The 49,807-nt window shown below is 68.0% G+C and carries 45 protein-coding genes, 1 tRNA gene, 1 pseudogene and 1 riboswitch; of the genes and pseudogenes, 26 read left to right on the forward strand and 21 right to left on the reverse strand.

Translation table 11 applies throughout. From position 1 onward, the window contains the following. The 3 genes from rpoD to QZ500_RS00015 form a co-directional block, all read right to left on the reverse strand. Nucleotides 1-1,950: RNA polymerase sigma factor RpoD (gene rpoD / locus QZ500_RS00005; RefSeq protein ID WP_295849334.1), on the reverse strand; the 1,950-nt coding region annotated here is incomplete at its 3' end. A 297-nt stretch (nt 1,951-2,247) separates the two neighbouring features. After that, nucleotides 2,248-4,209 carry a DNA primase gene (gene dnaG, locus QZ500_RS00010; RefSeq protein WP_295849336.1) on the reverse strand — a complete coding sequence of 654 codons (1,962 nt, stop codon included), beginning with the start codon at nt 4,207-4,209 and terminating at the stop codon, nt 2,248-2,250. 54 nt (nt 4,210-4,263) lie between these two features. Then, entirely contained in the window at nt 4,264-5,841 is a 1,578-nt protein-coding gene (locus QZ500_RS00015) for an alkaline phosphatase D family protein (RefSeq protein ID WP_295849340.1), read from the reverse strand. Between the two features lie 77 nt (nt 5,842-5,918). On the opposite strand from QZ500_RS00015, the gene QZ500_RS00020 reads away from it, so the two are divergent. Next, the gene (locus tag QZ500_RS00020) at nt 5,919-7,346 is read left to right on the forward strand and encodes a mannose-1-phosphate guanylyltransferase/mannose-6-phosphate isomerase (RefSeq protein WP_295849342.1); all 1,428 of its coding nucleotides are present in this window, start codon (nt 5,919-5,921) and stop codon (nt 7,344-7,346) included. A 146-nt stretch (nt 7,347-7,492) separates the two neighbouring features. Further along, entirely contained in the window at nt 7,493-9,703 is a 2,211-nt protein-coding gene (locus QZ500_RS00025; RefSeq protein WP_295849346.1) for an EAL domain-containing protein, read from the forward strand. 36 nt (nt 9,704-9,739) lie between these two features. Here the strand turns inward: QZ500_RS00025 and QZ500_RS00030 are convergent, their stop codons facing one another. Further along, nucleotides 9,740-10,729, reverse strand: a complete 990-nt coding sequence (locus tag QZ500_RS00030; RefSeq protein WP_295849347.1) for an NADPH:quinone oxidoreductase family protein — start codon at nt 10,727-10,729, stop codon at nt 9,740-9,742. A gap of 138 nt (nt 10,730-10,867) precedes the next feature. On the opposite strand from QZ500_RS00030, the gene surE reads away from it, so the two are divergent. The 3 genes from surE to QZ500_RS00045 all read left to right on the forward strand — a co-directional run bounded on the left by surE (nt 10,868) and on the right by QZ500_RS00045 (nt 13,449). Next, nucleotides 10,868-11,683 (forward strand): 5'/3'-nucleotidase SurE, encoded by an 816-nt coding sequence (gene surE / locus QZ500_RS00035; RefSeq protein WP_295849352.1) that lies wholly within the window; start codon nt 10,868-10,870, stop codon nt 11,681-11,683. A 193-nt stretch (nt 11,684-11,876) separates the two neighbouring features. Then, a complete protein-coding gene (locus QZ500_RS00040) occupies nt 11,877-12,554 on the forward strand; it encodes a protein-L-isoaspartate(D-aspartate) O-methyltransferase (RefSeq protein WP_295849448.1) in 678 nt (225 codons plus the stop codon). 49 nt (nt 12,555-12,603) lie between these two features. Then, nucleotides 12,604-13,449 (forward strand): peptidoglycan DD-metalloendopeptidase family protein, encoded by an 846-nt coding sequence (locus QZ500_RS00045; protein ID WP_295849356.1) that lies wholly within the window; start codon nt 12,604-12,606, stop codon nt 13,447-13,449. Nucleotides 13,450-13,486: 37 nt separating this feature from the next. On the opposite strand, the gene QZ500_RS00050 is transcribed toward QZ500_RS00045, so the two are convergent. Beyond that, nucleotides 13,487-16,102, reverse strand: a complete 2,616-nt coding sequence (locus QZ500_RS00050; RefSeq protein WP_295849358.1) for a chemotaxis protein CheW — start codon at nt 16,100-16,102, stop codon at nt 13,487-13,489. A gap of 117 nt (nt 16,103-16,219) precedes the next feature. On the opposite strand from QZ500_RS00050, the gene rlmD reads away from it, so the two are divergent. Beyond that, nucleotides 16,220-17,734: a 23S rRNA (uracil(1939)-C(5))-methyltransferase RlmD gene (gene rlmD, locus QZ500_RS00055; RefSeq protein ID WP_295849361.1), complete on the forward strand. Its 1,515-nt coding sequence runs from the start codon at nt 16,220-16,222 to the stop codon at nt 17,732-17,734. A gap of 34 nt (nt 17,735-17,768) precedes the next feature. Here the strand turns inward: rlmD and QZ500_RS00060 are convergent, their stop codons facing one another. Continuing rightward, complete coding sequence (locus QZ500_RS00060; protein ID WP_295849364.1) at nt 17,769-18,149, reverse strand: hypothetical protein; 381 nt, start codon at nt 18,147-18,149, stop codon at nt 17,769-17,771. 110 nt (nt 18,150-18,259) lie between these two features. Further along, nucleotides 18,260-18,967, reverse strand: a complete 708-nt coding sequence (locus tag QZ500_RS00065; RefSeq protein WP_295849365.1) for a Bax inhibitor-1 family protein — start codon at nt 18,965-18,967, stop codon at nt 18,260-18,262. A gap of 195 nt (nt 18,968-19,162) precedes the next feature. On the opposite strand from QZ500_RS00065, the gene QZ500_RS00070 reads away from it, so the two are divergent. Then, a complete protein-coding gene (locus QZ500_RS00070) occupies nt 19,163-19,570 on the forward strand; it encodes a heme-binding protein (protein ID WP_295849370.1) in 408 nt (135 codons plus the stop codon). A gap of 138 nt (nt 19,571-19,708) precedes the next feature. Here the strand turns inward: QZ500_RS00070 and QZ500_RS00075 are convergent, their stop codons facing one another. The 6 genes from QZ500_RS00075 to QZ500_RS00100 all read right to left on the reverse strand — a co-directional run bounded on the left by QZ500_RS00075 (nt 19,709) and on the right by QZ500_RS00100 (nt 22,784). After that, nucleotides 19,709-19,930, reverse strand: coding sequence for a hemin uptake protein HemP (locus QZ500_RS00075; RefSeq protein ID WP_295849371.1), 222 nt, complete (start codon nt 19,928-19,930; stop codon nt 19,709-19,711). Between the two features lie 116 nt (nt 19,931-20,046). Then, a complete protein-coding gene (locus QZ500_RS00080; protein ID WP_295849373.1) occupies nt 20,047-20,460 on the reverse strand; it encodes a biopolymer transporter ExbD in 414 nt (137 codons plus the stop codon). Between the two features lie 2 nt (nt 20,461-20,462). Next, a complete protein-coding gene (locus tag QZ500_RS00085) occupies nt 20,463-21,179 on the reverse strand; it encodes a MotA/TolQ/ExbB proton channel family protein (RefSeq protein ID WP_295849375.1) in 717 nt (238 codons plus the stop codon). A gap of 17 nt (nt 21,180-21,196) precedes the next feature. After that, nucleotides 21,197-21,907 carry a TonB family protein gene (locus QZ500_RS00090; RefSeq protein ID WP_295849377.1) on the reverse strand — a complete coding sequence of 237 codons (711 nt, stop codon included), beginning with the start codon at nt 21,905-21,907 and terminating at the stop codon, nt 21,197-21,199. A gap of 87 nt (nt 21,908-21,994) precedes the next feature. Beyond that, complete coding sequence (locus QZ500_RS00095; protein ID WP_295849379.1) at nt 21,995-22,267, reverse strand: (2Fe-2S)-binding protein; 273 nt, start codon at nt 22,265-22,267, stop codon at nt 21,995-21,997. A gap of 181 nt (nt 22,268-22,448) precedes the next feature. Next, entirely contained in the window at nt 22,449-22,784 is a 336-nt protein-coding gene (locus tag QZ500_RS00100) for an SWIB/MDM2 domain-containing protein (RefSeq protein WP_295849380.1), read from the reverse strand. A gap of 394 nt (nt 22,785-23,178) precedes the next feature. Here QZ500_RS00100 and aceA point away from each other — a divergent pair, with 394 nt between their 5' ends. The 11 genes from aceA (at nt 23,179) to QZ500_RS00155 (ending at nt 33,525) form a co-directional block, all read left to right on the forward strand. Beyond that, complete coding sequence (gene aceA / locus QZ500_RS00105; protein ID WP_295849382.1) at nt 23,179-24,498, forward strand: isocitrate lyase; 1,320 nt, start codon at nt 23,179-23,181, stop codon at nt 24,496-24,498. 213 nt (nt 24,499-24,711) lie between these two features. Then, complete coding sequence (gene thrS, locus QZ500_RS00110; protein ID WP_295849385.1) at nt 24,712-26,619, forward strand: threonine--tRNA ligase; 1,908 nt, start codon at nt 24,712-24,714, stop codon at nt 26,617-26,619. Between the two features lie 73 nt (nt 26,620-26,692). Then, entirely contained in the window at nt 26,693-27,292 is a 600-nt protein-coding gene (infC, locus tag QZ500_RS00115) for a translation initiation factor IF-3 (RefSeq protein ID WP_295849450.1), read from the forward strand. A 162-nt stretch (nt 27,293-27,454) separates the two neighbouring features. Continuing rightward, nucleotides 27,455-27,658, forward strand: a complete 204-nt coding sequence (gene rpmI, locus QZ500_RS00120) for a 50S ribosomal protein L35 (protein WP_008904041.1) — start codon at nt 27,455-27,457, stop codon at nt 27,656-27,658. A 26-nt stretch (nt 27,659-27,684) separates the two neighbouring features. Beyond that, the gene (rplT, locus tag QZ500_RS00125; RefSeq protein WP_295849397.1) at nt 27,685-28,044 is read left to right on the forward strand and encodes a 50S ribosomal protein L20; all 360 of its coding nucleotides are present in this window, start codon (nt 27,685-27,687) and stop codon (nt 28,042-28,044) included. A gap of 106 nt (nt 28,045-28,150) precedes the next feature. Continuing rightward, nucleotides 28,151-29,203 (forward strand): phenylalanine--tRNA ligase subunit alpha, encoded by a 1,053-nt coding sequence (gene pheS, locus QZ500_RS00130; protein WP_295849400.1) that lies wholly within the window; start codon nt 28,151-28,153, stop codon nt 29,201-29,203. Nucleotides 29,204-29,239: 36 nt separating this feature from the next. Beyond that, nucleotides 29,240-31,681 (forward strand): phenylalanine--tRNA ligase subunit beta, encoded by a 2,442-nt coding sequence (pheT, locus tag QZ500_RS00135; protein ID WP_295849405.1) that lies wholly within the window; start codon nt 29,240-29,242, stop codon nt 31,679-31,681. 21 nt (nt 31,682-31,702) lie between these two features. Next, nucleotides 31,703-32,026, forward strand: a complete 324-nt coding sequence (locus QZ500_RS00140) for an integration host factor subunit alpha (protein WP_295849407.1) — start codon at nt 31,703-31,705, stop codon at nt 32,024-32,026. Nucleotides 32,027-32,161: 135 nt separating this feature from the next. Next, the gene (locus tag QZ500_RS00145) at nt 32,162-32,608 is read left to right on the forward strand and encodes a MerR family transcriptional regulator (RefSeq protein WP_295849412.1); all 447 of its coding nucleotides are present in this window, start codon (nt 32,162-32,164) and stop codon (nt 32,606-32,608) included. Between the two features lie 29 nt (nt 32,609-32,637). Further along, nucleotides 32,638-32,714: transfer RNA gene (locus QZ500_RS00150), tRNA-Pro, on the forward strand. A 370-nt stretch (nt 32,715-33,084) separates the two neighbouring features. Beyond that, nucleotides 33,085-33,525 carry a BLUF domain-containing protein gene (locus QZ500_RS00155; RefSeq protein WP_295849416.1) on the forward strand — a complete coding sequence of 147 codons (441 nt, stop codon included), beginning with the start codon at nt 33,085-33,087 and terminating at the stop codon, nt 33,523-33,525. 106 nt (nt 33,526-33,631) lie between these two features. Here the strand turns inward: QZ500_RS00155 and QZ500_RS00160 are convergent. Continuing rightward, nucleotides 33,632-34,093: pseudogene (locus QZ500_RS00160) on the reverse strand (DUF892 family protein); the annotation flags it as partial. A gap of 309 nt (nt 34,094-34,402) precedes the next feature. Between QZ500_RS00160 and QZ500_RS00165 the strand changes: the two are divergent. After that, the gene (locus tag QZ500_RS00165; protein ID WP_295849419.1) at nt 34,403-34,972 is read left to right on the forward strand and encodes a DUF2325 domain-containing protein; all 570 of its coding nucleotides are present in this window, start codon (nt 34,403-34,405) and stop codon (nt 34,970-34,972) included. A 17-nt stretch (nt 34,973-34,989) separates the two neighbouring features. Here the strand turns inward: QZ500_RS00165 and QZ500_RS00170 are convergent, their stop codons facing one another. Further along, the gene (locus tag QZ500_RS00170; protein ID WP_295849424.1) at nt 34,990-35,481 is read right to left on the reverse strand and encodes a dihydrofolate reductase; all 492 of its coding nucleotides are present in this window, start codon (nt 35,479-35,481) and stop codon (nt 34,990-34,992) included. Next, nucleotides 35,478-36,323 carry a thymidylate synthase gene (locus tag QZ500_RS00175; RefSeq protein ID WP_295849426.1) on the reverse strand — a complete coding sequence of 282 codons (846 nt, stop codon included), beginning with the start codon at nt 36,321-36,323 and terminating at the stop codon, nt 35,478-35,480. The genes QZ500_RS00170 and QZ500_RS00175 overlap by 4 nt, the downstream gene beginning before the upstream one ends. Nucleotides 36,324-36,384: 61 nt before the next feature. Between QZ500_RS00175 and QZ500_RS00180 the strand changes: the two genes are divergently transcribed. Then, complete coding sequence (locus QZ500_RS00180) at nt 36,385-38,757, forward strand: DEAD/DEAH box helicase (RefSeq protein ID WP_295849428.1); 2,373 nt, start codon at nt 36,385-36,387, stop codon at nt 38,755-38,757. Between the two features lie 13 nt (nt 38,758-38,770). Here the strand turns inward: QZ500_RS00180 and QZ500_RS00185 are convergent, their stop codons facing one another. Next, nucleotides 38,771-40,198 carry an FAD-binding oxidoreductase gene (locus QZ500_RS00185; protein WP_295849430.1) on the reverse strand — a complete coding sequence of 476 codons (1,428 nt, stop codon included), beginning with the start codon at nt 40,196-40,198 and terminating at the stop codon, nt 38,771-38,773. 84 nt (nt 40,199-40,282) lie between these two features. Here QZ500_RS00185 and QZ500_RS00190 point away from each other — a divergent pair, with 84 nt between their 5' ends. After that, a complete protein-coding gene (locus QZ500_RS00190; protein WP_295849432.1) occupies nt 40,283-41,221 on the forward strand; it encodes a LysR family transcriptional regulator in 939 nt (312 codons plus the stop codon). 12 nt (nt 41,222-41,233) lie between these two features. On the opposite strand, the gene QZ500_RS00195 is transcribed toward QZ500_RS00190, so the two are convergent. Continuing rightward, the gene (locus QZ500_RS00195) at nt 41,234-41,680 is read right to left on the reverse strand and encodes a DUF2069 domain-containing protein (RefSeq protein WP_295849434.1); all 447 of its coding nucleotides are present in this window, start codon (nt 41,678-41,680) and stop codon (nt 41,234-41,236) included. 22 nt (nt 41,681-41,702) lie between these two features. Here QZ500_RS00195 and QZ500_RS00200 point away from each other — a divergent pair, with 22 nt between their 5' ends. The 3 genes from QZ500_RS00200 (at nt 41,703) to aroC (ending at nt 44,789) form a co-directional block, all read left to right on the forward strand. Then, nucleotides 41,703-42,962 (forward strand): YihY family inner membrane protein, encoded by a 1,260-nt coding sequence (locus QZ500_RS00200; protein ID WP_295849436.1) that lies wholly within the window; start codon nt 41,703-41,705, stop codon nt 42,960-42,962. A 114-nt stretch (nt 42,963-43,076) separates the two neighbouring features. Further along, the gene (locus tag QZ500_RS00205) at nt 43,077-43,526 is read left to right on the forward strand and encodes a CBS domain-containing protein (RefSeq protein ID WP_295849437.1); all 450 of its coding nucleotides are present in this window, start codon (nt 43,077-43,079) and stop codon (nt 43,524-43,526) included. A 165-nt stretch (nt 43,527-43,691) separates the two neighbouring features. Then, nucleotides 43,692-44,789, forward strand: coding sequence for a chorismate synthase (aroC, locus tag QZ500_RS00210; RefSeq protein ID WP_295849439.1), 1,098 nt, complete (start codon nt 43,692-43,694; stop codon nt 44,787-44,789). Here the strand turns inward: aroC and yccS are convergent. Genes yccS through glyA form a run of 3 tightly spaced genes read right to left on the reverse strand, consistent with a single transcriptional unit; the run spans nt 44,770 to nt 48,756 of the window. Further along, nucleotides 44,770-47,019: a YccS family putative transporter gene (gene yccS / locus QZ500_RS00215; protein ID WP_366762279.1), complete on the reverse strand. Its 2,250-nt coding sequence runs from the start codon at nt 47,017-47,019 to the stop codon at nt 44,770-44,772. The genes aroC and yccS overlap by 20 nt on opposite strands. Beyond that, a complete protein-coding gene (nrdR, locus tag QZ500_RS00220) occupies nt 47,016-47,465 on the reverse strand; it encodes a transcriptional regulator NrdR (protein ID WP_295849442.1) in 450 nt (149 codons plus the stop codon). The genes yccS and nrdR overlap by 4 nt, the downstream gene beginning before the upstream one ends. A 19-nt stretch (nt 47,466-47,484) precedes the next feature. Next, nucleotides 47,485-48,756 carry a serine hydroxymethyltransferase gene (gene glyA, locus QZ500_RS00225; protein WP_295849454.1) on the reverse strand — a complete coding sequence of 424 codons (1,272 nt, stop codon included), beginning with the start codon at nt 48,754-48,756 and terminating at the stop codon, nt 47,485-47,487. Between the two features lie 59 nt (nt 48,757-48,815). Continuing rightward, nucleotides 48,816-48,901, reverse strand: a riboswitch (ZMP/ZTP riboswitch). Between the two features lie 37 nt (nt 48,902-48,938). Here glyA and clpS point away from each other — a divergent pair. Next, nucleotides 48,939-49,226 carry an ATP-dependent Clp protease adapter ClpS gene (clpS, locus tag QZ500_RS00230; protein WP_295849444.1) on the forward strand — a complete coding sequence of 96 codons (288 nt, stop codon included), beginning with the start codon at nt 48,939-48,941 and terminating at the stop codon, nt 49,224-49,226. Continuing rightward, on the forward strand, nt 49,223-49,702 hold the full coding sequence (locus QZ500_RS00235; RefSeq protein ID WP_295849446.1) for a DUF2017 family protein: 480 nt from the start codon (nt 49,223-49,225) through the stop codon (nt 49,700-49,702). The genes clpS and QZ500_RS00235 overlap by 4 nt, the downstream gene beginning before the upstream one ends. Nucleotides 49,703-49,807 lie beyond the last annotated feature (105 nt).

A 49,807-nucleotide genomic window follows, 5' to 3' on the forward strand; every position in this document is an offset into this window, starting at 1 on the left:
GAACTCCTGCAGATGCTGGCGCGAGATGCGGTTCATCTTGTTGATCGTCTCGATCATGTGCACCGGGATGCGGATGGTGCGCGCCTGGTCGGCGATCGAGCGGGTGATGGCCTGGCGGATCCACCAAGTCGCATAGGTCGAGAACTTGTAGCCGCGGCGGTATTCGAACTTGTCCACCGCCTTCATCAGGCCGATGTTGCCTTCCTGGATCAGGTCCAGGAACTGCAGGCCGCGGTTGGTGTACTTCTTGGCGATGGAGATCACGAGGCGCAGGTTGGCCTCGATCATTTCCTTCTTCGCGTCGCGCGACGAGGTCTCGCCCGCGTTCATCCGCTTGTTGATTTCCTTCAGGCGGGTGAGCGGCACCACCACCTGCGACTGCAGGTCGATCAGCTTCTGCTGCAGTTCCTGCACCGGCGGGATGTTGCGCTGCAGGATCGTGCTCCAGGGCTTGCCGGCCGAGGCCTGCTTCTCGACCCACTTCAGGTTCAGCAGGTTGGGCGGGAATTCCTTGACGAAGGTTTCCTGCGGCATGCCGCACTTGTCCACGATGATGCGGCGCAGTTCGCGCTCCTTTTTGCGCACGTCCTCGACCTGGCCGCGCACCATGTCGCACAGCTTCTCGATGGTCTTGGCGGTGAAGCGGATCGTCATCAGCTCTTCGCTGAGTTCGTGCTGGGCCGCGACATAGGCCGGCGTGCCGTAGCCTTCCTTGTCGTAGATCGCGTGGACCTGCTCGAACAGCGAACGCAGCTTGTCGAAGCGCGACAGCGCCTCGCGCTTGAGTTCTTCCAGCTTCTTGGTCAGCGCCTTGGAGCCGCCCTTGCCGTCGTCGTCGTCTTCCTCGTCGAACTCGTCGAAGTCTTCCTCGGCCACGTAGTCGTCGGCCTCGTTGGGGTTCGAGAAGCCGTCGACGATGGTCGAGATGACGACCTTGCCCTCACGGATTTCCTCGCCCATCGCCAGGATCGCGGCGATGGTGGCGGGCGATGCGGAGATCGCCTCCATCATGTCCATCAGGCCGCCTTCGATCCGCTTGGCGATCTCGATTTCGCCTTCGCGGGTCAGCAGCTCGACCGTGCCCATCTCGCGCATGTACATGCGGACCGGGTCGGTGGTGCGGCCGAATTCGCTGTCCACGGTGGAGAGTGCGGCTTCGGCGGCTTCCTCGGCCTCTTCCTCGGTCGAGGCGGTCTGGGCGGTGTTGGTGACCAGCAGCGTCTCGGCGTCGGGCGTCTGTTCGTAGACGGCCACGCCCAGGTCGTTGAGCATCGAGATCACGACCTCGAGCGTCTCGGCGTCGATCAGCTTGTCGGGCAGGTGATCGGAAATCTCGCCGTGCGTCAGGTAGCCGCGGGTCTTGCCCAGCTTGATCAGGGTCTTCAGGCGCGACCGGCGCTTGGCCATGTCCTCTTCGGACAGGACGGTCTCGTCCAGCCCGAATTCCTTCATCAGCGCGCGTTCCTTCGCCTTGCTGATCTTCATCCGCAGCGGCTTGACCTTCTCGGCCGGCGCTGCAGCGTCGCCGCCAGCCGCGGCCGGCTCGGCATCGACTTCGCCTTCCAGGTCGGACTCGATGTCCGACAGGTCGGCATCGTCGCCGGCGTCGTCCGCCTCGGCCTTCGGCTTGCGACCGCGCTTGGCGGCCGGCTTGGACTCGGCCGCGGCCTTGGCCGGCCGGCCGGGCTTCTTCTTCGGCTCGGCGGCAGCGGCTGCCGTGGTGCCGGTCGCCAGTTCGTCGACGGCGGCTGCGGTCTTCTTGGCGGTGGTCTTGGCGGAGGGCTTCGTGGCTTTGGGCTTGGCGGTCGGGGAGTCGGACACGGCGGGCACTTTCTGGGCGGCGGGGGCGGCCTTGGCCGGCGTCTTCTTGGACGCAGCGGCGGCGGTTTTCAGGACGGCCTTGGCAGGCGTGGCGGACTCGGCAGACTTCGCGGGCTTTTGAGCAGGCATGACGACCTCGGATTCAAAAAGACGACAACACAAAGAAAAGACCAGGTGCGCCACGGCGTCGGCGCGGCGGGATGCAGACATCGGACGGGTGCGCGGGTGGCACCGTCGTCATGTCTTTCAGGTGAGGAGGAATCCTCGGACGGCAAGATGTCGGGCGATCATTTGGAGTGCAGCCCTTGCGGTGGAGAAAGGCCGGTCGTGCGCGGGGCATCGGTGGGCCGGAAGTCCGGAGGTACTGCTGTCGCTCTTGCCGTCAGCAACCGTACATTATAACGACGGGCCGATTTTCAAGAGCTGTTAAGAGGTCCGGACCAGGGTTGCACGCAGTGCGAGCAGTCGCGCATGCAGCGCCTTGTAGCGCTGCAGGGCGGCAGGATCCGCGCCGGCGTCGGCGATCGCCATGCGCTCCTGCTCCTCGATCTGCTCGATCTGCATGCGCGTCAGCAGGCCGCGCAGCTCCCGGGCATCGGCCTCGCCCTCGGCATGCGGGCCCGACAGCACCCGCGTCGCGAGGTCCTCGGCCTCGTGGCCACGCAGGCCTTCACGCAGCGCAGCCCACGGCTGGGCGCCGTGCTCGTGCAACTGGCCTTCGAGCCACAGGAACAGCGCGCCGTGCGGCGCGGGCAGGGCGCATAGCATCTCGCGCTCCTCGTGGGACAGGGAGTCGAGCGCCTCGACATGCAGCAGCAGCAGCCGCGCCGCATGGTCGGCGCGGGTCACCGGCGGCAGGCGGTGGCTGCTTCCGCCGCTGCGCGGACCGCGGCGGGTGCTGCCGTAGTGGTCGTCGCGCCCGCCGTCGCCGAAACCGCGGTTCCAGCTCGGCTCATGGCTGTGCCAGCCATCGTCTTCGGTATCGCCGCCGGTCTGCGGTGCCTCCCGGCTGCGCCGGCCGGACGGGGATGCGCTGTCCCGTCCTGCCCGCGGCCGGCGCTCCTGCGCAGCCGCACTGGTCCACAGCTCCGTCAGTTCGCGCGCGTCGAGCTGCACCTGCGCCGCGATCTCGCCGACGAGCTGTCGACGGAGCGCGCCGTCGGGCAGCAGATTCCACAGCGGCCGGGCCTGGCTTGCCATGCGGGCCCGTCCTTCAGCGGTATCCAGGTCGCAGCCGTCGCGCGCCGCTTCCAGCAGGAAGCGGCTAAGCGGCAGGGCATCCGCCACGTACTGTGCGAAGGCGTCGCGGCCGTGTGCCCGCACGAAGCTGTCAGGGTCGTGCTCCTGCGGCAGGAACAGGAACTTGACCGCGCGAATATCGGTCGCGAAGGGCAGGGCGGCGTCCAGCGCCTTGCGGGCCGCCCGGCGGCCGGCGGCGTCACCGTCGAAACTGAAGACGATCGTGTCGGTGAAGCGGAACAGCTTCTGCACGTGGTCCGCGGTGCATGCGGTGCCGAGCGTCGCCACCGCGTTCGGAAAACCGAGCTGGGCAAGGGCCACCACATCCATGTAGCCCTCGGTCACGAGGGCATGGCCGCTGTCGCGGAGGGCGGCACGCGCCTCGAACAGCCCATACAGCTCCCGGCCCTTGCTGAACACGGGGGTTTCAGGCGAATTGAGGTACTTGGGCTTCTCGTCGCCCAGCACCCGGCCGCCGAAGCCGATGCATTCGCCCTTCACGTTGCGGATCGGGAACATCACCCGGTCGCGAAAGCGGTCGTAGCGCTTGCGTTCGGACTCGGGCGTATGGCCGTCGTCCTCGCCGGCGATCACCAAGCCGCTTTCGACCAGCAGCGGATCGTCGTAGGCCGGGAACACGCTCGCCAGCGCACGCCACCCTTCAGGCGCATAGCCCAGGCCGAAGCGTTTCGCGATGTCGCCCGACAGACCGCGGCCCTTGAGGTATTCCACGGCCCGAGGAGAACTCTTAAGGTGGCGGCGATAGGCCTCGCCGGCCTTGTCCAGCACGTCGTGCAGCGTGACCTGCTTCTGCCGCTGAGCGGCGGCGCGCGCCCGGTCTTCGGCCGAGGCATTGTCCTCGGGAACCTGCATGCCGTTCTGCTGCGCCAGATCGTGCACCGCTTCTACGAAGGTGGCACCTGTATAGGCCGTCAGGAATTTGATCGCATCGCCGCTCGCCCCGCATCCGAAGCAGTGATAGAACTGCTTGGCAGGGCTGACCGAGAAGGAAGGCGATTTCTCGTCGTGGAAGGGACACAACCCCATGAAGTTGGCGCCGCCCTTCTTCAGCTGCACATGCTTGCCGACCACGTCCACCACGTCGGTGCGGGCCAGCAGTTCCTGGATGAATGATTGGGGGATGGCCACGATGGATTATCGGGTCCTACCTGGTACACACTAGGTTCAATGCGGACATGGCACTCACGAGATGGGCGTCGCTCCTGGAATGCCGTCGTCCACCCTGAACCGGGCGAGGTTCGTGATGTCGCTGTCCGCCTGCCTGGCATCGTCTACCACGCGGAGCGTGGTGTCCCATCGCGCCGGCGTTACCTCCACCCAACCGTAGCCCCGCTTTTCACTGATGGCCAAATGGATGTGCAGGTTGCGGCGGACCAGCGCATCGAGCCGTTCCTGCGAAGCTCCCGAGAGCGACGTGATGGACGTCCCGCAGAACTCGGTCGCCACCCGGGGGCCGGTGGCATGGGCGACGTCGGCATGCACGTCGCAGACGAAGTTCTGGTGGATGTCGCCGCCGATGAAAACCGTGTTCGCCGGCTGGTTGCGCTGCAGCGACGCGAGCAGACGGTCGCGCCCGGCCGGGTATCCGTCCCAGCCGTCGGTCGGCACAGGGCCACCATCCGCTCCGTAGTTCCGCGACGAGAACAGGGTCTGCTGGGCGATCACGCTCCATCGGGTGCGGCCGCCCGCGGCATCCGCTTGCAGGCCGGCATCGAGCCATTGCTCCTGGCCGGTGCCCAGCAGGGTGCGTGTCGGATCACTCAACGCTGCGCAGGCGTCGGCGCGCACGGCGCCGCTGCTGCTCTTGCGCATGTCGCGGCAGGCCTGCACATCCCGGTACTGCCGGGTGTCGAGTAGGTGAAACTGCGCCAGCCGGCCGAAGGCGTAGCGACTGTGGACGCGAACGCCATCGGGCTGACCCAGGCCCGCCAATCCGCGGACTAGGGCGGACGTGCGCAACGGCATGTTTTCGTAGAACGCCTGGTAGGCCGCGCTGCGCTGCATGAGGAACGCCCCCGGCGTTTCTGCCTGGCCGACGTCGCCGGCGTAGTCGTTCTGGACTTCGTGGTCGTCCCAGGTCGCGATCCAGGGACAGGCGCGGTGCGCGCGCTGGAGATCCGGGTCGCTCTTGTAGAGCGCGTAGCGGTCCCGGTAGTCGGCGAGCGTCGTGGCGTAGTGCAGCGTATGGCTGCGCACAATGCTGGGGTCGGGCTTGCGAGGGCTGGCGTATTCGTAGATGTAGTCGCCGAGGAACACCACCAGGTCGGGATGCTCGTCGGCCACATGCCGCCACGCCGCGTAGTAGCCGTGCTCCCAGCGCTGGCAGGATGCGAAAGCGAATCGCAGCCGTGCCGCCATCACGTCCGGCGCGGGGAACGTGCGGGTGCGGCCGACCGGGCTCGTCGCGTCGCCCAGGTGGAAGCGGTAGAAATACCACCGATCCGCGGCAAGGCCGCCGGCCTCCACATGCACGGCATGGCCGAGCGCGGGGACGGCTGCGGCCACGCCGGCACGGACGATCCGTCGGAACTGGACATCGTCGGCGATTTCCCAGCGGACGGCGGCGGTAGCGTCCGGGCTGGGCAGCGATACGTTCGCCACACGGGTCCACAACACGACACTGCGATCGTCCGGCGCACCGCTGGCGACTCCGCAGGCGAACGGGTCGGCGCGCAGCGATGCGGCCGACCGGGCCCAGCGGACCGGCAGGCTCCCGGTGGCAGCGGCAAAGGCCAGGCGGAGCAGGAGGCGTCGGTCCATCGTCCGATTGTCTGCCAGCGCGCGGTCGATAATCGGCGCGCTTCCTCACTCCTGCGCGGCCTGGCCGCCCCTCTCGCATGGCACACGTTCTGGTTCCGGTCATCCTGTCGGGCGGCAGTGGCAGCCGGCTCTGGCCGCTGTCGCGGGCGCAGCATCCCAAGCAGTTCCTGGGAGTGACCGAAACCCGCACCCTTTTCCAGTTGACGCTGGACCGTCTGCACGGACTGACCGGGGCGGAGGTGGCGGCGCCGATCGTCGTCGGGAACGAGGCCCATCGTTTCATCCTGGCGGAACAGGCCCGTGCGGCAGGGGTCGTCCCGGGCGCGTTGCTTTTGGAACCTGCTGGCCGTAATACCGCCGCAGCCATCGGCGCCGCGGCCGCCGCGGCTCTGCGCGACGGCGCCGACCCGCTGCTGCTGGTGCTCGCCGCCGATCATGTGATCGCCGATGTCGCCGCCTTCCACCGGGCAATCGCTGCCGGCGTGCCCGCGGCGGAGCAGGGGGCGCTGGTCACGTTCGGCATCGTGCCGACGGCGCCGGAAACCGGTTATGGCTATTTACGCGTCGCCGGACGGGCGGTCGAAGGAAAGCCTTCGCAGGTCGAAGCTTTCGTGGAGAAGCCTGACCTCGCTACCGCCCGACGGTACCTGGCCGAGGGTCGGTATCTCTGGAACAGCGGCATGTTCCTGTTCCGCGCGTCGGCGATCCTGGCGGAATTGGAGCGCTTCCGGCCCGCGATCGCTGCGGCCGCCCGGGCGGCGGTCGAGTACGCGAAGGCCGACCTGGATTTCCTGCGGCTCGATGCCGACGCTTTCGCTGCGTCGCCGTCGGAGTCGATCGACTACGCCGTCATGGAGCATTCGGACCGGGTCCAGGTGGTGCCGCTCGACGCCGGCTGGAGCGATGTCGGTGCATGGAATTCGGTCTGGCAGGTCGCTCCTCGCGACGCCGACGGCAATGTGCTGCGCGGCGACGTGATCGCCCAGGGCGCGCAGGGCAACTACGTCCATGCCGAGCACCGGCTGGTGTCGGTGGTCGGGGTCGAGAACCTGGTGGTCGTTGAGACGGCGGATGCGGTGCTGGTCGCCGCCAAGGACCGGGTGCAGGACGTGAAGAAGGTGGTCGACCGGCTGTCGGCCGACGGCCGGAGCGAGGCAGTCGTACATAGGAAGGTCTACCGCCCCTGGGGCACCTACGACGCGATCGACCGGGCGGAGCGCTACCAGGTCAAGCGCATCACGGTGCGCCCCGGGCAGAAGCTGTCGGTGCAGATGCACCACCACCGCTCCGAGCACTGGATCGTGGTGTCGGGCACTGCGAAGGTCCGCCTGGGCGACCAGGACATTCTGTTGACGGAGAACCAGTCGACCTACATCCCAGTCGGCGTGGTGCATTCGCTCGAAAATCCGGGCCGTATTCCGCTGGAGTTGATCGAGGTGCAGTCAGGGTCCTACCTGGAAGAGGACGACATCGTCCGGTTCGACGATGCCTACGGCCGCACCTGAGATTCGCTAAACACAGGACTTCGAGAGCGTTGCAACGAAGTGTGACTTCTATAATTCGTCACGCTCTTCAATCCTTTGCATCCCCGTGCGGAAACTCTTGGAAATCCCCGACGCGACGCCGTCTGCGGGACAAGAATGCTGCTGACATGAGCCCTTCCTGGCCCCTGCGCGATGCGTTGGCTCCTAGCGACATTCTGGGTCGTCCTGGTGACTCCGAAGCGCGCACCCTGCGGAGCCTGTCGGATACCTCGGGCGCCGGTCCTTCCGTCGCCCCTCCGCTGCCCGCGATCGTCAGCGGCCTGCACTCCCTGGTTGCCGATCTGCGTCGGCAACTGGCACAGCGGGACGACCTGCTGGAAACGGTGCTCGCGCATGTACCCGATCAGGTCTATCTGACCGATGGTGACGGCGAATGGCTCGCCGCCGGTCCCGCCGCGGTCGGGGCCTTGCGCGTGACGGGCCATACGCCCTCGAACGACGACTCGGCAGTTTCGGCGATTGAGGCCTCTGCGCGGTTCGTCGAAGCAGTATGGCGCGACGGACATCTGCTGCGTTGCGAGGAGACTGTCCACGATGCGGTGCGCGGCCCGCGCGTGCACGAGGTGACGTGCGTGCCTCGATTCGATGCGTCGGGCGGCCGGCAACACATGCTGGTGATGCGGCGCGACGTCACCGCGCTCCGCAGTGCCGATGCCCGCTTGCAACTGGCCGGCCGGGTGCTCGACCAGAGCACCGACGGCATCCTGGTCGCCGATGCCGAGCATCGCGTGGTGATGGTGAACGCCGCCTTCTGTGCGATCACCGGTCATACCCAGGCCGAGGCGCTCGCGCAGGACCCGATGGCACTGACGGCCGGCCAGCAGGACGAGGCGCTGAACCGCGCCATCTGGGAATTGCTGGAGAGCCAGGACCAGTGGAGCGGGGAGGTCTGGAACCGCCGCAGCGACGGCCAGGTGTTCCCGCAGCGCCTCAGCCTGTCGGTGCTGCGCGCCGAAGGTTCCGGTGCGATCACCCACTACATCGCGGCGCTGTCGGACCTGAGTTCCAGCAAGGCGGCGGAGGAACGGATCGCGACCTTGTCTACGCTGGACCCGGTTACCGGTCTGGCGAACCGTCACCAGGTATCGCTGCACACGTCCACCGAACTTGCCCGCGCCCGGTCCCAGGACGAGCAGGCGGCCGTCATGGTGGTGGACGTGGACAACTTCAAGGTGCTCAACGACTCGCTCGGCCATGGCGCGGGAGATCAGCTTCTGCGCACCGTGGGCGATCGGCTGCGCCTGGCGGCCGGCCCGCATGCAGTGGTCGGGCGGCTCGGCGGCGACGAGTTCCTGGTGATGCTGCCGGGCCTGCGCCATACCGCCGAAGCCGCGCACGGGGCGCGCAACCTGATGCGCGCGGTCAGCGAGCCGGTCGTGCTGGCGGGCATGCCGATCAACGTGTCGATCTCGATCGGCATCGCGCTGTTCCCGGCCGACGGCGAGGATTTCGACACGCTGTTCGGCCGTGCCGACAGCGCTTTGCACGCCGCCAAGCGCGGCGGCCGAGGCGACTACGAATTCGCGATGGCGGCGATGACCGAGGCGTCGCTGGAGCGGCTGCGGCTCGAATCCGCGCTGCGCCATGCGCTGGCCACCGACGGTCTGCGGCTCGAGTACCAGCCGCTCGTCGAGCTGGCCAGCCGGCGCATCGTCGGCGTGGAGGCCCTCTGCCGCTGGGACGACCCGCAGCACGGCACGGTGCCGCCCAACGTCTTCATCCCGCTGGCCGAAGAGAGCGGCATGATCGAGACGCTCGGCGGCTGGGTGCTGCGGACCGCTGCCCGCCAGCTGCGGGCGCTGCACGACGCGGGCCACGGCCACCTGATCATGGCGGTGAATCTGTCGGCCCGGCAGTTCCAGCGGGGCGTGGTGCTGGAGCAGGTGGAAAACGCGCTGGTCGAGTCCGGCATCCCGCCGGGCCACCTGGAACTGGAGCTGACCGAAAGCGTGCTGCTGCACGACGGCGAGGCGGTCACCAGCACGCTGCGCCAGTTGCAGGCCCTGGGCGTGAAACTGTCGATCGACGACTTCGGCACCGGCTATTCCAGCTTCGCCTACCTGCGGCGCTTCAAGTTCGACAAGATCAAGATCGACCAGTCCTTCGTCCGCGACCTGATCGACGACCCGGACAACGCCGCGATCGTGCGCGGCATCATCTCGCTGGCCCGCAGCCTCGGCCTCGACGTGCTGGCCGAAGGCGTCGAGACCGAGCCGATCGCGCAGCGGCTGCGGCACCTGCACTGCACCTATGCGCAGGGCTACCACTTCGCCCGGCCGCTGCGGCCGGAGGTGCTACTTGCGCGGCTCGCCTCCTAGAGCTCGGTCGCGCAGCCGCGACCGGGCCGCTGCCGTTCAGCCCGCCGCAGCGTCGTTGACCATCACCAGTTTGCCCTTCACCTCGCGCGAGCCCATCCGGGCATATGCCTCGGGCAGGGCGGACATCGGCAGGGTGCCGTCGATCACCGGGCGGATCCGGCCTTCCGCGTACCACTGCATCAGTTCGCGGAACATCGCGGCGTTGGCCTTCGGCTCCTTCTGCACGTAGCCGCCCCAGAACACCCCGACCACCGAAGCGCCCTTCAGCAGGGGCAAATTGAAGGGCAGCGCCGGGATGGGTCCCGCCGCGAAGCCGATCACCAGGTAGCGGCCGCGCCAGGCGATCGAGCGGAAAGCCGGCTCCGCCAGGTCGCCGCCCACCGGGTCGTAGACCACGTCCGGGCCCTTGCCGCCGGTCAGGTCCTTCAGCGCCGTCCGCAGGTCCTGCGTGCCGTAGTCGATGGTGGCGTCGGCGCCGAGGCTGCTGCAGACCGCGCATTTCTCCGCGGACGACGCGGCGGCGATCACCCGCGCGCCGGCGGCCTTGGCGATCTGGATCGCCGCCGTGCCGACCCCGCCGGCCGCGCCCAGCACCAGCAGCGTCTCGCCCGGCTGCAGCTGGCCGCGGTCGATCAGGGCGTGGTGCGACGTGCCGTAGGTCATGATGAAGGCGGCCGCATCGACGTACGGGAAACCTTCCGGCAGCGGAATGCAGCGGGCCGCATCGGCGAGGACGTGCGTCGCGAAGCCGCCGGTGCCCTGCAGGCAGGCGACGCTGTCGCCGACCCGCAGATGCGTGACGCCCTCGCCGACCGCCTCCACGACGCCGGCGAATTCCGAACCGGGCACGAACGGTGTGGCCGGCTTCATCTGGTACTTGCCCTGCACGATCAGCAGATCCGGGAAATTCAGGCTCGCGGCACGGATGGCGACCCGCACCTCGCCGGCGCCGGGGGAGGGCGGCGGCAGCGACTTCCATCGCAGGTCTTCCACGCCGGTGGGGGTATCGCATATCCAGGCTTGCATGGCGTCTCTTTCGTTGTGTGTGTCGGCGCGGCGCATCATAGGAGCGGGCGGATCGGGCTTTTGTCCCTCCGGCGACCGGGTCGCCGCCCGGCTTTTTTCGGTCCGCCGCCTACAATCCGTTGCACTTCCGATTGCTCCATGAAGATCCTGATTTCCAACGACGACGGTTTCCAGGCGCCCGGCATCGTGGCGCTGCATGCGGCGCTGCAGGACCTGGCGGAGGTCGAGGTGGTGGCGCCCGAGCACAACAACAGCGCCAAGTCCAACGCGCTGACGCTGAATGCGCCGCTGTACGTGCACCGCGCATCCAACGGCTTCCGCTATATCAACGGCACGCCGGCCGACTGCATGCACATCGCCCTCACCGGGCTGCTGGGCTACCGGCCGGACTTGGTCGTCTCGGGCATCAACAACGGCGCCAACATGGGCGACGACACCATTTATTCCGGCACCGTCGGCGCCGCGATGGAGGGTTTTCTGTTCGGCATCCCGGCGATCGCTTTCTCGCAGGTCGAGAAGGGCTGGAGCGAGCTGGAGGCCGCCGCGCAGAAGGCCCGCGAGATCGTCGCGCAGCTGGTCGCCGACGCGCAGGTCGGCAGCGCGCCCTGGCTGCTGAACGTCAATATTCCCAACCGGCCGCTCGCGGCGCTGAAGCCGGTGCGGCTCTGCCGGCTCGGCCGCCGCCATGCTGCGGAGCGGGTCATCACCCAGGAAAGCCCGCGGGGCGAGACGATGTACTGGATCGGCGGCGCGGGCTTGGCGAAGGACGATGCCGAAGGCACCGACTTTCACGCGACGGCCCAGGGCCACGTCGCAATCACCCCGCTGAAGGTCGACCTGACCGACCACGACAACCTCGGTTACTGGGTCGAGACCGCGACCCGGCTGGGCGGCGCGCTGGCACCCGATGCCGACCGCGACCCCGACGAGGGCGTGATCCGGGCGCCGGCCTGACACTGCACGACCGATAGTGAAGACGCCTGGCCGTCCGTCCGATCCTGCAGGCGAGCGCGCCCGGCCGCGTTTTCCAGCACGTCTCGCGCCGGCAGGCACTGCTCCTGCGTTGCCGGAAACTCCTAAAAAGATAGCTGGTTACGCAGGCGGAGCGGGCGCTGGAGGCCAAAAACCATCGCAAAACAAGGTGCCGCTGGACCGCCCCGCCGGTCACGGGCTCGATTCGCAGGCGGTGCGGATGCGGATGGTGCAGAAGCTGGAGGCGCAGGGCATCCGGTCCGATGCCGTCCTGCAGGCGCTCGGCCGGGTCGAGCGCCACCGCTTCGTCGATTCGGGGCTCGCCAACCAGGCCTACGAGGACACCAGCCTGCCGATCGGCTGGGGCCAGACCATCTCCAAGCCCAGCGTCGTCGCCCGCATGGCCGAACTGCTGCTCGGCGCCGACATCGTGCGCCAGGGCGGCATGCCAGCGCGGGTGCTGGAGATCGGCACCGGCTGCGGCTACCAGGCCGCGCTGCTCGCACAGCTGGCACGCGAGGTCTACAGCATCGAGCGGCTGCGCGGCCTGCACGAGAAAGCCCAGGCCAACCTGCGGCCGTTCCGCATCGCCAACCTGCACCTGCTGTTCGGCGACGGCATGGCCGGCTATGCGCGCGGGGCGCCGTACGCCGGCATTATCGCGGCCGCCGGCGGGGAGGAGGTGCCGTCGGCATGGTGCGAGCAACTCGCCGTGGGCGGCCGTCTCGTGGCGCCAACGGTCATGGTGGGCGGCCGTCAGGCGCTGGTGGTGATCGACCGCTCTGCACAGGGCCTGCAGCAGACGGTGCTCGAAGACGTTCACTTTGTCCCCCTAAAATCCGGGATTGCCTGAAAAACGGCCTGATCTGGAAGGGATGCGTATGCTGGGACCGCGTGGACGGATGTGGATCGGAACGGGCGCGCTCGCCGCGGCCACCGCGATGCTGGCGGGGTGCAACACCGCGCCGGACACCCCACGCCGGGCGCCACCGGTCGAGGACCGGGGCATCGGCGCGGGTTCCTTCCCGCCGCCGTCCACCGCGACGCCGCCTTTCGCGCCGCCGGTTCGGCTGCCGGGTGCCGAGAATGCCGGCAAGCCCGGCTACTACACCGTCAAGCCCGGCGACACGGTGCGCCGCATCGGTCAGGAAACCGGCCAGAACTGGCGCGACATCATCCGCTGGAACGAGCTTGCCAATCCCGACCTGATCGAAGTCGGACAGGTGCTGCGCGTGGCACCGCCCTCAGCCCAGGTCGCGCAGACCGCACCGGCCAAGCCGACCGATCCGGCCGCCCCGTCCACCGTCACCCCGACGCCGCTGCCGCCCGCCACCCCGGCCAGCACCGTGCGTCCGATGCCGTCGGGCGGCGGGGGCGAGGAAGAGATCGCCTTCATCTGGCCGGCGTCGGGCGTGCTGATCGCGAGCTTCGACGAGGCGAAGAACAAGGGCTACGACATCGGCGGCAAGGCAGGCGACCCGGTCGTCGCCGCGGCCGATGGACGGGTGGTGTATGCCGGTGCCGGCCTGCGCGGCTACGGCAACCTGGTCATCCTGAAGCACAACAACACTTACCTGACCGCCTACGCCCACAACCAGTCGCTGCTGGTGAAGGAAGACCAGACGGTCAAGAAAGGCCAGAAGATCGCCGAGATGGGCAGCAGCGATGCCGACCGCGTCAAGCTGCACTTCGAGATCCGCCGCCAGGGCAAGCCGGTCGATCCGTCGCGCTACCTCGCCGCCCGCTGAGGCGGCGCGCGCGTCGCCGGCGCCCACCGCCTGCCGCTCAGGCGGCCAGCGCCTCCAGGTCGGCCTCGCCGGCGACCGGCGCGATGCCGTCGATCAGCCAGGCGAAGAGCCGCTCCACGTCCAGCGACTGGATCAGCAGGGCCCCGCGGTTGGCCTTGATCACCTCGGTGATCAGCATCGACTGCCCCTCCGACGCGATCGGCGTGCGGATGATCTGCCGGGGGTCGAACTGCGGCACCGCATGCAGGTCGTCCACCAGCAGTCCGAGCGTGTGGGCGCCGTGGCGCACCACCAGCACCTGGCTGTGGGGCGTGACCGCAGTGGGCGCCGCGCCCAGCAGCTGGGCCAGGTCGTAGACCCACATGAAGCGCTGGTGCATGTCGGCGCGCTGCAGTCCCAGGATGCCGATCCGGCCGGTACCGCCGCCCAGCGGGGTGGGGCGCACGTCGGAGAACGGGACCGCCTCCAGCACATGCTCCGCGCCGATCGCATACAGGCCGTCGCGGCAGAAGAAGGTGGCGAATTCGGCGGCATCGGCGGGTGCGGCTTCGTGCTCGATCTGCAGCGCCGCGCGGTCGCTCGCGGCCGAGGTGGCGCGCACCGCACCAAAGCTCTGAAACACTACGGCGATCACGTCCTCCTGGTAGCCGTCGGTGACCTTGAATTCGCGATAACCGGCCGATACGGTGCAGGCGACGATCGCGTACTGACCGTCGTGCAGGGTGATGCGGGCGGCACTCTCGCCGTGGGGCAACGCCCGAAGGTCGGCGTCGAGTTCCAGCACCGTGCCGACCGGCCGGGTGTCGTCGGTGGTCGAGAGGATGCGGCCCGCGCGGTCCACGTAGAACGCAGCGGTCTTTTCCTTGCCGTTCAGGCCGGCCGCCAGCATGTTGCGGAATTCCGGCGCTGCGTCGAACACGATGCCGATGCCGCCGACGACTTGCGACGCATCCTCCAGATCGCGCACCGCAGCGTGGTAGACATAGGTCGGCCGGCCGTCGTAGAGGGGCGTGGGCTCGAAAGGCGTGACGTGGTAGTCCTGCGCAGTGCGCAGCTGCATCACGGCCGCGAGCGTCGCCGGGTCCAGCTGGCTTCCCACCACCGGCAGGCCGCTGCCATCCGCCGCACCTAGATAGGCGGCGCCGGTGCTCGCCACCACCCGGCCGTCCCGGTCGTACACGAAGAGCCGCGTATAGACGGTGTAGAGCCGATTTATGTAGTCCAGGATGTCCGCGATCCGGCGGGTGCTGTCGGCGTCGCCCGCGGCCAGCCCGGCCCGCAGCTCGGGCGTCAGCGCCCACCAGCGGCAGTCGTCCGACCGTTCATAGAGGTTGCGGTCCAGCAGGTCCACCAGCAGGTGCGAAGTGAACGCGGCGTCGCGCAGGCTCGAGGCCAGCACCGTCTGGTACAGGTCGCGGATCGAGCGGGCGAAGAGCTCGTTGCTGCGGTTGCCGGTCTCGCTGATCTGGTCGAGCACCGTCTTGAGCTTCTGCATGTCGCCCTGCTGGCCGGCGGTCATCACCTGGCCGTTCCAGACGATGCGCTGGATCGTGCGGGCAGCGGTCATGATGTCGTGCAGCGGTGGGCAGAACGACTCGGCATGCGACAGCAAGCCTTCGGCGATCGCCGGGGCGAGGGTCGACAGCGTGTCGCCGCCGGTGCCTCGGAACGCCACGTCGATCGGGATCATCACCTGGCCCTGCCACCCGACCGGCCCCGGATAGCCCTGGTAGCCGTCCGACGCGAAGGTGCGTACCAGGTATTCGCGCCCGCCGAACACCCGGGTGCGCGGCTCGGCATCGGAGTTCACCGGCACGACCGTGCCCGGCGGTATCCACAGTTCGTCGGCCGCCGAGATCACGCGGTTGTCGCCGTCGAGCAGCAGCAGGTTCGAGCGCTCGTCGCCGGCGCGGTGGGAACCGAAGATGCCGCGCATCTCCTCCTCGAAATGAAAGCACAGGCACAGCACACCGATCACCGCGCCGGACTCGGGATGGTGCATGCGGCGCGAATAGACCAGCGCACGGTCCTTGTGCGGCCGCAGGTCGGTGCGGCGGAAGGTCTCGACGTAGGTTTCGCTCTCGAGTGTCTCGCGCACCAGGGGGTCGCTGCTGTGTTCCAGCGGTGTCGTCGGATCGATCTGCACCAGCACGTTGCCGTCGGTATCGAGCAGCAGGATCTCATCGTAGACCGTGTACTTGCTGCGGTATTCGCGCAACCGCAGCCGGGTGGCAGCGCGGTCCTCCTCGTTGGCGTCGTCGTCGCGCGCCTCGCCAGAGCGCACGACGAATTCGCACAGCAGCCGGTCGGTCGCGAGGAAGCCGACGTCGGCGGTGCGCTCGAACAGGTTGCGCACCACGATGTCGATCACGTACTGCGCCTGAGTGCCGATCCCGGCCATCACGTTGCGCACCTTTTCCTGCACCAGGCTCTGCACCAGCTCCTCCTCCAGCCGGGCGAAGCCGCTGCGGGTCGCGGCCATCGTCGGCAGGATGGTCTTGGCCTCGGTCGGGCAGTTCATCTTAGCCGACGACTCGATGATCCGCCACATCATGTTGAGCTCGTGCAGCGACTGCTCGCAGCGCGAGACGTCGCGCATGAAAGGCATGAAGGTGTCGGTGTCCAGTGCGGCATGCGGGGCGGCGGTGGGCATGGGGTCTCCTGTGTCGACGGGCGGCGGGATCGCCTGTAGGAGAAGAAGCAATTAGCGGGCCCGGACGGCTGCCGAGCGGCGCAGGGGAGGCGGATGCACGGCTGAGACAATAGGCCCATGACCGTCCCCACCGACCCATCCCCACACGCCGCCGACCGTGCGGCGACGGCCGTTCCCGCCGATCCGCTGTTCCCCGATGCGCTGCGCGTCGATTCGCTCGACCTGGAAGCCCAGGGCGTCGCCCGCCGCGCCGACGGCAAGGTCGTCTTCATCGAAGGTGCGCTCCCGACCGAGGTGGTCAGCGTCCAAGTCGGCCGACGCAAGAACAACTGGGAGCAGGCGACGCTCACCGCGATCCACCGCGAATCGTCGCAGCGGGTGCGCCCCGGCTGCCCGCATTTCGGCCTGCACGCCGGGGCCTGCGGCGGCTGCAAAATGCAGCACCTGCACGTCGGCGCGCAGGTGGCGGCCAAGCAGCGGGTGCTGGAAGACAACCTCTGGCACCTCGGCAAGACCCGCCCCGGCACCGTGATGCGGCCGATCGAGGGCCCGGCCTGGGGCTACCGCTACCGCGCACGTTTTGCGGTGCGCTACGTGCAGAAGAAGGGCACGGTGCTGGTCGGCTTCCACGAGCGCAAGAGCCGCTACATCGCCGATATGCAGGTCTGCCCGGTGCTGCCGCCGCACGTCGACCGCATGCTGATGCCGCTGCGCGCCCTGATCGGCTCGCTGGAGGCACGCGAGACCTGTCCGCAGATCGAGCTCGCCTGCGGCGACGAGGTGACCGCGCTGGTGCTGCGCCACCTGGAGCCGCTGTCGGAGGCCGACCGCGCCCGCATCGCCGCCTTCGGTGCCGAGCACGGCGTGCAGTGGTGGCTGCAGCCGAAGGGGCCCGACACGGTGCACCTGCTCGATCCGGCGGACGGGCCGACGCTGTCGTATGCGCTGCCCGAGTTCGGCATCGAGATGCCGTTCAAGCCGACCGATTTCACCCAGGTCAATCCGCACATCAACCGCGTGCTGGTGTCGCGGGCGGTGCGCCTGCTGGACGTGCAACCGGACGAACGGGTGATCGACTGGTTCTGCGGACTCGGTAATTTCACGCTGCCGCTGGCGACCCGCGCCCGCGAGGTCCGCGGCATCGAGGGCTGCGAGGCGCTGGTTGCGCGTTCGCGGGAAAATTATGCGAAGAATCGGGCTTCTGCGCCCGCAGGACGGGCGCTATGTGCTACGGATTTTGTAGCGCGCAACCTGTTCGAGATGACGCCGACGCTGCTGATGCAGGACGGCGTGGCCCAGAAATGGCTGGTCGATCCGCCGCGCGACGGTGCATTCGCGCTGGTCAAGGCGCTGGCCGATCTGCACCAACAGCGGATCGGCGCCGTACCGACCGTGGAAACTGAAGGGGAGGAGGCGGCTCCAGCCGCTACCCGCGTCGATCCTGCAGCGCTGGCGGCCTGGACGCCGCCCCGCCGGATCGTCTATGTGAGCTGCAACCCGGCGACCCTGGCGCGCGATGCCGGGCTGCTGGTGCACCAGGCGGGCTACCGCTGCACGTCGGCGGGCGCGGTCAACATGTTCCCGCATACCGCGCACGTCGAGAGCATCGCGGTGTTCGACTACCTCGGCTGAAAAAACAGTTCGGATCGGCGCGGCCCGCCCGCCGTCAGAGCGGCGCGACCTTGCGGGGTTTGCTGCCGGCCGCGTTCAGCACCTTTTCGGTCGCGCGGTCGAGGCTGGCATCGACCTCCACCGTCGCGGCCGCCGGCTGCGCACCCGGCGCGAGCGTGGCGGGTGCGCCCGCGATCTTGTTCTCGCGCATGTACTGGTCCATGTCCTTCCAGCCGGTGAACACTGCGGCCTTGGCCGCCTTGGGATTGAGGGTGTAGCAGTCCTCGATCCCGCGCTGGGCATGCCGGCAGGCGCCACCGATCGCCTTCGAATCGGCCTCCCGCTGGGCGATCTTCGGATCGGGCCAGACGCCCGGGATTTCGCAGCCGGTCAGCAGGAGGACGAGGAAAGGCAGGACGAGGATGCGCGGCGACATGGGCGTGTCCGGAGGGGTTTTCGTTCATTATCGGCAGCCGTACCGGGAACTGGAGCCGCCCAAAAAGAAAGGGCCCGCAGGCCCTTTCGTCGTGGATGGGACTGCGGGCGTCAGTCGCGCTCGCCGCCCATGATGCCCAGCACGGCGAGCAGGCTCTGGAACACGTTGAAGAGGTCCAGGTACAGCGCCAGGGTGGCGCTGATGTAGTTGGTCTCGCCGCCGTCGATGATCTGCTTCAGGTCGTACAGCATGTAGGCACTGAAGATGCCGATCGCCGCGACCGAGATCGCCAGCATGCCGGCGGTGGAACCGACGAACACGTTCACGACCGAGCCGACCAGCAGCACCAGCACGCCGACGAACAGCCATTTGCCCATGCCGGACAGGTCGCGCTTGATCACGGTCGCCAGGCTCGCCATCACGAAGAACACGCCGGCCGTCCCGGCGAAGGCGGTCATCACCAGCTGGGCACCGTTGCTGAAACCCAGCACCATCGCGATCAGCCGCGACAGCATCAGTCCCATGAAGAAAGTGAACGCCAGCAGCACCGGCACGCCGGCGGCGGAGTCCTTGGTCTTGTGGATCGCGAACATGAAGCCGAACGCGCCGGCCAGGAAGACGATCATGCCCAGGCCGCCGCTGAGCGCCCGGGTGATACCGGTCTCGACGCCGATCCAGGCGCCCAGCACGGTCGGCAGCAGGCTGAGTGCCAGCAGCCAGTAGGTGTTGCGCATCACGCGCTGTCGTTGGTCCCGGACGGCATCCCAGCCGGCGCCCGCGCTGCGATCCAGGGTTTGCGTCTGCAAGTGGTTGTCCATATGGTCCTCGTAGTCCCGCGAAATGCGGGTGTCGTCAAAATTCTAAGTGGGGCTTTGCCGAGGGCCCGCAACAATGACCCTCGCAGGCAGTTCCTACTTTTTGTAAGGGCACTCGTGTGCTGCGCAGCGGCTGGACCCGCCCAGCGGCCGGTATGCTCGCCCGCTTCCGATCGCTCTTCTTTTTCTGATTCCGACATGCAACACAAGTTCTTCCTCGAACTCGCCGACCTGAAGGCCATCGCGGCAGCGGCCGAAGCCGAAGCCCTGCGCAATCATTGGGCCGTCACGATCTCCATCGTCGACGACGGCGGGCATCTGCTCTGGCTGCAGCGCATGGACGGCGCGCCGCCGATCTCCGCGCACATCGGGCCGGCAAAGGCCCATACCGCGGCACTGGGCCGTCGCGAAACGAAGGTCTACGAAGACATCATCAACGGTGGTCGCACGGCCTTCCTGAGCGCACCGGACGTTCAGGGCCTGCTCGAAGGCGGCGTGCCGATCGTGAAGGACGGTCAGGTGATCGGCGCCGTGGGCGTCAGCGGTGTGAAGTCGAGCGAGGACGTGCAGATCGCCAAGGCCGGCATCGCCGCGCTGGGTCTTTGACGGACGGCCGGCCCCTCGCTCTCGCAAAAGCAGCCCTCGGGCGGCTTTTGTTTGGGGTGCGGCGATATGCGGGCCACCACGGGCCCAAGTCCGCGTGCAACGGAGCCCGTCACATACATGGCGGGCGCGTCGTACGCGTTATTTGGTAAGGATCAACTTACCCAGGCGGGTCGCTTGCAGCCGATAGACGGCGCCGTTGTGCCGGATCTCGACCGTCTTGTGCCCGCGCAGCAGCGCATCGCTGTCGACCAGCGGCGCGTCTGCCACGGCACGGCTGGAAGCCGCATCGGCATCGCGGAGAAGGGCCGGGTGCAACGACAGCGGCGAGAGCGAAGCGGTATGGGTGTACAGAGCGGTCATGAGGATCTCCTTCAGTGAGTCGCGCGTTAAACGATAAGCATTATCAAATGGGTGCCTGACAGTGCCGCAAGCTTTTTGGATCCGCCGGCGACCTGATGCCGGCGGATGCGCCCCCGTCAGGGGTTCTTGGGCTCAGTGATGAAGCCGATCTTCTTGATGCCTGCCTGCTGGGCCGCGGCCATGGCCTGCGCGACGCGTTCGTAGCGCACATCCTTGTCGCCGCGGAGGTGCAGTTCCGGCTGCGGGTTCTTGCCGGCCTCGGCACTCAGGCGCGCCAGCAGGTCGCCATCCGCGATCCGGTTCTCGTTCCAGTAGTAGCCGCCGTCCGCCGCCACGCTGACGCGGATAGTCTCGGGCTTCACGTCTTCTGGCTGGTTGGTCGCACGCGGCAGGTCGATGTTGACCGCATGCTTCATGACCGGCACCGTGATGATGAAGATGATGAGGAGCACCAGCATGACGTCGACCAGCGGCGTCATGTTGATCTCGTTCATCACCTCGTCGGTGTCGTCCTGGGTACCGAAGGCCATGCTCAGGCCCCTTTCTTGAGCGGCAGCACCGACGATTGGCCGGCCGTGCTGACCCGTGCGCCGGTGACGAAGTAGGCATGCAGGTCGTGCGCGAAGCTGTTGAGCTTGTTGAGCACCGACTTGTTGCCGCGCACCAGCGCGTTGTAGCCCAGCACCGCGGGAATCGCCACCGCCAGGCCCAGCGCGGTCATGATCAGCGCCTCGCCGATCGGACCGGCCACCTTGTCGATGGTGGCCTGGCCGGCGGTGCCGATGCTCATCAGCGCATGGTAGATACCCCAGACCGTGCCGAACAGGCCGATGAACGGCGCGGTCGACCCGACCGATGCCAGCACCGCCAGGCCCGACTGCATGCGCGCCGTCACCTCGTCGATGCCGTTGCGCAGCGTGCGGGTGATCCAGTCGCTCACGTCGAGGCTGTCGTGCAGGTGTGCCTTGGTGTTGCGATGGTGCGCGGTCGCTTCCCGACCTTCCAGGGCGAGCTGGCGGAACGGGTTGGCGGCGTCCGAGCCGAGCTTCGTCAGGCCGGCCGCGAAGTCCTCGCTGTGCCAGAAGTCGTCCGCGGCGCGGGCGAAGGCCTTGTGGCGCACGATGTCCAGCGCCTTCATGATGATGACCATCCACGAGGCCAGGGACATCGCCAGCAGCAGTACGGCGACACCGCGGATGACGAAGTCACCCTGGGTCCAGACATTGGCAAGGCCGAATTGGGAATCCATACGAGAAGCTCCAGAAATTATTCGAGGACAAAGTTGATCGGGACGGCGAACCACATCGTCTCGGGCACGCCGTTGCGCTTGCCGGGCGTGTAGCGCCATTTCATGACGGTATCGGTCGCTGCCTTGTCGAGCCGTTCGAAGCCGCTGGAGGTGCGGACTTCGGCGCGCTGGGGCAGGCCGTCGGCACCGATCAGGACCCGGATGATGACCTTTCCCTGTTCGCCCAGCCGTTTGCTGATCGGGGGGTAGGCCGGTTTTGGGTTCTGCAGGTAGTCGGCATCGCTCGACGGAAGGTCGATCTTCGGTGGGGCGGGTGGCGCCGGGGGAGCGGGCGGCGGTGCGTCCGGCACCGCCGGGGCGGCGATCGGCGGGGCTGGCGGCTGGGGCGCGGTGACGCCCACAGGCGCTGACGGCGCCGGCGTGGGATCGGCCACCGCCACGGGACGTGGCGCGGGCGCCGGCGTCGGTGCCCGGGGGCGCGGTGCGGGGGCCGATGGAGGCGGCTTCGGTGCGGGCGGCGGAGGCGGCGCGGGCGGGATCTGGGGAGCCGCAGGCGTGATGATCTCGCTGATCATCTCCGCAGGCACGACGATCTCGACCACCCGCTGGACCAGTCCGGACTGGATCGCCCACAGCACTGCCACATGGAACAGCACCACGCCGCCTGCGATGGCGGCATTGCGGCTGATGCGGGGCGGAGGTGCGGGGCGGGAATAGGTTGCGGTCATGGGGTTTCAGGCGCTGGCGGCCCGAGACCCCCTGCGCACGGCAGTACTACTTGCGGAAGATCCACCAAGTCGATGCCACGACCAGGATCAGACCGGCAGCGAGCGATGCGAGGAATTCCACGCCGTGCTCTCCAGGATCGACGGGGCCAGCTGGACCACCTGCGCACCAGGCGCGCACTGGATGGCCGCCATCGGATGCGATGCGCTGCACTGGGCGACGACCTCGCGCGCGCAGCTTTCGCACTGGCCGCACTGGGTCGCCACGCCCAACTCGAACTGGATGTCGTCGAAGTCCATGCCCGCGCGGACATGGCGGGCGATTTCCCGGTCGGATACGCGATGGCAAACACAGACGATCATGGCAGCGAAAGTGGTGGCGGGCTATGGAAGAGATAGTGAGTATAAATAAGAATCCATCGCATTCCAAACTGCCTCGACCCTTTCTGCTTCGGGGATATCGGGGCTCAAGCGTTGGCCATCGCAACCACTCGGGCAAAAAAAAGCCACCTCATCAGGGTGGCTTCGGCGGAGCGCGAAGACGTCAGCTGACGTGCTTGCCGATCAGCGCGGCCAGTTCGAACATCGAGACCTGGTCCTTGTCGAAGATCGCCTTCAGCTTGGCATCTGCATTGATGTTGCGCTTGTTGGCCTTGTCCTGAAGGTCGTGCTGCTTGATGTACGTCCACAGCTTGCTCACGATCTCGGTACGGGGCAGCGGCGTGCTGCCCACCACGGCGGCAAGGGCAGGGCTCGGCGTTAAGGCCTTCATGAACGCCGGGTTCGGCGTGCGCTTGGCGGCCGGAGCCTTCTTCGCCGCAGCCTTGTCGGAGGCGGCCTTCGCCGGTGCTTTTGCCGGCGCTTTCTTTGCAGTTGCCATGGTCGGGAAATCCTTGTGGAGTTGGTCTTGCACCAGCGAGAAGGCGGGTCCGCACTGGCTGACCGGATGCTAAAGGAGAAAAAACCGCTTTCCAAGCGCCGCTACAACTTTCGGCACCGCGAAGTCTCGCGGAATGGGGAACCCGCAAATTTTTGAAATGAGAGAAAGAATTTCGCCATACAAAATTCTGGATTGTTGCGCCGCCGCATAATTTCTCAATACGGGAAAATTGATTTCGCCCAATGATATTGCAGCGACAACCCGTTGTTTTTGATAAAGAAATTTTTTGTCTTATATAAGACATAGGACTTCATTTTGTCTTTTATAAGACCTAAAGTAAGCCCACGAACAGCGATTGCTGCACACCATTCTTCAACCCCCGGAGCACATCACCATGCCGCAGACCATCACCGAACAGCTGAGCCGCGAACAACAGATTTCTGCCCTCGAGAAGGAGTGGGCCACCGATCCGCGCTGGAAGGGCATCAAGCGCGGTTACTCCGCCGCTGACGTGGTCCGCCTGCGCGGTTCATTTCCGATCGAGCACACGGTTGCACGCCGCGGCGCCGAGAAACTGTGGGATCTGGTGAACAACGAGCCCTACGTGAACTGCCTCGGTGCACTCACCGGCGGTCAGGCCATGCAGCAGGTCAAGGCGGGCATCAAGGCCATCTATCTGTCCGGATGGCAGGTCGCCGCCGACAACAACAGCTACGCCGCGATGTATCCGGACCAATCGCTGTACCCGGTGGACTCCGTGCCGACGGTGGTCGAGCGCATCAACAACACCTTCCGCCGCGCCGACGAGATCCAGTGGTCCAAGGGCGCGAACCCCGGCGACGCCGGCTACGTCGACTACTTTGCACCGATCGTGGCGGACGCCGAAGCAGGTTTCGGCGGTGTGCTGAACGCGTTCGAACTGATGAAGGCGATGATCCGCGCCGGCGCCGGCGGCGTCCACTTCGAGGACCAGCTGGCATCGGTCAAGAAGTGCGGCCACATGGGCGGCAAGGTCCTGGTGCCGACGCAGGAAGCGGTGCAGAAGTTGATCGCGGCCCGTATGGCGGCGGACGTCTGCGGCACGCCTACCCTTGTGATCGCCCGCACCGATGCCGAAGCCGCGGACCTGATCACCAGTGATTACGACGAGAACGACAAGCCGTTCCTCACCGGCGAGCGCACCGCCGAAGGCTTCTACAAGACCCGCAAGGGGATCGACCAAGCCATTTCCCGCGCGATCGCCTATGCGCACTACGCCGATCTGGTCTGGTGCGAGACCGGCACGCCGGACCTGGCCTTCGCCAAGAAGTTTGCCGATGCCGTGCACAAGGTGCATCCCGGCAAGATGCTTGCCTACAACTGCTCGCCGTCCTTCAACTGGAAGAAGAACCTGGACGACGCCACCATTGCCAAGTTCCAGCGCGAACTGGGTGCGATGGGCTACAAGTACCAGTTCATCACGCTCGCCGGCATCCACTCGATGTGGTTCAACATGTTCGATCTGGCGCAGGACTATGTGGCGCGCGGCATGTCCGCCTATGTCGAGAAGGTGCAGGAGCCGGAATTCGCCGCCCGTGGCCGCGGCTACACCTTCGTGTCGCACCAGCAGGAAGTGGGTACCGGATACTTCGACGAGGTGACGACGGTGATCCAGGGCGGCCAGTCCAGCGTGACGGCCCTGACCGGCTCGACCGAGGAAGAGCAGTTCCACTGATCTTCGGAAAGCATGGACGGGGCCGGATGCTAAAATCCGCGCCCCATCCACCGGCAAGAGCGAGAAAGGCGAACCGGTTATGACACCGCGAACTCCGTCGGAGACCCCGACCGGCCGTTAGGCCGATATGTTCGCGCCTGCCCGGACCTTGGTTGCCGGATCACCAAAAGCGCGGACCTCCGCGCTTTTTTGTTGTCTGCTCGCTCACATCCCATGATCCAGATCACCCTTCCCGACAATTCGCAGCGCCAGTATCCCGGTCCGGTCACGGTGGCCGAGGTGGCCCAGTCCATCGGGCCCGGCTTGGCCAAGATGACCGTCGCCGGCAAGATCGACGGGCGGCTGGTGGATGCCAGCGACGTGATCAACCACGACGCGCGGCTGCAGATCATCACGCCGCGCGACGAGGAGGGGGTGGAGATCATCCGCCACTCCTGCGCCCACTTGGTCGGACATGCGGTCAAGCAGCTCTACCCGACTGCCAAGATGGTGATCGGGCCGGTGATCGAGGAAGGCTTCTACTACGACATTTCCTATGAGCGCCCGTTCACGCCCGAAGACATGGAGGCGATCGAGCAGCGCATGCGGGAACTGATCGCGCAGGACTACGACGTCGTGAAGAAGATGACGCCGCGGGCGGAGGTCATCGAGGTGTTCCGCAGTCGGGGCGAAGACTACAAGCTGCGCCTGATCGAAGACATGCCGGACGAGACGGCCATGGGCCTGTACTACCACCAGGAATACGTCGACATGTGCCGCGGGCCGCACGTGCCGAACACACGTTTCCTCAAGGTGTTCAAGCTGACCCGTGTCTCCGGCGCGTACTGGCGTGGCGACGCGAAGAACGAGCAGCTGCAGCGGATCTACGGCACCGCGTGGGCCGACAAGAAGGACCTCGAGGCATACATCCGGCGCATCGAAGAAGCCGAAAAGCGCGACCACCGGCGGCTCGGGCGCGAGCTGGACCTGTTCCACATCGACGATGTGGCGCCGGGCGTCGTGTTCTGGCATCCCAAGGGCTGGTCGGTCTGGCAGCAGGTCGAGCAATACATGCGGCAGGTCTACCGCGATACCGGCTACCAGGAAGTCAAAGGTCCGCAAATCCTCGACAAAGGCCTGTGGGAGAAGACCGGCCACTGGCAGAACTACCGGGACAACATGTTCACGACCGAGTCGGAAAAGCGCGAGTACGCGCTCAAGCCGATGAACTGTCCGGGCCATGTGCTGATCTTCAAAAGCGACCTGCGCAGCTACCGCGACCTGCCGCTGCGCTACGGCGAGTTCGGGCAGTGCCACCGCAACGAACCAAGCGGCGGCCTGCACGGGATCATGCGGGTGCGCGGTTTCACGCAGGACGATGGGCATGCGTTCGTGACCGAGGATCAGATCCTCGACGAGGTGGTGGCCTTCACCGCCAAGCTGCAGGCCGTCTACCAGGACTTCGGCTTCACCGACGTGCTTTACAAGCTGGCGACCCGGCCGGAGAACCGTGTGGGTTCGGACGCGCTGTGGGACAAGGCGGAGCACGCCTGCATGGAGGCGCTGCGTCGGTCCGGTGTGGACTTCGTGATCGCACCGGGCGATGGTGCGTTCTACGGACCGAAGATCGAATACACCTTGCGCGACGCTATTGGACGGCACTGGCAGTGCGGCACCATCCAGGTGGACTTCAACACCGCCGAGCGTCTGGGCGCCGAGTACGTCACGGAAACCAGCGGCCGCGCGCACCCGGTCATGCTGCACCGGGCCATCGTCGGGAGCCTGGAGCGTTTCATCGGCATGCTGATCGAGCACCATGCCGGCGCCATGCCGGTCTGGCTGGCGCCGGTCCAGGTCTCGGTGCTCAACATCACCGACGGTCAGGCGGACTACGCCCGCGATGTTGTCAGAACGCTGCAGAATCAAGGGCTTAGGGTGCAGTTGGATTTACGCAACGAAAAGATCACGTATAAAATACGGGAGCATTCGTTGCAGAAGCTGCCCTACATCCTCGTCGTGGGCGACAAGGAAAAGGCGGCTGGTGCCGTAGCGGTGCGTGCCCGGGGCAACAAGGACCTCGGCGTAATGTCCCTCGACGACTTCGCCCAGAAGGTCGCCGCGGATATTGCCCTCAAGAGTTGATCATTCCCGATTTGGCTGTTGACGCACGTGCTGTCTGCGCTTAGTGCTACGCTTTTCGTAGCAAATTTCGAGGATTAAAGCCATCGCTACTGAATTCCGTGACCGTCGCCACCGCGAGGAACGCAAGCACCGTTTGAACCGCGAGATCATGGCGCCCGAAGTCCGCCTGTCCGGACCCGAGAACGAGCCGCTCGGCATCGTGAGCCTGTCGGACGCCTTGCGCATGGCGGGCGAACTGGATGTCGACCTGGTCGAGATCGCCGCGACGGCCAATCCGCCGGTGTGCCGGCTGATGGACTACGGCAAGTTCAAGTACCAGGAACAGAAGCGGGCGGCCGAGGCGAAGGCCAAGCAGACGGTCATCGAGATCAAGGAAATCAAGTTCCGTCCCGGTACCGACGACGGCGACTACAACATCAAGATGCGCAACATCCGGCGTTTTCTTGAGGATGGCGACAAGTGCAAGATCACCCTGCGGTTCCGCGGACGGGAGATCACGCACCAGGAAATCGGTATCGCCCTGCTGAACCGCATCCGTGCGGATCTGGGCGACACGATCCAGGTTGAGCAGTTTCCGAAGCTCGAAGGGCGCCAGATGATCATGATGATCGCGCCGAGCCGCAAGAAGCCCGCGCCGGCACAGAAGCCGGCAGCGGAATCCAGCCCGGCCTGAAGCCGGGGGAACGAAAAGGATTCGTCCGGGGCAACCCGGGCGAGGGTGACGGAGCGATCCGGCACTGCGCGGCGTGTGAGCGCCGCATGAAAAGTGTCTCGGGGCCTGCAAGTACGTGAAAAGTTCGCGTCGCCTCACGAGCACAAACAAAGGAGCATTCACATGCCCAAAATGAAGACCAAGAGCAGCGCGAAGAAGCGCTTCCGTGTTCGTCCCGGTGGCACCGTCAAGCGCGGTCAAGCCTTCAAGCGTCACATCCTGACCAAGAAGACCACCAAGAACAAGCGCCATCTGCGTGGTGCGGTTGCTGTGCACGAGACCAACATGGGCTCGATTTCACAGATGCTGCCCGGCATGGGCGTTTAATTTACTGACGAACAAGGAGTACTTACATGCCTCGCGTCAAACGTGGTGTTACGGCCCGTGCCCGTCACAAGAAAGTCCTAGCCCTCGCCAAGGGGTTCCGCGGCCGCCGCGGTAACGTCTTCCGCATCGCCAAGCAGGCGGTGATGAAGGCCGGCCAGTACGCCTACCGCGACCGCCGGACCAAGAAGCGTGTGTTCCGCCAGCTGTGGATCGCCCGTATCAACGCCGCATCGCGTGAACTGGGCCTGACCTACAGCCAGTTCACCAACGGCCTGAAGAAGGCCGCCATCGAGATCGACCGCAAGATGCTGGCCGACCTCGCCGTGCATGACAAGGCGGGTTTCGCCAGCATCGTGGAACAGGTCAAGGCCAAGCTGGCTGCTTGATGTTCGACGGCGGGTTGCTATCGTTTCGATAGCTGCCTGCGCAACTGAGACAAGGGCTAGGGCTGCAAAAGGCACTAGCCCTTTTCCATTTTCACGAAAAGATCCCATGAACGAGTTGGAAGCCCTGGTCGCCGACGCCCATGCCGGTTTCGCCGCCGCCGCCACGCCTGCCGATCTGGAGAACGCCAAGGCGCTGTACCTCGGCAAGTCCGGCCGCATCACGGAACTGATGAAGGGCATGGCGAGCCTACCGGTGGAGGAGAAGAAGGCGCGCGGCGCGGTCATCAACACCGCGAAGCAGGCGATCGAGGCGGCCCTGACGGCGCGGCGCCAGGCGCTGGCCGATGCCGAGCTCGACCGCCAGCTCGAGGCCGAAGCGCTCGACGTGTCGCTGCCCGGCCGCAGCACGGGCGCCGGCGGGCTGCACCCGGTGTCGCTGACGCTGGAGCGGATCGAGGGCATCTTCGGCTCGATGGGTTTCGCCGTGGCCGACGGCCCGGAGATCGAAACCGACTGGTTCAATTTCACCGCGCTCAACACGCCAGAAGACCATCCGGCGCGGTCGATGCACGACACCTTCTACGTCGAAGGCGGCACCGAGGCCGCGCCGCTGCTGCTGCGCACCCACACCAGCCCGATGCAGATCCGCCATGCGGTGCAGCACGTGAAGCGCTACCGGCACCTGCTCGATGCGGGCCAGCCGATGCCGGAGATCCGGGTGATCGCGCCGGGCAGGACCTACCGCGTGGACAGCGACGCGACCCACTCGCCGATGTTCCACCAGTGCGAAGGCCTGTGGATCGGCGAGAACGTCAGCTTCAAGGACCTGAAGGTGGTCTTCACCGCGTTCTGCCGCACCTTTTTCGAGAGCGACGATCTGGTGCTGCGGTTCCGCCCGAGCTTTTTCCCGTTCACCGAGCCGAGCGCCGAAGTGGACATCCAGTTCCAGAGCGGTCCGAACGCCGGCCGCTGGCTGGAAGTGGCCGGATCCGGCCAGGTGCACCCGAACGTGGTGCGCAACATGGGGCTCGACCCCGAGCGCTACATCGGCTTCGCGTTCGGCATGGGTCCGGACCGCCTGACGATGCTGCGCTACGGCGTGAACGACCTGCGTCTGTTCTTCGACGGCGACCTGCGTTTCCTGCGGCAGTTCCAGTAATCGACGCATCCCGGACCCGAGCGAAAGAATCCTTCCATGCAATTTCCCGAATCCTGGCTGCGCGAATTCTGCAATCCGCCGATCGGCACGCAGGCGCTGGCCGACACCCTGACCATGGCCGGCCTGGAGGTCGAAGACCTGCAGCCGGTTGCGCCTCCGTTTCACGGCATCATGGTGGGCCGCATCATCGACACGGTGCAGCATCCCAACGCGGACCGGCTCCGCGTCTGCCAGGTGGACGTGGGCCAGTCAGCTCCGCTGTCCATCGTCTGCGGTGCGCCGAACGCCCGCCCGGGCATCAAGGTGCCCTGCGCGACCGTCGGTGCCGAGCTGCCGCCGGCCGAGGAGGGCGGCGCACCGTTCCGCATCAAGATCGGCAAGCTGCGCGGCGTCGAGAGTTTCGGCATGCTCTGCTCGGCCCGCGAGCTCAAGCTGAGCGAGGCGCACGAGGGGCTGCTCGAACTGGCCGACGATGCGCCGGTCGGCGCCGACATCCGCGAATGGCTGCGGCTCGACGACACGCTGTTCACCCTCAAGCTCACGCCGAACCTAGCGCACTGCCTGAGCATCTACGGCGTGGCGCGCGAAGTCGCGGCACTCTCCGGTGCGCCGCTGCGCCCGCTGGACGTGCCGGCCGTGCCGGTCGAGGCAACGCAGCGGGTACCGGTGCAGGTCAGTGCGCCCGACCTGTGCGGTCGCTTTTCCGGCCGTGTGGTGAAGGGGGTGAATCCGCGCGCCACGACGCCCGCCTGGATGGTCGAGCGGCTCGAGCGCTGCGGACAGCGCAGCGTCTCGCCGCTGGTGGATATCTCGAACTACGTGATGTTCGAATGCGGGCAGCCGTCGCACATCTTCGATCTCGGCAAGATCCGCGGCGCGCTCGACGTGCGCTGGGCCCGTGCGGGCGAGTCGCTGAAGCTGCTGAACGGCACGACGGTCGCGCTCGACGACAAGGTGGGCGTGATCGCGGACGAGGCACAGGTCGAGTCGCTCGCCGGCATCATGGGCGGCGATGCCACGGCGGTATCGGACGACACGGCGGACATCTACATCGAAGCCGCCTTCTGGTATCCGCGGGCAGTAGCCGGCCGTTCGCGGCGCTTCAACTTCTCCACCGATGCCGGGCACCGTTTCGAGCGCGGCGTCGATCCGGCGCGGACCGTCGAGACGATCGAGCGCATCACGGCCCTGGTGCAGCAGATCTGCGGCGGCACCGCCGGTCCGGTGAACGACCTGCAGCCCTGCATGCCGGCCGCGCAACCGGTCACCCTGCGGGCGGCCCGCGCGTCCAAGGTCATCGGCATGCCGCTGACGGTGGAGCGGTGCGCCGAGGTGCTGGCATCGCTGGGCCTTCCGGTGACGGTGGCCGGCGACACCGTGACGGTGCAGCCCCCGTCCTGGCGCTTCGACCTGACGATCGAGGAAGACCTGATCGAGGAGATCGCCCGGATGGTCGGCTACGAACAGCTGCCGACCACGCCGCCGCTGGCCCCGATCACGCCGCGTTTGCGGGCGGAGGACCGACGCGGACCGTTCGACGCGCGGCGCGCCCTGGCGGCACGCGGCTACCAAGAAACCATCAACTTCAGCTTCGTCGAGGAACGCTGGGAACGCGAACTGGCGGGCAATGCCGACCCGATCCGGCTGCTGAACCCGATCGCCAGCCAGATGAGCGTGATGCGGTCGTCGTTGCTCGGCTCGCTGCTGCAGGTGCTGCGCTTCAACCTCGACCGGCGGCAGTCGCGCGTCCGGGTGTTCGAGCTGGGCCGCGTGTTCCTGCGTGATGCGGCCGCCGCGCACAGCGACACCACCGTGGCCGGATTCGACCAGCCGATGCGCATCGCCGGTGCAGCGGTCGGCGCGGCATCACCCCTGCAGTGGGGGAGGGCCGATGCGCCGGTCGATTTCTTCGACGTGAAGGGCGATGTCGAGGCGCTGCTGGCGCCGCGTGCCGCCACCTTCGTCGCCGCGACCCATCCGGCGCTGCACCCCGGCCGCTGTGCGCAGGTGCTGGTGGACGACCGCGTTATCGGCTTCGTTGGCGAGCTGCACCCCCGCTGGCGGCAGGCCTGGGGCTTCGCCCAGCAGGCGCCGGTGCTGTTCGAGCTGGACCTCGACGCCGTGCTGGCCCGCCCGGTGCCGAAACCCACGGCGGTGGATCGTCAGCAGGATGTCGAGCGCGATCTGGCGGTGGTAGTGGCCGAAGCGGTGACCCACGCGCAGGTGCAGGACGCGATCCGCGCCGCGGTGCCGGCCGGCCTGCTACGCGAAGCGGTTCTGTTCGACATCTACCGGCCCAAGCCGGGCAAGGACGGCGCGCTGCCGGCGGGCGGCTGGGCACCGGGCGAAAAGAGCCTTGCCCTGCGGCTGACGCTCAACGGCGGCGATGCGGCCCTGACGGACGAGCAGATCGACGGCGCGGTGCAGGCCGTTCTGGCGCAACTGTCCGAACGCCTGGGCGCACGCCTGCGGGCCTGACGGAGCGCACCGACCATGGACATGCCGACCCACGATGATCTGTCCGTCCAGACGCTGGAAATGCCGGCGCTGACGAAGGCGCAGCTGGCCGAACTGCTGTTCGACCAGATCGGACTGAACAAGCGCGAATCGAAGGACATGGTCGATGCGTTTTTCGACCTGATCAGCACCCGCCTGATCCAGGGCGACGACGTGAAGCTGTCGGGCTTCGGCAACTTCCAGATCCGCACCAAGGCGGCACGGCCGGGCCGCAATCCCCGGACCGGCGAGCTGATCCCGATCGAGGCGCGTCGCGTGGTGACTTTTCACGCCAGCCACAAGCTAAAAGAGCAGATACAGGGCTGAAAAACTGACCCATGGTCGCGGAGGCCGGTTTTGATCTGTTTCCGCGTGGCCCGTATCGGACACGGGCGCCTTCCCTGGATCGAGTGCATGCGCTAACCTTCCGGGTTCCGCTTTTTCCAGAGTCACTGCAGCGTCATGGGCCTTCCGCTTCCTTCCATTCCGGCCAAACGCTATTTCACGATCGGCGAGGTGGCGGAACTGTGCGACGTGAAGCCGCATGTGCTGCGCTACTGGGAACAGGAATTCACGCAACTGCGGCCGATGAAGCGGCGCGGCAACCGCCGTTATTACCAGCACCACGAGGTGCTGATGATCCGCCGCATCCGCGACCTGCTGTACGAACAGGGTTTCACGATCAGCGGTGCGCGGAACAAGCTGCAGGAGTGGATCCAGGAAGGGCGCAGCGGCCGGGCCGGGGTGGTGCCGGGATCCCTGAATCCGGACCATGAAGCGGCAGATGGAGATGTCGATACGGTGGAAGACGGTGCTTCCGATCGCCCTTCGATCGCGCTGCAGGATTCGGCCGATGCGTCGACCTTGCACCGCGAACTTCTCGAAATTCGTGCCCTGCTGACGATCTGAGGTACAGGCACGGTATACTCGCAGGCTCTCGGCGTGTAGCGCAGCCTGGTAGCGCACTTGCATGGGGTGCAAGGGGTCGCGAGTTCGAATCCCGCCACGCCGACCAACGATTCACGAATCAGATGAACGGGTTACGACCACAAGTCGTAGCCCGTTTTTCTTTGTGGGAGCGTAATACGGTGTGCTGTAGTACCTCTGCCTCGTGCGTATTCGAGAGTGAGTGAGACGGTTACGGCAGATGCCGCTCTTTCCCGAGCCAAGTCGACGGAGTGCGCTGCAAGGCAAGACGCCCCTTCATATCCGCTTGGTAAAGAGGGCAAACACGGTCATCTCCGACCTGCGAAAACGCGTTGACGGAGGAGATGCGCAGCTTTGGATGCGCTGAGGACCATCTTCCGGAGTATCGAGCCCGACGACTCGGCCCATGCCGCCCGATGGCACATCCGACAGACCAACCATGAGGGTCGCCGCACACCATGACCACTGCCGTTTCTGCACCAACCCTGGTCCGCTGCCTCTATGTGAGCCGGCGGGTCGACGAGGCGACCGACCCTCGGCACATCGACGAGATCCTCCAGGCCTCCCGGGCGCGCAATGCGCATTGCGACATCACCGGCGGCCTGATCTACACCGGCGAATTCTTTTTCCAGGTCCTCGAAGGACCCGCCGCGGCCACGGCCCAGGTGATGCAGTCGATCAATGCGGACCGGCGGCATAGCCACGTCACTCCGCTGATCTTCGAGACGACGAAGGAACGCCGCTTCGACCGATGGGCGATGGGCTACGCGGACCTGCCGTCGGCAGTCGCCCTCATCGAGCCGCTGTTCAAGGCGCCGGACGACGAGCATGCCCACCATGCGATGGCCGTGCTGCTGCATGCGCTGCAGCAAGGTGTCGCGCAACGCCACGCCTTCTGACCGGCGGGCGTCGTTCAGCCCTCGCCGTCGCGGCGGTGTGCGCCGCAGCAGGCCCTTCCGGGCCCTGCCTCCAGGCCGTCTGCGCCCGGCTGTTCGCGCCGCCGACCTCGGCCAGCAGGCTCAGCTTTTCGTCGGTGGACTTCTCCTCGTCCAGGGTGGCCTGCAACAGCTTCACGGCATCGCCGTATCCCAGCTGCCGTCCCAGGGCGACCAGCGTGCCGTAGCTGGCGATCTCGTAATGCTCGACCTTCTGGGCCGCGGCGATCAGCGCGGCGTCCAGGATCGGGCCTTTCTCGATTTCCTCGATCACCTCGGCGGCTTCCTCGACCAGGCCTTCCATCGCGGCGCACTTCATCCGCCTCAGCTTGAGGCCGGTGGCTTCCACCACGCCGTCGATGCGTTCGACCTGCCCCTGGGTTTCCTCCAGATGGGCGGTGAAAGCAGCCTGCAGGTCCGGCGAGGCGGCGTTGCGGGCCATGCGGGGCAGGGCCTTGACCAGCTGCTTTTCCGCGCTCGCGGTGTCCGACAGCAAGTGGACGAAAAGGTCTTCGAGTGTTCTGCGTGCCATGAGGGCTCCTGTGCTGAAAGGCCGGACGATGCGGGCAGCGGGATGTGGATGGGTTAAAAGCAGTTACTGACCTGAGGCGATAAAAGTTGATTTAAATCAATGCCTTGCGAGCGCCGAAAAATCGGATTCGCATGTTCGGAGCGCAGTGTCATTAGCTTTGGGTACGTGCGAAAAACTCTTCGGGCTCCCGACCTACGTAGGGCAAGACCGCACACCGCATCCGGGATGCACTGATTTGAGAATGATTCTTAAATAAGATGCGCTGTTCGCTGCGCGCCTCGGCTGCGGCATCTTTGTCGGAGCACGTTCATGCCATACATCGCCCCTGTCGCCTCCACCGCACTCGAGCCGTCGCTCGACCATGAACATGCGGTGCTGGTGTCTGCCTACGCCCGTGCACAGGCCCGCTGCACCGAGTTGATCGCGCAGCAGGCGACGCACATCGAACAGCTCCAGGCGACCGTGATGCGGCTGCGCGCCGAGGTGATGCTGCGCGACACCCGGCTGGACGCACTGCGCGGTTCCGGCGCGCGCCCGTCCGGCACGCCGCCTTCGTTGCCGCGCACCTCGGTGCGGCGGCGCGCGGTGTTGTGCGTGGGCGAGGACACGGCGGCCGCGACCGCGGCGCAGCGGGCGATCGAAGGTGCGGGCGGACACTTCCTGCACCAGAACGGCCAGGATGCGGCGGCGCTGGAGGACAGCCTGGTCGCCGCCGACCTGGTCATCTGCCAGACCGGCTGCCTGAGCCACGGCGCCTACTGGCGCGTGCAGGACCACTGCCGTCGGACCGGCAAGGCCTGCGTGCTCGTCGATCAGCCGGCCGCGATCCGGATCGTGCGCGGTGCGGCGCTGGCGGACGCGGTCCCGCAGCAGGGATGACGGACAGTCTTCCCGCCTCAGCGACGGCGCAGATAGCGCACGAAATCGAAGGGCAGCCCCGACGCAGCGACGTGCGAGGTGCGCGAGGACTCGACCCAGCGGGAGGGATCGAGCACCGGCGCCTGGGCGTCGCCGTCGAAGTCGCGGCAGATTTCCGTCACGTCGGCGCTGTCCGCGAGCGGCTCGGCCTCGGCGTAGATCTGCGCGCCGCCGATGATCCAGACATCCGGCGAGTGCTCGCAAAACGATAGCGCCTCGCGCAGGCTGGATGCGCGCTCGGCCCCGATTTCCGCCCAATCCGGCTGCCGGGTGACGACGATGTTGCGCCGGCCGGGCAGGGGCCGGAACCGCGGCGGCAGCGAGTCCCAGGTGCGCCGGCCCATCACGACCGGTGCGCCCTGGGTCAGCGAGCGAAAGTGCGCCAAGTCTTCGGGCAGGTGCCAGGGGATCGTGTTGTCGCGGCCGATGACGCCGTTGGCGGCACGCGCGAAGATCAGGCGGACGTTCATACCGCGACGGCGCCCTTGATCGCCGGATGGCTCTGGTAGTCGCGCACCTCGATGTCCTCGTAGGCGTAGTCGAAGAGGGTCGGCGGGCGGCGGCGGAAATGCAGCGTGGGGTAGGGGAAGGGCTCGCGGGTGAGCTGCAGCGCGACCTGATCGCGGTGGTTGCTGTAGATGTGGCAGTCGCCGCCGGTCCAGACGAAGTCGCCGACGTCGAGGTCGCACTGCTCGGCCACCATGTGGGTCAGCAGCGCATAGCTCGCGATGTTGAACGGCACGCCGAGGAAGATGTCGGCACTGCGCTGGTACAGCTGGCAGCTCAGCTTGCCGCGCTCGCCGGGCGCCTGCGGCGGCGCAACGTAGAACTGGAAGAACGCATGGCAGGGCATCAGCGCCATCTTGTCGAGGTCGGCGACGTTCCAGGCGCTGACGATGATGCGTCGCGAATCGGGGTTGCTGCGCAGCGTGTCGATCACCTGCTGCATCTGGTCGATGTGGCCGCCGTCGGGCGTCGGCCAGCTGCGCCACTGGACGCCGTAGACCGGGCCGAGGTCGCCGTCCGCGCGGGCCCACTCGTCCCAGATCGTCACGCCGCGCTCCTGCAGCCAGGTGTTGCTGCTGCTGCCGCTCAGGAACCAGAGCAGTTCCTGCACGATGGAGCGCAGGTGCACCTTCTTGGTGGTAACCAGCGGAAAGCCCTCGTGCAGATTGAAGCGCATCTGGTAGCCGAAGACGCTGGTCGTGCCGGTGCCGGTGCGGTCGCCCTTCTGCACGCCGTGTTCGAGGACATGGCGGACGAAATCCTCGTACTGGCGGCGGACGGGGCGGGGGGCGGCAGGTGCGGTCATGGCGGGCGGCGAGGTCGGCAGGAGGACCGGGGATTCTAGGAGCGCACCCGACAATCGCCCGATGCCCGACCCGCTCCCCTCGCCGCGCCTGCTGCTGCGCACCCTGACCCGCGGCGACGGCCTGCTCGGCATGGCGCCTTCGCCGCCCTTCGGCCCGCGGGCGGCGCCGGTGACGGTGGCCTGGGTCGACCGGTTGCCGCCGGACACGGACGCCGATGCGGCCCTCGCGCCGTGGGGGCTGCACCGCATCCCGCCCGACAGCCTGCAGTGGCGGGGCGATGGCGCTGCGGAGGCGGCCTTTGGCGGTCCGCCACCCGCGCTGTGGTCGCTGCCGCAGGAAGACGCATTCGGAGACTTCTGGGCCGACCAGGTGCCGGCATTGCGCGCGGGCGGATGGGCGGTGGTCGTCCAGCCGGGATTCGCCCACGAGAGCGTGCCGGTCGAGGCGTGGCGCCTGGTGGTGGCACCCGACACCGGCGAGGTGGTGGGCCGTGCGGTCGCCGGAGCGCATCGGCCGGCAGCCCCTGCCGCCGTGTCTGCGGGTGGCCTGTCGCTGCCGCGGCGCGAAGGATCGTGGCTGCTGACCCTCGGCATCGAGATCGACGGCGAGGCGCTCGACCTCGCGCCGCTCCTGGCCGACCTGCTGCGCCGCGATCCGCGCTGGCGCGATGCGGCGGCGCTGGCGGCGATCGACGACGCGGCCCGCATCCGCCTGCGGGCACCTGGCGGACGGCGCATCGACGCACCCGCCGCGCCGCTGAAGGCGATCGTCGGCGGGCTGCTGGACCTGCTGGCCGATCCGCGCCGGCGGGCCGGTCCGCTGCGGCTGTCGCATTGGGATGCCGACCGGCTGGAGCGGCTGCGGTCCGCGCTGGCGGCCAGCCAGGCCGGCCGCGCCGGGCCGTCGGGCGCCTGGGCGTTGCAGGGCGACGCCGGCCTGCAGGCGCTCGCCGCCCGGCTGCGCGACAGCGGGCCGCCGGCGCCGGTCGCCGCGCCGGCCGGGCTGGGTATCACGCTGCGGCCCTACCAGCAGGAAGGGCTGGCCTGGCTGCAGTACCTGCGGGCGCAGGGTCTCGGCGGCATCCTGGCCGACGACATGGGCCTGGGCAAGACGGCGCAGGCGCTGGCGCACCTGCTGGTCGAGCGCGATGCCGGCCGGGCCGACCGGCCGTCGCTGGTCGTCGTGCCGACCTCGCTCGTCTTCAACTGGCAGGCGGAAGCGGCCCGGGTGGCGCCGGCGCTGCGGGTGCTGGCGCTGCAGGGCGAGGACCGCCGGGCGGCCTGGCCGACGCTCGCAGACCACGACCTGGTGATCACCACCTATCCGCTCGCCTGGCGGGACCTCGACCACCTGCGGGCCCAGAGCTGGCACCTGCTGGTGCTGGACGAGGCGCAGATGGTGAAGAACGCCACCGGCCGTGCCGCACGGGCCCTGCGCCGGCTTCCGGCCCGTCACCGGCTCTGTTTGACCGGCACGCCGTTGGAGAACCACCTCGGCGAGCTGTGGGCGCAATTCGACTTCCTGATGCCCGGCTTCCTGGGCGACACCCGCAGCTTCCACCGGCTGTGGAAAAAGCCGATCGAGGTCGGCGGCGAGACCGCCCGCGCCGCGTTGCTCGCCGCGCGGGTGCGGCCGTTCATCCTGCGGCGCCGCAAGGACGACGTGGCGCCCGAGCTGCCGCCCCGCACCGAGATCGTCGAGCGGGTGCCACTGGTCGGGCGCCAGCGCGAGCTGTACGAGAGCGTACGGGTCGCGGCAGACGTGCAGGTGCGGCGGGTGCTGGAGAGAAGCGGTTTTGCCGGTGCGCAGATCGCGGTGCTCGATGCCCTCTTGAAGCTGCGCCAAGTCTGCTGCGACCCGCGGCTGCTGCGCGACACCGCCACCCCGCCGGACATGGAACACGCCAAGATCGACCGCCTCTGCGAGATGCTGCCGCCGATGGTCGAGGCCGGCCGGCGCGTACTGGTGTTCTCGCAGTTCACCGCGATGCTGGCGCTGGTCGGCGCGGCGCTCGATGCGCGGGGCCTGCGCTGGATCGCACTGACCGGCGCCACGCCGGCCGCGGACCGGGGTAACGTGGTGGCGCGCTTCCAGGCGGGCGAAGTGCCGCTCCTGCTGGCCAGCCTGAAGGCCGGCGGCACCGGGCTCAACCTGACCGCGGCCGACACGGTGATCCACCTCGACCCCTGGTGGAACCCGGCGGTGGAGGAACAGGCCACGGCCCGCGCCCACCGGATCGGCCAGACCCGGCCGGTATTCGTCTACCGGCTGATCGCCGAAGGCAGCATCGAGGAACGGATGCAGGTGCTGCAGGCCCGCAAGGCGGCGCTGGCCGACGGCGTGCTGGGCCGCGACACCGCGGGCGGTGCGCCGAAGTTCGGCGAGGCCGACCTCGCAGGATTGCTCGCGCCGCTGGACCTGCCGGGCGGCTAAGCGCCGACCCTCGTCAGGCCGCGAGCATGCGGCCCGGATTCATCAGGTTCTGCGGGTCCAGCGCCCGCTTGACCGCACGCATCATCTCCAGCGCCACCGGCGATTCGTACTGCGCCAGCGTGCACACCTTCAGGCCGCCGACGCCGTGCTCGGCCGAGAAGGAGCCGTCGAAGTCGGCGACCGAGCGGTAGACCAGTTCGTTGATCGCGTGCTCGTGGTCGCGCAGGAAAGCGCGGGTGTCGCCGCTCTCCGGCGCCTGCACGTTGTAGTGCAGGTTGCCGTCGCCCAGGTGGCCAAAATTAACCAGCCGGATGCCCGGGAACGCATCCTGCAGCAGGCGGTCGGTGGTCGCCACGAAGTCGGGGATGCGCGAGACCGGCACCGAGATGTCGTGCTTCACGTTCAGGCCTTCCTCGGCCTGGGCCAGCGGGATGTTCTCGCGGACGTGCCAGAGCTGGTGGGCCTGCGCCAGGTTTTCCGCAACGACCGCATCGGTGACGCAGCCGTCCTCGAACGCGGTTTCCAGCAGCCGCTCGAACTGGGCGCGAGCATGTTCTTCCGACTCGCTGTCGGAGTTCTCGAGCAGCACGCAGTAGGGCACGCCCTCGTCGCCCAGGAACGGCACCCGCAACTGCGGCATGTGCTTGCCGACCAGCGACAGCGCGAACTGGCCCATCACCTCGAAACCGGTGAGGCCGGCGCCCAGGTGCCGATGTGCGAGGCCGAGCAGCGTGACCGCGTGGCCGAGCGAGGGCACAGCCGCCCAGGCCGTGAGCCGCGCGGCGGGCTGCGGATAGAGCTTCATCGTCGCCGCGGTGATCACGCCGAGGGTGCCCTCGCTGCCGACGAACAGGTTGCGCAGGTCGTAGCCGGTGTTGTCCTTGCGCAGGCCGGTCAGGCCGTTCCAGACCTCGCCGCCGGCGGTGACCACCTCCAGGCCTAGGCACAGGTCGCGGGCATTGCCATAGCGCACCACCTGCGTGCCGCCGGCGTTGCTCGCAAGGTTGCCGCCGATCGTGCAGCTGCCCTCGGCTGCGAGGCTCAGCGGGAACAGGTAGCCGGCTTTTTCCGCGGCTTCCTGCAGCACCTGCAGTACGCAGCCGGCCTCGACCGTGACGGTCAGGTTGTCACCGTCGATCGCGCGAATCGCGTTCATGCGCGCGAGGCTCAGCACCACCTGCGTGCCCGAGGTGTCGGGCGTCGAGCCGGCGACCAGCCCGGTGTTGCCGCCCTGCGGCACCAGCGCCGTGCCGGCGGCCGCGCAGGCCTGGACCACTGCGGCGACCTCGTCGGTGCTGCCCGGCCGCACGACGGCGAGGGCGGTGCCTTTCACGCGGCGGCGCCAGTCCTGCTCCCAGGCGGTGAGGTCGGTGGCGGGATCGTCGTGCGTCAGCACGTTGGCGGCGCCGACGATGTCGGCGAGCTGGGCGAGAAGCGTCATGGGAAAGCCGTCCTGCAGAAGATGAACTGGGTGGGAGCTTAGCCCTGCTGCCGCTGCGGCACAATTTGAAGAATTCGCATGGTTATGCCGGTTTTTCCTCACAACGTCTCCCTGCGGCAGCTGCGCGCCTTCGTCGAGGTCGCGGACGGTGGTTCGTTCGCCGCGGCGTCCCGACGGCTGTTCATCACCCAGTCGGCGCTGTCGGAGTCGATCCGGCAGCTGGAGGCCGCAGTCGGCCTGCGGCTGGTCGACCGCACCACCCGCACCGCCGGCCTGACCGAGGCCGGTGCGCTGTTCCTGCTGGATGTGCGGCAGGCGCTCGACACGCTGGAGCAGGGCATGCGGCGGGTGGGCGACCTGGCGTCGCTGCGCGGCGGCGACGTGCGCATCGTCGCGGCGCCGTCGGTGCTGGCCGCTATCGTCATGCCCTGCCTGCCGGCGCTGCGGGCGGCCCATCCGGGCGTGCGGGTGTCGCTGCACGAAGAGGGCGGCGACGCGGTGGTGCGCTGGGTACGCGAGGGTGCCGCCGACTTCGGGGTGGGCGGCTGGCGCGACGATGCCAAGCCGCTGGAGGCCGAGCCGCTGCTCGAGGATGCGATGGGCCTGCTCGCGCTGCCCGACGAACCGCTGCTGCGCCGGCGGCGGCTGCTCGCGTCGCACCTCGCCGACCGGGCGATGGTCGGCTACACCACCGATACCGCGATCCATGCACTGCTCAGCGCGTCGGCCGAGGTACCCGCATCGGTGCGCGCACCGGCGCTGCGGGTGTCGAACACGGTGCTGCTGCAGCAGGCGATCGCCTCGGGGCTGGGCATGGCGGTGGTGCCGGCGCTGATCGCGCGCCATCCGGCCCTGCAGGCGCTCGGGTTCGCGCCGCTCGCGGCACCGCGCATCCTGCGGCGGGTGATGGTGTTCCGGCGTCCGCGACGGGCGCTGTCGCCGGCGGCGGAAGTGTTCCGCACGGCGATCCTGCGGCAGGCGGCGGCGCTGCGGGGGCTGCCGGGGTTCGGCGACGCGGCCTGAGCCGCGGCGGCCTCAGCGGCCTGCGGCGGCGGTGGGCGGGGTGGCCGCGGCCTCGTGCCGGGCCGAGCGCAGCCGCAGCCGCACATGCAGAGCGCAGGCGACGAAGAGCGCCAGGCACAGCACCACCTCGATCATCGCGAGCCAGTTGCCGGGCGGCCGGTCGCTCCAGGCCCGCACCACGCCTTCGGTGAAATACAGCCAGACCAGCAGGCTCACCCAGCGGTAGGTGTACATCCGGTGCTTGAGCAGCCCGGCCAGCGGCAGGCACAGCGGCAGCGCCTTCAGCGCCAGCCAGGAGCCACCGGGCCGGATCGGCGCCAGGACCAGTTCCCAGGCCAGGCACAGCACGATCAGGCCGAGCAGGCTGCCGACCGCGAGCCAGCGGGTGCGGCGCACCGCCAGCGACGGAAGGACGGGGGCGGCGGGACGGCCGGGCGTGGGGAGGGAAGGGGCGGCCATGGGGGCTGGCATCATAGCGGCCATGCCTTTTCCTCCCCCGCGCACGGTGCTGCTGCAGCGGCTGCCCGGCGGCCTGCGCGGGCGCGCCGACTCCCTGCTGCACGATCTCTCGCGTTTTCCGTGGCGTATCACTGCGGCCACGCTGCGCGAACGTTTCCGCGAGGACGACCTCGCGCTCACCGCCAGCAGCCTGACCTTCACCACCATCCTGGCGCTGGTGCCGTTCTTCACCGTGGCGCTGGCGGCGTTCACCGCCTTCCCGATGTTCTCGGAGATGCAGATGCAGCTGCAGCGCTGGCTGGTGGCGAGCCTGGTGCCGGACGGCATCGCGCGGCAGGTGCTGGGCTACCTGACGCAGTTCTCCCGCAGCGCGAGCAAGCTGGGCGTGGCGGGCCTGACCGTGCTGCTGGTCACGGCGCTCGCGCTGATCCTGACCATCGACCGCACGCTCAACCGCATCTGGCGGGTGCGCCGTCCGCGGCCGCTCGGCCAGCGGGTGCTGATCTACTGGGCCGCGATCACGCTGGGGCCGCTGGTGCTCGGCATCAGCCTCGCGACCACCGCCTCGGTGCTGGCGATGTCGCGCAGCGTGGTCGACAGCATCCCGGGCGCACTGCGGGTACTGCTCGACTCGATGGAATTCTTCCTGCTGGCGGGCGGCATCGCGTCGCTCTACCACTACGTGCCCAACACGCGGGTGAAGTGGAGCCATGCCTGGGTGGGCGGCGCCTTCGTCGCGTTCGGGATCGAGATCGCGAAGCGGGTGCTCGGCCTGTACATCGACGCGGTGCCGACCTATTCGGTGCTGTACGGCGCCTTCGCGACGCTGCCGATCCTGCTGGTGTGGATTTATGTCGCCTGGGTGATCGTGCTGCTCGGCGCGGTGGTGACGGCGTATCTGCCGAGCCTCTTGGCCGGCGTCGCGCGTCGCGCCGGCACGCACGGCTGGCAGTTCCAGCTGGCGATCGAGGTGCTGCAGCAACTGGCCGCGGCACAGCACGCCGGGCACCACGGCCGCACCGCGGTCCAACTCGCCGAGGCGCTGCAGGTCGATGCGCTGCAGCTGGAGCCGGTGCTGGAGACGCTCGCGGCCCTCGACTGGATCGGCCAGCTGCGCGAGGCGCAGGACGGCATGCCGTCGCGCACCGTGCTGCTGGCGGATGCTGAGGCTACCGCGTTGGAGCCGCTGGTGCAGCGCCTGCTGCTGCCGCGCGCGCCCAGCGTGCAGGATGTGTGGGAAAAGTCCGCTCTGGGCAGGCTGCGCCTGCGCGACGTGCTATAAAATCGTGAGCGAACACGCGACGGCTGGTGACGCGAAAGGGCTGGACATGCCGAACCGCCGGGCGATCTAATCGACATCCGCCGCGCCAGGGCGTGCGGCACCACGGAGACCACCATGAAAGTCAGCGACATCCTCCGCGTCAAGGGCAATACGCTCTACACCGTCACCCCCGACGAGCCGCTGTCGGCCGCCATCGCGATCATGTCCGAGCGCGACATCGGCTCGCTGGTCGTCATGGAGCACGGCGACCTGGTGGGCATGCTGACCTTCCGCGAGGTGATCCAGATGCTGGTGAAGAACGGCGGCAGCGTCGGCACCACCCTGGTCCGCAGCGCGATGGACGACCATCCGCTCACCTGCACCTCCGAGACCGAGCTGGACGAGGTCCGCCGCATGATGCTCGACCGCCACGCCCGCTACATGCCGGTGATGAACCAGCGCATGCTAATGGGCGTGATCAGCTTCTACGACGTCGCCAAGGCGGTGGTGGACAGCCAGAATTTCGAGAACCGGATGCTCAAGGCCTATATCCGCGACTGGCCGGAAGGCGCGGAACAGGCTTGAGGGAGAGCATCCCCCCGAGCGGCTGCGCCGCTCCCCCCTTCTCTCGCTGCGCGGGAAGGGGGGCGCAGTCGGTGGACCGGCGGAGCCGGATCCACGACTGCCCGTGTGAAGGCAGGGTCTGCCGACGGCGGGCGGGTTGATCGGCGTCCCCGATAATCGCCGCCCATGAGCGGCAATACCTTCGGCACCCTTTTCTGCGTCACGAACTTCGGTGAATCCCACGGGCCGGCCATCGGCTGCGTGATCGACGGCTGCCCGCCCGGCATGGCGCTCTCGGAAGCGGACATCCAGGCGGACCTCGACCGCCGGCGGCCGGGCACCAGCCGGCACGTCACCCAGCGCAACGAACCCGATGCGGTCGAGATCCTGAGCGGCGTGTATGAGGGCAAGACCACCGGCACGCCGATCGCGCTCCTGATCCGCAACGCCGACCAGCGCAGCAAGGACTATTCCGAGATCGCCCAGCGTTTCCGCCCGGGCCATGCCGACTACACCTACTGGCACAAGTACGGCATCCGCGATCCGCGCGGCGGTGGCCGGTCGTCGGCCCGGCTGACCGCGCCGACCGTCGCCGCCGGCGCGGTGGCGAAGAAATGGCTGGCCGAGAAGTACGGCGTGCAGGTCCGCGGCCACATGACCCAGATCGGCGAACTGCCGATCGGCTTCGACGATTGGCGCCACGTGCCCGAGAACCCGTTCTTCGCGGGCGTGGCCGACGTGTCGGCGCTCGAGGACTACATGGATGCCCTGCGCAAGGCGGGCGACTCCTGCGGTGCGCGGCTGCGGGTCGTGGCCTCGGGCGTGCCGGTGGGGCTCGGCGAGCCGCTCTACGACAAGCTCGACGCCGACATCGCCTACGCGATGATGGGTCTGAACGCGGTGAAAGCGGTCGAGATCGGCGCCGGCTTCGCGAGCGTGGTCCAGCGCGGCACGGTGCATGGCGACGCGCTGTCGCCGGACGGCTTCAAGTCCAACAATGCCGGCGGCATCCTCGGCGGCATCAGCACCGGGCAGGACATCGAGGTGTCGATCGCGATCAAGCCGACCAGCTCGATCATCAGCCCGCGCGAGTCGATCGACGTGCAGGGACAATCGGTCGAGGTGGTGACCAAGGGCCGCCACGACCCCTGCGTCGGCATCCGGGCCACGCCGATCGCCGAGGCGCTGCTGGCGATGGTGCTGATCGACCACGCCCTGCGCCATCGCGCCCAGTGCGGCGACGTGACGCAGGCGGTGCCGCCGATCAAGGCGTCGTTTCTGTAAGCGTTGCCGGCAGGGCCGCCGTCGCGAGCAGGCGGCGGATGCCCTCGCCGATGGCCGGGAGTTGCCGGCACACGAGCGCGAGCTGGCGGCGGGCACGGTCTTCGGCGCTGTCCGCCGCAGCGGCGGCGTCCAGCGCATCGGCCAGGGCCGCCAGGGCCGCATCGTCGGTCGTCTCGGGCGCCTGCCGTGCCGCCAGCCGTTCCGCCATGCGGGCGATTGCGCCCGGCAGCAGATCGGCAGCGGTATCGATCTCGGGCGTAGCTGCGGAGGCACCGCCGTCGCGACGGTGCGCGCCGAGGGCGGACAGGTAGTTCAGCAGCGTGTGGGACTGCAGCAGGAAGCGGATGCCGGACTCGGCACTGTCGCGCAGGAAGCCCGGTTCCTGCAGCATGCCCGACAGGGCCGACGACAGCGCGGCATCGGCGTTGTGCGCATTGCGGCGGGCGAGCCGGTAGGCCAGATCGTCGCGCTTGCCGGTGCGGTACTGCTCCAGGATCTGCTGCAGGTAGCGCCCGCTGGCAGCCAGCGCCGCGGACGCGACCTGCTCCAGCCGGCGGCTGCGCCAGTCCGGCAGCACCAGGAAGACGGCCGCCCCGGCGATCGCCGCGCCGATCACCGTATCGACCAGCCGCGGCACGATCAGGTCGTAGCCGTTGCCGATCTGGTTGAAGCTGAGCAGCACCAGCAGGGTGATCGCGCCGGTGGCGACGGTGTACCGGGTGCGGCGGGTCGCGAAGAAGACCACGCCGGCCGCCACCGCCACGACGGACTGCATCCGCAGGTCCGGAAACAGGTCGAACAGCGCCCATCCGACCACCAGCCCGCCCAGTGTTCCGGTGACCCGCTGCACCACGCGGCGCAGCGTCTCGCCATAGCTCGGCTGGCAGACGAACAGGGTGGTGAGCAGGATCCACCAGCCCTGGTCGAGCTGCAGCACCTGCTGGACGGCGAAACCCGCGGCCAGGGCGAGCGACAGCCGCACGGCATGGCGGAACACCGCGGCCTGCGGCGTGAGCTGCAGCCGAACCCGCGCCAGCGCTTCGCGCCAGCCGTGCGCCGACCGGTCGAACAGGCTGCGGTCGGAGCGCGGATCGTCCAGCGCCGCCGGCCGGGTCGCCCCGGTGAGGCGCATGTCGAGCGCCGCCAGGTTGCCTTCGAGCGCCACCAGCGACCGCAGCAGCCGTTCGCGCGCGGGCGTGCGGCCGGCCGTCTGCGTCTGCAGGTGGGCGATCGCGTCCCGCAGGTCCGCAGCAGCCTGCTGCCGGTCGCCGCTGCCGCCGTCGAACGGGCGGCGCAGCTGGATCGCGCGCGCCAGCTGCTGGCAGGCGGTGCCTTGCAGCGCGAGCAGGCGCTGGCAGCGGTACATCACGTCGCTGTGGAAGAAGGCGTCGGTCATCTCGCCGTAGGCGGCGTGGGAGGCGCTGGCACGCTCGTGGACGTCCTGCGCCAGGAAGTAGAGCGCCAGGTAGCGCCGCAGCCGCCGCGATCCGGTGCGCGAACCCGGCGTGTCGGTCCGGCGGTAGAGGCTTTCCTTGGTGGTGTTGAGCGCTGCCACCAGCGTTGCGTTGTGCCGTGCGAGGCCGATCCGCCGCCGCTCCACGTCGATGCCGCGCACCGGTTCGAACAGCGCAGACTTGAGCCACAGGTATTCGCCGAGCAGCGTGTAGAGCCGCGCGAGGTTCTGCTGCACCGGCTGGTGGACGAACACCGCCGCCCATGCGACCGACAGCAGGCCGTACCAGGCCGCGCCCAGCAGCAGCAGCGCCGGCTCCTGCCAGAACGGCGCGCCGGTCGCCGCGAAATGCTCCATCCCGATGGCGCCGTAGAGGGCTAGGATGAGCGTGGCCGAGGCGATCGCCCGGTAGCGCTCGCCGACCGCGCCGAGCATCGTCAGCACGAAGGCCGCCGCGACCAGCATTGCCGCCAACGCGATGCCGTGCGCATACAGCATCTGCACCGCGAGCGCTGCCGCCGCGAAGCAGCCGAGCGTGGCGAGCAGCGCGCGCAGCCGGCCGCGCCAGCTGTCGTCGGTTTCGGCGAGGGCCGAGGCGATGATGCCGAGGAAAGTCGGCATCACGAACGCCATGCGGTCGCGTGTCCACCACAGGGCCATCACCGCCGACAGCGCGATCAGTACGCGCAGGCTGTAGACGAAGGTGTCGCGGGCCCACAGCCGTCGCCACAGGCCGGGCGACGGCGGAGACGCCGCAGCTGCAACTGCCGGAGTCAGGTGCGCACCTCGTCCACCAGCGTCTTGAAGTCGTCGATGTCCTCGAAGCTGCGGTAGACGCTCGCGAAGCGCACGTAGGCGACCTTGTCCAGGCGCCGCAGTTCGCGCATCACCAACTCGCCGATACGGCTCGAAGGGATTTCACGGAGACCGAGGGTCAGCAGGGTTTCCTCGATCCGCTCGACGGCGCTGTCGACCTGCTCGATGCCGACCGGCCGTTTGCGCAGCGCCAGGTTCATCGACGCGCGCAGCTTGTCGCGCTTGTAGTCGACCCGGCGGCCGTCCTTCTTGACGAGGGCGGGGAAGCTGACGTCCGGCCGCTCATAGGTGGTGAAGCGCTTGTCGCAGGCGCTGCACCGGCGGCGCCGGCGCACGAAGGTCGCGTCTTCCGACACGCGGGTCTCGACGACCTGCGTGTCGGCATGGGCGCAGAACGGGCACTTCATGCGCGCGGTGCCCGGTGGATCAGCGGTAGACCGGGAAGCGGCTGGTCAGCGCGTGCACCTTGGCGCGGACCGCCTCGATGTTGGCGGCGTCGCGCGGGTTGTCGAGCACGTCGGCCACCAGGTGGGCGGTGGCGCGGGCTTCCTCGTCCTTGAAGCCGCGGGTCGTCATCGCCGGGGTGCCGATGCGCACGCCGCTGGTGACCATCGGCTTTTCCGGATCGTTCGGGATCGCGTTCTTGTTGATCGTCATGTGGGTCGCGCCCAGCACCGCCTCGGCTTCCTTGCCGGTGATGCCCTTGGCGCGCAGGTCGACCAGCATCACGTGGCTCTCGGTGCGGCCGGACACGATGCGCAGGCCGCGCTCGGTCAGCGTCTCGGCGACGATCTGCGCGTTCTTCGCGACCTGCTGCTGGTAGGTCTTGAATTCCGGCGCCATGGCTTCCTTGAAGGCGACCGCCTTGGCGGCGATCACGTGCATCAGCGGGCCGCCCTGCAAGCCGGGGAAGATCGCGCTGTTGATCGCCTTCTCGTGCTGCGACTTCATCAGGATGATGCCGCCGCGCGGGCCGCGCAGGCTCTTGTGGGTGGTGGAGGTGACGACGTCGGCAAACGGCACCGGGTTTGGGTACACGCCCGCCGCGATCAGGCCGGCATAGTGGGCCATGTCGACCATGAAGATCGCGCCGACGTCCTTCGCGACCTTGGCGAAACGCTCGAAGTCGATCCGCAGGCTGTAGGCCGACGCACCGGCCACGATCAGCTTGGGCTTGGACTCGTGGGCCTTGCGCTCCATCGCGTCGTAGTCGATGGCTTCGTTCGCATCGAGGCCGTAGGAGACGACGTTGAACCACTTGCCCGACATGTTCAGCGGCATGCCGTGGGTCAGGTGGCCGCCTTCGGCGAGGCTCATGCCCATGATCGTGTCGCCGGGCTTCAGGAAGGCGAGGAACACCGCCTCGTTGGCGGAGGCGCCGCAGTGCGGCTGCACGTTGGCGGCGTCGGCGCCGAACAGCGCCTTCACGCGGTCGATGGCCAGCTGCTCGGCCACATCGACGTGCTCGCAGCCGCCGTAGTAGCGCTTGCCGGGGTAGCCCTCGGCGTACTTGTTCGTCAGGACCGAGCCCTGCGACTCGAGGACGGCGCGCGGCACGAAGTTCTCGGACGCGATCATCTCGAGGGTGTCGCGCTGACGGCCGAGCTCGTTCTGCAGGACCGCGGCGATCTCGGGGTCGACCTCGGCGAGCGGTGCGTTGAAGCTCGACTGCGTGGTCACAGTGGGCAGATCGGTGATGGACACGGGACTCCTCGTTGTCGGTTCCGCCGCGCACGAGCACGACGAGGTGGACGGGTGGGCGCGGCCCAGGCGTACGGCCGCGCACCGTGTCAGGTGTCGCTCCCCGATGGTGACCCATCCAACGCCAGTCGCGACCTCCCGATCGTACCGAGCGCTCCCGTTCGTGTCACCCTGGTGGCATGACCTTGACCACGCCGGACGTCGACGAGCGGACGACGACCCGCTCCGAGACCCCCTGGGTGACGGTGGTCTGGGACGACCCGGTCAACCTGATGTCGTACGTCACCTACGTCTTCCAGTCGTACTTCGGGTTCAGCCGCCCGGAGGCGGAGCGGCTCATGCACCAGGTCGACGAGGAGGGCCGGGCGATCGTCGCCACGGGCGCCCGCGAGGTGATGGAGGCGCACGTGCAGGCGATGCACGGCTACGGCCTGCAGGCGACCGTCGACCGCGTCCCGGCGCCGTGATCCCGTTCATCCGCCGGTCCGACGGCGTGCACCTGGCCATGTCCCCCGGCGAGCGCGACGTGCTGACGTCGCTGACCGAGCAACTGCAGCAGGTGCTCGCCGGGAACGTCTCGGCGGACCCGGTGGCGACGCGGATGTTCCCGGACGCATACCCGGGCGACGCGGCGGCGAGCAGCGAGTTCGGCCGGCTGACCCGTCCCGACCTGCTGACGCAGAAGACGACGAACGCCTCGGTCGTGCACGACTGGTCGACGGGCGTGCGGGACGGCGCGTTGACCCCGGAGGACGTGCAGGCCTGGCTCCGGTGTCTGACGGACCTCCGACTGACGATCGCGGAGCGCCTCGGGATCACCGACGCGGCCAGCGAGGAGGCCTCGGCTGCGGACCGGTCCGACCGTGCGGTGGGGCTCCGTGACGTCTACGACTGGATCGGGTACGTGCAGGAGCACCTGGTCGACACCATCAGCGTCCCTTGATCGTCAGGCCGCTGCGCCGAGTCGGAGCAGCTCGTGGCGGTGTGACCGGGCCCAGCCGGCCAGGGAGCGAGGCGGCTCCCCGGTGATGAGCTCGACCTCGTCGGT

Source organism: uncultured Xylophilus sp., assembly GCA_913776965.1.
GTDB lineage: Bacteria > Pseudomonadota > Gammaproteobacteria > Burkholderiales > Burkholderiaceae_C > Xylophilus.

Coding starts and splice junctions, on each gene's coding strand:
- clpS (WP_295849444.1), top strand. CDS start 48,939: ATGACCTTGACCACGCCGGACGTCGACGAGCGGACGACGACCCGCTCC.
- QZ500_RS00085 (WP_295849375.1), bottom strand. CDS start 21,179: ATGGATTCCCAATTCGGCCTTGCCAATGTCTGGACCCAGGGTGACTTC.
- QZ500_RS00140 (WP_295849407.1), top strand. CDS start 31,703: ATGCCGACCCACGATGATCTGTCCGTCCAGACGCTGGAAATGCCGGCG.
- rplT (WP_295849397.1), top strand. CDS start 27,685: ATGCCTCGCGTCAAACGTGGTGTTACGGCCCGTGCCCGTCACAAGAAA.
- QZ500_RS00090 (WP_295849377.1), bottom strand. CDS start 21,907: ATGACCGCAACCTATTCCCGCCCCGCACCTCCGCCCCGCATCAGCCGC.
- rpmI (WP_008904041.1), top strand. CDS start 27,455: ATGCCCAAAATGAAGACCAAGAGCAGCGCGAAGAAGCGCTTCCGTGTT.
- QZ500_RS00030 (WP_295849347.1), bottom strand. CDS start 10,729: ATGCAAGCCTGGATATGCGATACCCCCACCGGCGTGGAAGACCTGCGA.
- QZ500_RS00170 (WP_295849424.1), bottom strand. CDS start 35,481: ATGAACGTCCGCCTGATCTTCGCGCGTGCCGCCAACGGCGTCATCGGC.
- QZ500_RS00080 (WP_295849373.1), bottom strand. CDS start 20,460: ATGGCCTTCGGTACCCAGGACGACACCGACGAGGTGATGAACGAGATC.
- QZ500_RS00045 (WP_295849356.1), top strand. CDS start 12,604: ATGTGGATCGGAACGGGCGCGCTCGCCGCGGCCACCGCGATGCTGGCG.
- QZ500_RS00060 (WP_295849364.1), bottom strand. CDS start 18,149: ATGTCGCCGCGCATCCTCGTCCTGCCTTTCCTCGTCCTCCTGCTGACC.
- thrS (WP_295849385.1), top strand. CDS start 24,712: ATGATCCAGATCACCCTTCCCGACAATTCGCAGCGCCAGTATCCCGGT.
- QZ500_RS00205 (WP_295849437.1), top strand. CDS start 43,077: ATGAAAGTCAGCGACATCCTCCGCGTCAAGGGCAATACGCTCTACACC.
- QZ500_RS00180 (WP_295849428.1), top strand. CDS start 36,385: ATGCCCGACCCGCTCCCCTCGCCGCGCCTGCTGCTGCGCACCCTGACC.
- rlmD (WP_295849361.1), top strand. CDS start 16,220: ATGACCGTCCCCACCGACCCATCCCCACACGCCGCCGACCGTGCGGCG.
- QZ500_RS00165 (WP_295849419.1), top strand. CDS start 34,403: ATGCCATACATCGCCCCTGTCGCCTCCACCGCACTCGAGCCGTCGCTC.
- surE (WP_295849352.1), top strand. CDS start 10,868: ATGAAGATCCTGATTTCCAACGACGACGGTTTCCAGGCGCCCGGCATC.
- QZ500_RS00075 (WP_295849371.1), bottom strand. CDS start 19,930: ATGACCGCTCTGTACACCCATACCGCTTCGCTCTCGCCGCTGTCGTTG.
- QZ500_RS00065 (WP_295849365.1), bottom strand. CDS start 18,967: ATGGACAACCACTTGCAGACGCAAACCCTGGATCGCAGCGCGGGCGCC.
- QZ500_RS00155 (WP_295849416.1), top strand. CDS start 33,085: ATGACCACTGCCGTTTCTGCACCAACCCTGGTCCGCTGCCTCTATGTG.
- QZ500_RS00185 (WP_295849430.1), bottom strand. CDS start 40,198: ATGACGCTTCTCGCCCAGCTCGCCGACATCGTCGGCGCCGCCAACGTG.
- QZ500_RS00020 (WP_295849342.1), top strand. CDS start 5,919: ATGGCACACGTTCTGGTTCCGGTCATCCTGTCGGGCGGCAGTGGCAGC.
- QZ500_RS00100 (WP_295849380.1), bottom strand. CDS start 22,784: ATGGCAACTGCAAAGAAAGCGCCGGCAAAAGCACCGGCGAAGGCCGCC.
- QZ500_RS00190 (WP_295849432.1), top strand. CDS start 40,283: ATGCCGGTTTTTCCTCACAACGTCTCCCTGCGGCAGCTGCGCGCCTTC.
- QZ500_RS00175 (WP_295849426.1), bottom strand. CDS start 36,323: ATGACCGCACCTGCCGCCCCCCGCCCCGTCCGCCGCCAGTACGAGGAT.
- aceA (WP_295849382.1), top strand. CDS start 23,179: ATGCCGCAGACCATCACCGAACAGCTGAGCCGCGAACAACAGATTTCT.
- QZ500_RS00145 (WP_295849412.1), top strand. CDS start 32,162: ATGGGCCTTCCGCTTCCTTCCATTCCGGCCAAACGCTATTTCACGATC.
- QZ500_RS00095 (WP_295849379.1), bottom strand. CDS start 22,267: ATGATCGTCTGTGTTTGCCATCGCGTATCCGACCGGGAAATCGCCCGC.
- QZ500_RS00070 (WP_295849370.1), top strand. CDS start 19,163: ATGCAACACAAGTTCTTCCTCGAACTCGCCGACCTGAAGGCCATCGCG.
- QZ500_RS00050 (WP_295849358.1), bottom strand. CDS start 16,102: ATGCCCACCGCCGCCCCGCATGCCGCACTGGACACCGACACCTTCATG.
- pheT (WP_295849405.1), top strand. CDS start 29,240: ATGCAATTTCCCGAATCCTGGCTGCGCGAATTCTGCAATCCGCCGATC.
- QZ500_RS00025 (WP_295849346.1), top strand. CDS start 7,493: ATGAGCCCTTCCTGGCCCCTGCGCGATGCGTTGGCTCCTAGCGACATT.
- aroC (WP_295849439.1), top strand. CDS start 43,692: ATGAGCGGCAATACCTTCGGCACCCTTTTCTGCGTCACGAACTTCGGT.
- QZ500_RS00200 (WP_295849436.1), top strand. CDS start 41,703: ATGCCTTTTCCTCCCCCGCGCACGGTGCTGCTGCAGCGGCTGCCCGGC.
- QZ500_RS00015 (WP_295849340.1), bottom strand. CDS start 5,841: ATGGACCGACGCCTCCTGCTCCGCCTGGCCTTTGCCGCTGCCACCGGG.
- nrdR (WP_295849442.1), bottom strand. CDS start 47,465: ATGAAGTGCCCGTTCTGCGCCCATGCCGACACGCAGGTCGTCGAGACC.
- QZ500_RS00195 (WP_295849434.1), bottom strand. CDS start 41,680: ATGGCCGCCCCTTCCCTCCCCACGCCCGGCCGTCCCGCCGCCCCCGTC.
- pheS (WP_295849400.1), top strand. CDS start 28,151: ATGAACGAGTTGGAAGCCCTGGTCGCCGACGCCCATGCCGGTTTCGCC.